Origin of the sequence: Pseudomonas sp. QD4, assembly GCF_049199125.1 — a bacterium.
Classification (GTDB): Bacteria; Pseudomonadota; Gammaproteobacteria; order Pseudomonadales; family Pseudomonadaceae; genus Aquipseudomonas.
Genome location: NZ_JBLZOM010000002.1, coordinates 1065805 through 1120232 on the forward strand (window position 1 = coordinate 1065805; position 54428 = coordinate 1120232).

55 protein-coding genes and 1 pseudogene (2 of these 56 only partly in view) are annotated in these 54428 nt (G+C 63.5%); 24 read left to right on the top strand and 32 right to left on the bottom strand.

Annotated elements, in window-relative coordinates; translation table 11 throughout:
• On the bottom strand, window positions 1–1171 hold the 5' portion of the coding sequence (locus ACOZJV_RS15845) for an efflux transporter outer membrane subunit (protein WP_421548015.1). Its footprint begins 341 nt before the window's first position; only the first 1171 of its 1512 coding nucleotides appear in the window; the start codon lies at window positions 1169–1171; its stop codon lies beyond the left edge, outside the window.
• A 263-nt stretch (window positions 1172–1434) separates the two neighbouring features.
• Between ACOZJV_RS15845 and ACOZJV_RS15850 the strand changes: the two genes are divergently transcribed.
• Together ACOZJV_RS15850 and ACOZJV_RS15855 are read left to right on the top strand one after the other, a co-directional pair.
• The gene (locus ACOZJV_RS15850; RefSeq protein WP_020298381.1) at window positions 1435–2403 is read left to right on the top strand and encodes a LysR family transcriptional regulator; all 969 of its coding nucleotides are present in this window, start codon (window positions 1435–1437) and stop codon (window positions 2401–2403) included.
• A 166-nt stretch (window positions 2404–2569) separates the two neighbouring features.
• Entirely contained in the window at window positions 2570–3544 is a 975-nt protein-coding gene (locus ACOZJV_RS15855; RefSeq protein ID WP_201129540.1) for a 2-hydroxyacid dehydrogenase, read from the top strand.
• Window positions 3545–3650: 106 nt separating this feature from the next.
• On the opposite strand, the gene ACOZJV_RS15860 is transcribed toward ACOZJV_RS15855, so the two are convergent.
• Window positions 3651–4562, bottom strand: a complete 912-nt coding sequence (locus tag ACOZJV_RS15860; protein WP_201129538.1) for a DMT family transporter — start codon at window positions 4560–4562, stop codon at window positions 3651–3653.
• 220 nt (window positions 4563–4782) lie between these two features.
• Here ACOZJV_RS15860 and ACOZJV_RS15865 point away from each other — a divergent pair, with 220 nt between their 5' ends.
• Window positions 4783–5658, top strand: coding sequence for an AraC family transcriptional regulator (locus tag ACOZJV_RS15865; protein WP_201129536.1), 876 nt, complete (start codon window positions 4783–4785; stop codon window positions 5656–5658).
• 27 nt (window positions 5659–5685) lie between these two features.
• Here ACOZJV_RS15865 and ACOZJV_RS15870 read toward each other — a convergent pair whose 3' ends face one another.
• The 7 genes from ACOZJV_RS15870 to ACOZJV_RS15900 form a co-directional block, all read right to left on the bottom strand.
• Window positions 5686–6738, bottom strand: coding sequence for a YncE family protein (locus ACOZJV_RS15870; protein WP_421548016.1), 1053 nt, complete (start codon window positions 6736–6738; stop codon window positions 5686–5688).
• Entirely contained in the window at window positions 6738–9173 is a 2436-nt protein-coding gene (locus ACOZJV_RS15875; RefSeq protein WP_421548017.1) for a TonB-dependent siderophore receptor, read from the bottom strand. Before ACOZJV_RS15875 ends, ACOZJV_RS15870 begins: the two co-directional genes overlap by 1 nt.
• Window positions 9174–9339: 166 nt before the next feature.
• Complete coding sequence (locus ACOZJV_RS15880) at window positions 9340–10329, bottom strand: FecR family protein (RefSeq protein ID WP_421548018.1); 990 nt, start codon at window positions 10327–10329, stop codon at window positions 9340–9342.
• A complete protein-coding gene (locus tag ACOZJV_RS15885; RefSeq protein ID WP_078469893.1) occupies window positions 10326–10904 on the bottom strand; it encodes an RNA polymerase sigma factor in 579 nt (192 codons plus the stop codon). The genes ACOZJV_RS15880 and ACOZJV_RS15885 overlap by 4 nt, the downstream gene beginning before the upstream one ends.
• Before the next feature lie 12 nt (window positions 10905–10916).
• Window positions 10917–11243, bottom strand: coding sequence for a DUF3325 domain-containing protein (locus ACOZJV_RS15890; RefSeq protein WP_078469892.1), 327 nt, complete (start codon window positions 11241–11243; stop codon window positions 10917–10919).
• The gene (locus ACOZJV_RS15895; RefSeq protein WP_421548019.1) at window positions 11244–12818 is read right to left on the bottom strand and encodes a PepSY-associated TM helix domain-containing protein; all 1575 of its coding nucleotides are present in this window, start codon (window positions 12816–12818) and stop codon (window positions 11244–11246) included.
• The gene (locus tag ACOZJV_RS15900; RefSeq protein ID WP_078469890.1) at window positions 12815–13120 is read right to left on the bottom strand and encodes a DUF3649 domain-containing protein; all 306 of its coding nucleotides are present in this window, start codon (window positions 13118–13120) and stop codon (window positions 12815–12817) included. The genes ACOZJV_RS15895 and ACOZJV_RS15900 overlap by 4 nt, the downstream gene beginning before the upstream one ends.
• 216 nt (window positions 13121–13336) lie before the next feature.
• On the opposite strand from ACOZJV_RS15900, the gene ACOZJV_RS15905 reads away from it, so the two are divergent.
• From ACOZJV_RS15905 to fecA, 3 genes are all read left to right on the top strand, one after another.
• A complete protein-coding gene (locus ACOZJV_RS15905) occupies window positions 13337–13825 on the top strand; it encodes a sigma-70 family RNA polymerase sigma factor (RefSeq protein ID WP_201129526.1) in 489 nt (162 codons plus the stop codon).
• A gap of 22 nt (window positions 13826–13847) precedes the next feature.
• Entirely contained in the window at window positions 13848–14813 is a 966-nt protein-coding gene (locus ACOZJV_RS15910) for a FecR domain-containing protein (protein WP_421548020.1), read from the top strand.
• Window positions 14814–14938: 125 nt separating this feature from the next.
• The gene (fecA, locus tag ACOZJV_RS15915; RefSeq protein WP_421548021.1) at window positions 14939–17296 is read left to right on the top strand and encodes a TonB-dependent Fe(3+) dicitrate receptor FecA; all 2358 of its coding nucleotides are present in this window, start codon (window positions 14939–14941) and stop codon (window positions 17294–17296) included.
• Between the two features lie 84 nt (window positions 17297–17380).
• Here fecA and ACOZJV_RS15920 read toward each other — a convergent pair whose 3' ends face one another.
• Window positions 17381–17788 carry an HPF/RaiA family ribosome-associated protein gene (locus ACOZJV_RS15920; protein WP_201129520.1) on the bottom strand — a complete coding sequence of 136 codons (408 nt, stop codon included), beginning with the start codon at window positions 17786–17788 and terminating at the stop codon, window positions 17381–17383.
• Window positions 17789–18000: 212 nt separating this feature from the next.
• Window positions 18001–18948, bottom strand: coding sequence for a LysR substrate-binding domain-containing protein (locus ACOZJV_RS15925; RefSeq protein ID WP_020298363.1), 948 nt, complete (start codon window positions 18946–18948; stop codon window positions 18001–18003).
• A 135-nt stretch (window positions 18949–19083) separates the two neighbouring features.
• On the opposite strand from ACOZJV_RS15925, the gene ACOZJV_RS15930 reads away from it, so the two are divergent.
• The 3 genes from ACOZJV_RS15930 to ACOZJV_RS15940 all read left to right on the top strand — a co-directional run bounded on the left by ACOZJV_RS15930 (window position 19084) and on the right by ACOZJV_RS15940 (window position 22374).
• Window positions 19084–20460 (top strand): L-serine ammonia-lyase, encoded by a 1377-nt coding sequence (locus ACOZJV_RS15930; RefSeq protein WP_421548022.1) that lies wholly within the window; start codon window positions 19084–19086, stop codon window positions 20458–20460.
• A 63-nt stretch (window positions 20461–20523) separates the two neighbouring features.
• On the top strand, window positions 20524–21837 hold the full coding sequence (locus ACOZJV_RS15935; RefSeq protein WP_078469883.1) for a serine/threonine transporter: 1314 nt from the start codon (window positions 20524–20526) through the stop codon (window positions 21835–21837).
• A 219-nt stretch (window positions 21838–22056) separates the two neighbouring features.
• Complete coding sequence (locus tag ACOZJV_RS15940; RefSeq protein ID WP_020298360.1) at window positions 22057–22374, top strand: DUF3509 domain-containing protein; 318 nt, start codon at window positions 22057–22059, stop codon at window positions 22372–22374.
• Here the strand turns inward: ACOZJV_RS15940 and ACOZJV_RS15945 are convergent.
• Window positions 22371–22871: a phosphate-starvation-inducible protein PsiE gene (locus tag ACOZJV_RS15945; RefSeq protein WP_020298359.1), complete on the bottom strand. Its 501-nt coding sequence runs from the start codon at window positions 22869–22871 to the stop codon at window positions 22371–22373. The genes ACOZJV_RS15940 and ACOZJV_RS15945 overlap by 4 nt on opposite strands.
• Window positions 22872–23166: 295 nt before the next feature.
• On the opposite strand from ACOZJV_RS15945, the pseudogene ACOZJV_RS15950 reads away from it, so the two are divergent.
• Window positions 23167–23421, top strand: a pseudogene (locus ACOZJV_RS15950) (YebG family protein); the annotation flags it as partial.
• A gap of 176 nt (window positions 23422–23597) precedes the next feature.
• Here the strand turns inward: ACOZJV_RS15950 and ACOZJV_RS15955 are convergent.
• From ACOZJV_RS15955 to ACOZJV_RS15965, 3 genes are all read right to left on the bottom strand, one after another.
• Window positions 23598–24023 (bottom strand): hypothetical protein, encoded by a 426-nt coding sequence (locus ACOZJV_RS15955; protein ID WP_421548023.1) that lies wholly within the window; start codon window positions 24021–24023, stop codon window positions 23598–23600.
• Entirely contained in the window at window positions 24020–24274 is a 255-nt protein-coding gene (locus ACOZJV_RS15960; protein ID WP_421548024.1) for a hypothetical protein, read from the bottom strand. The genes ACOZJV_RS15955 and ACOZJV_RS15960 overlap by 4 nt, the downstream gene beginning before the upstream one ends.
• Before the next feature lie 104 nt (window positions 24275–24378).
• A complete protein-coding gene (locus ACOZJV_RS15965; protein WP_020298355.1) occupies window positions 24379–25404 on the bottom strand; it encodes a Leu/Phe/Val dehydrogenase in 1026 nt (341 codons plus the stop codon).
• Window positions 25405–25588: 184 nt separating this feature from the next.
• On the opposite strand from ACOZJV_RS15965, the gene ACOZJV_RS15970 reads away from it, so the two are divergent.
• Window positions 25589–26392 (top strand): SirB1 family protein, encoded by an 804-nt coding sequence (locus ACOZJV_RS15970; protein ID WP_020298354.1) that lies wholly within the window; start codon window positions 25589–25591, stop codon window positions 26390–26392.
• 101 nt (window positions 26393–26493) lie between these two features.
• Window positions 26494–27315, top strand: coding sequence for a class I SAM-dependent methyltransferase (locus tag ACOZJV_RS15975; protein ID WP_421548025.1), 822 nt, complete (start codon window positions 26494–26496; stop codon window positions 27313–27315).
• A 12-nt stretch (window positions 27316–27327) separates the two neighbouring features.
• Here the strand turns inward: ACOZJV_RS15975 and ACOZJV_RS15980 are convergent, their stop codons facing one another.
• The 4 genes from ACOZJV_RS15980 to hmgA form a co-directional block, all read right to left on the bottom strand.
• Entirely contained in the window at window positions 27328–28686 is a 1359-nt protein-coding gene (locus ACOZJV_RS15980) for an MFS transporter (RefSeq protein WP_421548026.1), read from the bottom strand.
• Between the two features lie 143 nt (window positions 28687–28829).
• Entirely contained in the window at window positions 28830–29468 is a 639-nt protein-coding gene (maiA, locus tag ACOZJV_RS15985; protein WP_421548027.1) for a maleylacetoacetate isomerase, read from the bottom strand.
• 12 nt (window positions 29469–29480) lie between these two features.
• Window positions 29481–30785 carry a fumarylacetoacetase gene (gene fahA / locus ACOZJV_RS15990; RefSeq protein WP_421548028.1) on the bottom strand — a complete coding sequence of 435 codons (1305 nt, stop codon included), beginning with the start codon at window positions 30783–30785 and terminating at the stop codon, window positions 29481–29483.
• A gap of 3 nt (window positions 30786–30788) precedes the next feature.
• Window positions 30789–32093: a homogentisate 1,2-dioxygenase gene (gene hmgA / locus ACOZJV_RS15995; protein ID WP_201129500.1), complete on the bottom strand. Its 1305-nt coding sequence runs from the start codon at window positions 32091–32093 to the stop codon at window positions 30789–30791.
• 165 nt (window positions 32094–32258) lie between these two features.
• On the opposite strand from hmgA, the gene ACOZJV_RS16000 reads away from it, so the two are divergent.
• A complete protein-coding gene (locus ACOZJV_RS16000; protein ID WP_201129498.1) occupies window positions 32259–33050 on the top strand; it encodes an IclR family transcriptional regulator in 792 nt (263 codons plus the stop codon).
• Between the two features lie 42 nt (window positions 33051–33092).
• On the opposite strand, the gene ACOZJV_RS16005 is transcribed toward ACOZJV_RS16000, so the two are convergent.
• The 9 genes from ACOZJV_RS16005 to ACOZJV_RS16045 all read right to left on the bottom strand — a co-directional run bounded on the left by ACOZJV_RS16005 (window position 33093) and on the right by ACOZJV_RS16045 (window position 43913).
• Window positions 33093–35642 (bottom strand): LuxR C-terminal-related transcriptional regulator, encoded by a 2550-nt coding sequence (locus tag ACOZJV_RS16005; protein WP_421548029.1) that lies wholly within the window; start codon window positions 35640–35642, stop codon window positions 33093–33095.
• Window positions 35643–35792: 150 nt separating this feature from the next.
• Window positions 35793–37160, bottom strand: coding sequence for a DUF1329 domain-containing protein (locus tag ACOZJV_RS16010; protein ID WP_201129494.1), 1368 nt, complete (start codon window positions 37158–37160; stop codon window positions 35793–35795).
• Between the two features lie 23 nt (window positions 37161–37183).
• Complete coding sequence (locus ACOZJV_RS16015; RefSeq protein ID WP_201129492.1) at window positions 37184–38983, bottom strand: DUF1302 domain-containing protein; 1800 nt, start codon at window positions 38981–38983, stop codon at window positions 37184–37186.
• 498 nt (window positions 38984–39481) lie between these two features.
• Entirely contained in the window at window positions 39482–39835 is a 354-nt protein-coding gene (locus ACOZJV_RS16020) for a hypothetical protein (RefSeq protein ID WP_421548030.1), read from the bottom strand.
• 117 nt (window positions 39836–39952) lie between these two features.
• A complete protein-coding gene (locus tag ACOZJV_RS16025) occupies window positions 39953–40864 on the bottom strand; it encodes an SDR family oxidoreductase (RefSeq protein WP_020297187.1) in 912 nt (303 codons plus the stop codon).
• Between the two features lie 153 nt (window positions 40865–41017).
• A complete protein-coding gene (locus tag ACOZJV_RS16030; RefSeq protein WP_078469869.1) occupies window positions 41018–41920 on the bottom strand; it encodes an alpha/beta fold hydrolase in 903 nt (300 codons plus the stop codon).
• Entirely contained in the window at window positions 41920–42702 is a 783-nt protein-coding gene (locus ACOZJV_RS16035; protein ID WP_078469868.1) for a class II aldolase/adducin family protein, read from the bottom strand. Before ACOZJV_RS16035 ends, ACOZJV_RS16030 begins: the two co-directional genes overlap by 1 nt.
• A gap of 148 nt (window positions 42703–42850) precedes the next feature.
• Entirely contained in the window at window positions 42851–43537 is a 687-nt protein-coding gene (locus ACOZJV_RS16040; protein ID WP_078469867.1) for an LrgB family protein, read from the bottom strand.
• Complete coding sequence (locus ACOZJV_RS16045; protein ID WP_078469866.1) at window positions 43527–43913, bottom strand: CidA/LrgA family protein; 387 nt, start codon at window positions 43911–43913, stop codon at window positions 43527–43529. Before ACOZJV_RS16045 ends, ACOZJV_RS16040 begins: the two co-directional genes overlap by 11 nt.
• A 97-nt stretch (window positions 43914–44010) precedes the next feature.
• On the opposite strand from ACOZJV_RS16045, the gene ACOZJV_RS16050 reads away from it, so the two are divergent.
• On the top strand, window positions 44011–44907 hold the full coding sequence (locus tag ACOZJV_RS16050) for a LysR family transcriptional regulator (protein ID WP_201129490.1): 897 nt from the start codon (window positions 44011–44013) through the stop codon (window positions 44905–44907).
• Here the strand turns inward: ACOZJV_RS16050 and ACOZJV_RS16055 are convergent.
• Complete coding sequence (locus ACOZJV_RS16055) at window positions 44888–45343, bottom strand: flavodoxin (RefSeq protein ID WP_078469864.1); 456 nt, start codon at window positions 45341–45343, stop codon at window positions 44888–44890. The two genes, ACOZJV_RS16050 and ACOZJV_RS16055, sit on opposite strands and share 20 nt — an antisense overlap.
• Before the next feature lie 142 nt (window positions 45344–45485).
• On the opposite strand from ACOZJV_RS16055, the gene ACOZJV_RS16060 reads away from it, so the two are divergent.
• Both ACOZJV_RS16060 and ACOZJV_RS16065 read left to right on the top strand, forming a co-directional pair.
• A complete protein-coding gene (locus tag ACOZJV_RS16060; RefSeq protein ID WP_078469863.1) occupies window positions 45486–45959 on the top strand; it encodes a PAS domain-containing protein in 474 nt (157 codons plus the stop codon).
• Between the two features lie 57 nt (window positions 45960–46016).
• Window positions 46017–46622, top strand: coding sequence for a hypothetical protein (locus tag ACOZJV_RS16065; protein ID WP_078469862.1), 606 nt, complete (start codon window positions 46017–46019; stop codon window positions 46620–46622).
• Between the two features lie 16 nt (window positions 46623–46638).
• Here the strand turns inward: ACOZJV_RS16065 and ACOZJV_RS16070 are convergent, their stop codons facing one another.
• Window positions 46639–47598, bottom strand: coding sequence for a MerR family transcriptional regulator (locus tag ACOZJV_RS16070; protein ID WP_201132105.1), 960 nt, complete (start codon window positions 47596–47598; stop codon window positions 46639–46641).
• A 218-nt stretch (window positions 47599–47816) separates the two neighbouring features.
• Between ACOZJV_RS16070 and ACOZJV_RS16075 the strand changes: the two genes are divergently transcribed.
• The 6 genes from ACOZJV_RS16075 (at window position 47817) to ACOZJV_RS16100 (ending at window position 50853) form a co-directional block, all read left to right on the top strand.
• Window positions 47817–48386, top strand: a complete 570-nt coding sequence (locus ACOZJV_RS16075; protein ID WP_078469861.1) for an antibiotic biosynthesis monooxygenase — start codon at window positions 47817–47819, stop codon at window positions 48384–48386.
• A gap of 82 nt (window positions 48387–48468) precedes the next feature.
• Window positions 48469–49179 carry a dihydromonapterin reductase gene (folM, locus tag ACOZJV_RS16080; protein WP_201129487.1) on the top strand — a complete coding sequence of 237 codons (711 nt, stop codon included), beginning with the start codon at window positions 48469–48471 and terminating at the stop codon, window positions 49177–49179.
• 21 nt (window positions 49180–49200) lie between these two features.
• Window positions 49201–49761: a GTP cyclohydrolase I FolE gene (gene folE, locus ACOZJV_RS16085; RefSeq protein WP_078469859.1), complete on the top strand. Its 561-nt coding sequence runs from the start codon at window positions 49201–49203 to the stop codon at window positions 49759–49761.
• 2 nt (window positions 49762–49763) lie between these two features.
• Window positions 49764–50135 (top strand): dihydroneopterin triphosphate 2'-epimerase, encoded by a 372-nt coding sequence (gene folX / locus ACOZJV_RS16090; RefSeq protein WP_020297174.1) that lies wholly within the window; start codon window positions 49764–49766, stop codon window positions 50133–50135.
• Between the two features lie 87 nt (window positions 50136–50222).
• Entirely contained in the window at window positions 50223–50519 is a 297-nt protein-coding gene (locus tag ACOZJV_RS16095) for a DUF1244 domain-containing protein (RefSeq protein ID WP_020297173.1), read from the top strand.
• Window positions 50512–50853, top strand: a complete 342-nt coding sequence (locus ACOZJV_RS16100; RefSeq protein ID WP_201129485.1) for a HopJ type III effector protein — start codon at window positions 50512–50514, stop codon at window positions 50851–50853. Before ACOZJV_RS16095 ends, ACOZJV_RS16100 begins: the two co-directional genes overlap by 8 nt.
• Window positions 50854–50923: 70 nt before the next feature.
• Here ACOZJV_RS16100 and trxB read toward each other — a convergent pair whose 3' ends face one another.
• Complete coding sequence (gene trxB / locus ACOZJV_RS16105) at window positions 50924–51886, bottom strand: thioredoxin-disulfide reductase (RefSeq protein ID WP_078469857.1); 963 nt, start codon at window positions 51884–51886, stop codon at window positions 50924–50926.
• Between the two features lie 312 nt (window positions 51887–52198).
• Between trxB and cysZ the strand changes: the two genes are divergently transcribed.
• A complete protein-coding gene (gene cysZ, locus ACOZJV_RS16110; protein WP_078469856.1) occupies window positions 52199–52954 on the top strand; it encodes a sulfate transporter CysZ in 756 nt (251 codons plus the stop codon).
• A gap of 40 nt (window positions 52955–52994) precedes the next feature.
• On the top strand, window positions 52995–54194 hold the full coding sequence (locus ACOZJV_RS16115) for a glycosyltransferase family 4 protein (RefSeq protein ID WP_421548031.1): 1200 nt from the start codon (window positions 52995–52997) through the stop codon (window positions 54192–54194).
• A gap of 45 nt (window positions 54195–54239) precedes the next feature.
• Here ACOZJV_RS16115 and ACOZJV_RS16120 read toward each other — a convergent pair whose 3' ends face one another.
• A protein-coding gene (locus tag ACOZJV_RS16120) for an NADH:flavin oxidoreductase (RefSeq protein WP_421548032.1) crosses the window boundary here: on the bottom strand, window positions 54240–54428 show its end. It continues 915 nt past the right edge of the window; only the last 189 of its 1104 coding nucleotides appear in the window; the start codon falls outside the window, past its right edge; the stop codon is at window positions 54240–54242.

Sequence of the window (54428 nt, forward strand, 5' to 3'; positions counted from 1 at the left end):
TGACCAGGGTCTGGTTGTAGTGCGCGACGGCGATGTCGTAGCCGGCCGAGGCTTCACCCAATTCGGCACGCAGGCGCCCGCCGTCGAAGATCGGCAGGCTGATGGCCGGGCCGACGTTGTAGGTGAGTTTCTTGCCAGTGAGGAACTCCAACGCACCGCCGCCGGTGGCCATGTAGCCGAGGCTGCCCACCAGGTCGACGTTGGGGTAGAAGCCGGCGTGGGCCACATCGATGCCACGGGCCTGGGCCGCCACTTGCCAGCGGCTGGCGACCACATCCGGGCGCTGGCCGAGCAACTGCGCGGGCAAGGCCGAAGGCAGGCGCAGTGCGGCGCCCAGGGCCAAGGTTGGCCGTTGCAGTTGCGCGCCGGCCCCCGGGCCTTTGCCGGCCAGGGCCGCCAGTTGGTTGCGGGTCAGGGCGATTTCTTCATCCAGGGCGTCGATCTGGCGATGGGTTTCCGGCAGCGGGGTTTGGGCCTGGCTGACTTCGAAGTGAGTGCCGATGCCCGCGTCCAGGCGCTTTTGCGCCAGCTCGAGAATCTGCTGTTGCTGCTTCAGGGTCGCCTGCACGATGTCGCGCCGGGCATAGTGCAGCGACAGCTGGATGTAGGCCCGTACCACATTGTTCGACAGCTCCAGCTGGGCCAGGCGCGCCTCGGCGGCGCTCATGTGGGCCAGGTCCACGGCGCGTTCGCTGGCGTTGCTTTCGCGCCCCCAGAGGTCCAGGGCATAGCTCAGGCCCAGGGCCGCGTTGTTGTCCCAGGTGGTGCTGTTGGCCAGGTCACCGGGACCGTAGAACTGATCAGTGGGCCAATTGTGGCGCTTGAGGCTGGCATCGCCCTTGATCTGCAGCGATTCGGCAGATTCGGCGACACCGGCCAGGGCCCGTGCCTGGCGCACCCGGGCGGCGGCCATGGCCATGCTCGGGCTGCCTTGCAGGGCGCGGTCGACCCATTGGTCCAGCTGCGGGTCGCCATAGGCCTGCCACCACTGGGCACTGGGCCAGTGGGCGTCCTGAGCGGCGCTCTGAATCGCCTCGTCGCTGGCCAGGGTATTGGCGGGAAGTAGCGTGCCTTGGGGCGCTATGCCTCCGGTTCCGATGCAGCCGCTGATTGCTAACGATAAAGCCCAAACACTGAGAGTCTTCAACTCTCTGCTGATGCGAGGCGGCACTGCTGCGAATTCCTGAGATCGGGGGAGGGGCAACTCTCTGGCAGGGGCCGTCTGGTGGGCGACACGATGCGTCTGGGACAACGCATTGCACGACAGGCTCCTGCAGATCGCGGCAATTCTAGGGGGCAGCCTCGATTGCGATAAGGTGGGTTTCCTGTGAATCTTTGTTACCGTAAACGCGATAATCCATTGGTCGTATCCCCAAGCCCCTGTAAACACTGAAACTTCGTGTCACAATTTGCCATCTCCCTTGAGAGCACCCCATGGACACTTTGCAAAACATGCGCGCCTTCAGCTGTGTCGCCGAGGCCGGCAGTTTCACCGCCGCCGCCGTGCAACTGGACACCACCACAGCCAATGTCTCGCGCGCGGTCTCCAACCTTGAGGCCCACCTGCAAACCCGCTTGCTTAACCGTACGACTCGACGCATCGCCCTGACCGAGGCCGGCAAACGCTACCTGCTGCGCTGCGAGCAGATCCTGGCCTACGTCGAAGAAGCCGAGGCCGAGGCCAGCGACGCCCATGCCCGCCCCGCCGGGCAATTGAAAGTGCACACCATGACCGGTATCGGCCAGCACTTCGTGATCGACGCCATCGCCCGCTATCGCAAGACCCACCCCGACGTGACCTTCGACCTGACCATGGCCAACCGCGTGCCGGACCTGCTGGACGAGGGCTACGACGTGTCCATCGTGCTCGCCAGCGAGCTGCCGGACTCGGGGTTTGTCTCCCAGCGCCTGGGGATCACCTACAGCATCGTCTGTGCCTCGCCGGCCTATGTAAAAGCCAACGGCTGCCCGAACAAGCCCATCGACCTGCTGAACCACGCCTGCCTGCGCCTGGTGAGCCCGGTTATCCCCTTGGAAAAGTGGACCTTCGACGGCCCGGAAGGCCAGGAAATGGTGACCATCAATGGCTCGCCGTTCCTGGTGAACTCCGCCGACGCGATGAAAACCGCAATCACCAGCGGCATGGGCGTCGGCGTGCTGCCGGTGTACGCCGCCATCGAAGGACTGCGCAACGGCACCCTGGTGCGGGTCATGCCGCAGTACCGCTCCCAGGAGCTGAACCTGTACGCCATCTACCCTTCGCGCCAGTACCTGGACGCCAAGATCAAGACCTGGGTCGAGTACCTGCGCGGCTCCCTGCCGGAGATCCTCGCCGCGCACCAGGCCGAACTCGCCGCCTACGAACTCAGCGGCAGCCTGGCCGGTGCACGCCTGACCAACTGAGCCTGCTCAACCGCTGTAACCGCTGCCGCCAGGCTGCGCTGGCCATCAGCATCAGGGCAAACACCCCTGATGCCCCCAGGCGCTCCCAATGGCCAGCGGCTACAAAAAAGCTGTCGAGAATGTTAGCTTGCTTGGCATTCTCTCCCGCCTGTCGAGCTTTCCCGCGATGAAAAAGACCGTACTTGCCTTCAGCCGCATCACTCCCGAGATGATCGAACGCCTGCGCCAGGAGTTCGACGTGATCGTGCCCGACCCCAAGCAGGGTGATATCAGCGCGCAGTTCAACGAAGCCCTGCCCCAGGCCCACGGCCTGATTGGCGTCGGCCGCAAACTGGGCCGCGCCCAGCTGGAAAACGCCGCCAAACTGCAAGTGGTGTCCAGCGTCTCGGTGGGTTACGACAACTACGATCTGGGCTACTTCAATGAACGCGGGATCATGCTCACCAACACCCCGGACGTGCTCACCGAAAGCACCGCCGACCTGGCGTTCGCCCTGCTGATGAGCAGCGCACGCCGGGTGGCCGAGCTGGACGCCTGGACCAAGGCCGGCCAGTGGCAGGCCAGCGTTGGCGCTTCGCTGTTTGGCAGCGACGTGCACGGCAAGACCCTGGGCATCGTCGGCATGGGCAACATCGGCGCCGCCGTGGCGCGTCGCGGCCGCCTGGGCTTCAACATGCCGGTCCTGTACAGCGGCAACAGCCGCAAACCCCAGCTGGAACAGGAACTCGGGGCGCAGTTCCGCAGCCTGGATCAACTGCTGGCCGAAGCCGATTTCGTGTGCCTGGTGGTGCCCCTCAGCGACAAGACCAAACACCTGATCAGCCAGCGTGAACTGGCGCTGATGAAGCCGAGCGCGATCCTGGTGAATATCTCCCGCGGCCCGGTGGTGGATGAGCCGGCGCTGATCGAGGCCCTGCAGAAAGGTCAGATTCGCGGTGCCGGGCTCGACGTCTACGAGAAGGAGCCGCTGGCCGAATCGCCGTTGTTCCAACTGAAAAACGCCGTAACCCTGCCCCACGTTGGCTCCGCGACCCACGAAACCCGTGAGGCCATGGCCAATCGCGCGGTGGATAACCTGCGCAGCGCCTTGCTCGGTGAGCGCCCGCAGGATCTGGTCAACCCGCAGACCTGGAAGGGCTGAGGGGCACGTCCAGGGGCGCCATGCCCCTGGAACCCGGCGGTTCTGCAAGCCCTGCCCCCATGATCAGCGACCTGGCCTACCTCCCAGCACCGGCTGCAGGTTGCGCTCAGGCAGCAGGGCGCAGATTCCCAGGGGTGACGGCCAAGGCCGGTTTCGGTTTGCGAAACACCAGCACGTTGCCCAGCATCACCAGGACCAGCCCGGCCAGTGCCGGAGCGGTCCACTGATAGCCTTCGGCGTAGGCCGACACATTCAGCGCCACCACCGGAAACAGCACGGTGCAGTAGGCCGCGCGTTCCGGGCCCATACGCCCGACCAGGGTCAGGTAGGCGGTAAAACCGATCACCGAGCCCGGGATCACCAGGTACAGCAGCGAGCCGATATAGCGCGTGTTCCATTCCATGGCGAACGGCACGCCCTGGACCAGGCAATACACTCCCAGCATCACCGCGCCGTAGGCCATGCCCCAGGCGTTGGTGGTCAGCGGCTTGAGCCCGGCCTTCTGTTGCAGGCTGGACAGCAGGTTGCCCGCCGAGAAACACAGGGTGCCGAGCAAGGCCAACCCAAGGCCCAGCAGGGTTTGCGGGCTGGCGCTGTGGCCCACCAGCTCCGGCCAGAACAACAGCCCCAGACCCAACAGGCCGAGGCCGCCACCCAGCAGCACGTTACGCGCCACCCGTTGGCCGAAGAACACCCGGGCATTCAGCGCGTTCCACAGGGTTGCCGTGGAAAACACCACCGCCACCAGACCGCTGGGGATCCACTGGCTGGCGTGCAAAAAGCACATGAAGTTGATGCAGAACAGGCACAAGCCCTGGGCCAGGCAGATCAGGTGCCCGCGCCGGTTCATCACCTGCAGTTTGCGGCTGAGCAGCAGCAATACGAACAGGATCAGCGCCGCCAGGCCGAAGCGGTAGACGATCGAGACCGGAATCGCCACCACGCCCAGTTGCAGTTTCAAGGCGATCCAGGTGGTGCCCCAGATCAGGACGGTGAGCAAATACAAGGCAAGGTTCATGGCGCTACTCCTGAGTTCGGCTTGCAGTGTCAGGCCCCATGCACCGCGCACGCTTGCATAAACTTGCGCTTTTGTCGGATCGGCAGCTGGCAGCGCCCTGTCTACGGAGTAGGATGCAAAGCCTTGAAGGCCGCGTCATCGCCCTCCCCCCGGGCCGTGCGCAGCCAACGGCAGCGGCTACAGGATCGTGGCGCACTCATTTTTCAACGACGTACAGACCATGCCCGCACTGGAAACCCTGCAAGTCTTCCAAGCCCTCAACCGCTCGCCCAATGCTCGCCTCGAGCACAGCGCCGAGCTCGGTGACGGCCTGGCTGCAGCCTTGTGGAGCAACCACCACGACGCCCAGGACTACGAGGCCCCCAGCCACCACACCCTGTCGTGCTACATCGCCGGCGGCACCGGGACCTTTCGCCGCGAGCAACCGGGCACCACGGGCGGGCCGGACAAACTGTGCATCCTCCCCGCCGAACATCAATCAGCCTGGGTGATCAACGGTGAAATCCGCCTGGCGCACCTGTATTTCAGCCCCGAACAATTCGCCCTGGGCTGCGTCACCCTGCTCGACCGCGAACCCCGCGAGCTGCAACTGCGCGAAAGCACCTTCCTCGATGACCCGCTTCAGGCCCGGCGCTTTCGCCGCCTGATCCAGCTCAACTGGGACGAACCCGCCGAACGCCTGCTGACCAGCAGCGTGGCCCACGAAATGCTCAGCCACGCGCTGCTCAACCAGGTCGGCCTGCGCCAGGGCCTGCGCTTGAAGGGCGGGCTGGCCGCGCACCAGCGCCGGCATCTGGTGGAGTACATCGACAGCCAGTTGGGCGAACCCATCAGCCTCGGGCAGTTGGCCGGGTTGTGCGCGTTGTCGGAATACCATTTTGCGCGGATGTTCCGCGCAAGCTTCGGCCTGCCGCCGCACCAGTATGTGCTGGCCCGGCGCCTGGCCCAGGCCCGGCATTTGCTGCGCAGTACCTCCCTGGCCCTGGGCGAAATTGCCCTGGCCTGCGGCTTCTCCAGCGCCAGCCATTTCACCAACCGCTTTCGCCAGACCCTGGGCGGCACGCCCGGAGAGTATCGCCAGGCCCTCGCCCGCTGAGCCAACTGAGCACGCCGCAGACCGGCCTCAGGGCGCCAGGGTCAGCACGCTGAAGGTATTGGCATGAAACAGCGGATCCGCCTTCGCCGGTGACGTTTGATCCAGCGGCTGGGTAAAGTCCATCGCCGCCAGGTACACCCGTTTGCTGCCCGGATCGAACGCCATGTTGTAGGCCATCGGCGTGGTGCTGACGCTGCTGCGCAGGCGGTAGTGATCGGCGTCCAGCTGGTCCACCAGGGTCAGGCTGGCGTCCACTCCGCTGGGGATCAGCAACAGGCGCTGCTGCGGGTCATACGCCAGCGCGTTGACGTCACGCCCAATTGGCAGGCTGGCCTTGAGCGTACCGCTGTCGCGGTCCACCACCAGCAACTGCGGCTGCTCACCGCGGCAGGCGATAAACAACCGGCCGCGCTCGGCGTCCTGGGCCAGGGAACTGGGCCGGCTGCATTGCGGGTAGCGCCAGGTGTCCAGCACCGCGAAGCTGCTGGTCGACAAGCGCGCCACCTGGCCTTCATCACGCATCGGCATGAAGAAGCTGCCATCGCCCTTGAGCAGCAACGGGTCGATCTTCTTCACCGCGAATTCATGGGCGGCGACGATGCGCTCCTGCCGGGGGTCGAACACGTACAGGGTCGAGCGGTCGGCGCGCCGGCCGCTGACGATGATCACCTGCCCGGTGCCGGGGTCGTACACCGCGCTGTTGAGGTTGCTGCGGGCCACCGCGATACGCTTCAGCGGCTTGAGGGTGGATAACTGCGCCACCCCCAGGCTGCCATCGGTGTTGAGCAGCAACAGGCGATCCAGCTCCGGCACCAGCACCACGCCATTGGCGCCTGCAGACTGCTCAAGGGTCTTCACTGGCCGTTGCTGGTCCACATCGAACACGCTCAGGCCGTTTTCCCGCCGCGCCAGGTACAGGTACGGCCGGCTTGGGTCCAGGGCGATAAAACCCCAGCTGGAGCCGGACCCGGGCAGCGTGACCCGATGCTCCCGGTGATAACCCCGATCGTCGCTAGCGGGCGCCGCCCAGGCGCCCGCGTTGAGGACCAGGGCCAGGCTCAACAGGTTCCAGGCCTTCATCAGAACTCCAGGGTGCTGGACAGCGACACTTGACGCGAATCGCCCATGGAGACAAAGAAGCGGCTCGCCGACGAGGTGTAGTAGGTCTTGTCGAACAGGTTCTTCACGTTGAGCTGGAACTTGACCTTCTGCCCTTCGACCTTGGTGTCGTAGGTGGCGAAGGCGTCGGCCACGGTGTAGGCCGGCAGGTCGAAGCTGTTGGGCGCATCGCCGGCCCGTTCGCCGACATAGCGCGCACCGGCGCCGACCCGCAGGCGGTCGCCGCCGATCAGGCTGCCGAAGTCATACACCGCCGACAGCGAACCGGTGTTCTTGGCCACGTTCTGCAAACGCTTGCCTTCGTATTGGGTGTCCTTGGTCACTTCGGCGTCGGTGTAGGCGTAGCTGCCGATCAGGCTCCATTGCTCGGTGAGCTGGCCGGTCAGGTCCATTTCCAGGCCGCGGGACTTCACTTCGCCAGCAACGCTGGTCACGGTGTCGGTGGCGGTCGCGGTGGTCACCAGCACGTTGCGCTTGGTGATATCAAACAGCGCCGCGCTGGCGGTGATGCGCCCCGGCAGGTCGAGCTTGGCCCCCAGCTCCCAGGACTTGCCTTCCTCCGGCTCGATGCTGCCATCGAGCACCACATTGCCGCCGCCCAGAGGCGCAATGCTGGAGTTGGGCTTGAAGGATTCGGTGTAGCTGCCATAGAACGACAGCGCGTCGGTGTAGCGGTACACCAGGCCGGCGCGCGGCACCCACTTCTGACCGTTGGTGTCGGTGTTGGCGTGGAACGGACGGCCCCGCCCCGCGTACTGGTCGTACTCCTGGAAGCGCGCACCGCCCACCAGAATCCACTGGTCGGTGAGGTGGATCGAGTCCTGGAAGAACAGCGAATCGGTGCGCAGCAGATCGGTCTGGTCGCTGTCGGCGGCGCGCACGGCAGTACCCGCCACTTGCTGGCCATACACCGGGTTGAGGTAGTTGAAGGTCGACGCGGTGCCGCGAATCAGGTCGGCGCGGTAAATCTTGCGGTACTCATCGTCCAGGCCGAACACCAGGTCGTGCTGCATCCCGGCCAGCTCGGTCTTGCCTTGCAGGGTGGCGGTGGCATAACGGTCGGTGGTCAGGGCGCCCTGGGTGCCGTCCATGGTGCGGGTCAGGGTGCCGTTGCTATTGACGGCCGTCAGGCGCACCTGGCTGGCGTCGTAGGTTTCGCGGTTCCAGCTGTAGCCGAAATGCGCCTTCCAGTTGTCGTTGAGGTCATGGTCGACCTCAAATCGATACAGGTCCGAGCGCCCTTCCAGGTTGTTGAACGGTTCGTCGAGGCGGCGGGTCGCCGGAATGTCCAGTGGGTGGTTGGTCCTGGGGTCTATCGCGGTGCCACGGTCGAACGGGGTCAGGAACTCGCGGTGCTCGTAGGCCAGCAGCACTTTGGTGTCTTCGCCGTACCAGGCCAGGGACGGCGCCACCAGCGTCTCGCGGTGGGTGCCGAAGTTGCGCCAGTAGTCTTCATCCTCGTGGTCGACAATCATCCGATAGGCCAGCCCGGAGTCCCCCAGGGCGCCGGTGCTGTCGAGGCTGCCACCGCTGCCGTTCTTGCCCGAGCCATAGCTGGAGCCGCGTACGGTCACGGCGTTGTACTGCTCGAGCTGGGGCTTTTTGCTGACAATATTGACCACGCCGCCCGGGTCCTGAATGCCGTAGAGCAGGGACGCCGGGCCCTTGAGCACCTCGACCCGCTCGGCGGTGGCATTCAGGGCGCGCCCCTGCATCACCGGCATGCTGTCGCGCATGATCGAGCCGTTACGGTTGTCGCCAAACCCGCGGATCATCACCGCATCCAGGGTGCCGCCCAGGGTGTTGCTCTGGGTGATGCCGCTGATATTGGTCAGGGCATCGTCCAGGTTGCGCGGCGCCTGGTCGCGCATGGCCTGGGCCGGCACCACGTTGATGATCTGCGGGATCTCCTGGTTCAGGGCCTGGGAGCGGGCGATCGAGGTGGTAGCCGGTGGCTGGTAGCTGGTGCTGTCGGCCGCGACCACGGAGGTGATGGTGGTCGCCCCCAGGTTCAGCGCACCGGCGGTAGGCTGCGGTTCCAGGGCCAGGGTGTGGGCGTCGGTGCGACGGAAGCTCAGCCCGGAGTTGCCCAGCAGGCGCTGCATGGCCTGCTCGGCGCTCAATGAACCGCTGACGGCCGGGGCCTGGATGCCATAGGGGGCCTCATCGGTGTACACCACGCTGATCCCGGTGACCCGGCTGAAATCGCTCAGGGCCTGGGGCAGCGGCTTGGCGGCGATGGCGAAATTGAACACTGCACTGTGTTGCGCGCTGCCGGCATCGGCCGCCAGGGCAACGCTCAACGGCAGCATGGCCAAGCCCGAAACCGCCAGCGCCGACGCGCCGAACCACCCTTTAACCGAACCGCTTGCCGCCATGTGTGCCCTGGACTTCATGCTCGAGACCTGTGTGTAGAACCGCTACGGATGCGAATGACTCGCACTTTCAAGCACTACACGAATGCCGCCCGGGTTTACCTCAGCAAAAAAATGAAAATATTTTCGAACCGGTGCGTTTGGGCTATGAACGCCCTTCATCTACCTGACACCCAACGACCCGGCATCAACGCAGGATAATCACGCGGCCCAGCAACTGGTGCTGTTGAAAGCCAAGCACGCCTTGCAGGGAGTCGAGCACCGCCTGCGGGTCCTGGCTGGGGAAGTTGCCGCTGACTCGGCGGGCGCCCAGTTCATCGTTGAGCAGCAGGATCCGTCCCGGGTAATAGCGCCCCAGGTCCTTGATCACCTCGGCCAGGGGTTGCTTGTAGAAGTTCAGCCAACCCTGGCGCCAGGCCAGGTGCGCCTCACTGTCGACACCATGCAGCGCCTGGCTGACGCCATCGGCATACGCCAACTGCTGGCCCGCGCCCAGCACCTCCTGGTTCGCGCCCGGTTGCGGGGTCACGCCCACGCGTCCGGAGAGCACGGTCACCTGGGCCCCAGCCGGTTGCAGCCGCACTTCGAACTGGGTGCCCAGCACCTGCACCCGGCCGCTGTCGGCCTCGACCACAAACGGCTGACCGGTGTGGGTCACACTGAAAAAACCGGCCCCCCGGCGCAGTTGCACATGGCGCTCGCCCTGGGTGAAGTCCACGGCAATCGCGCTGTCGGCATCCAGGGTCACCTGGGACTGATCGGCCAGGGTCACGGTGCGCACCTGCCCGGGGGCCGAGACATAGTCGGCACCAAAATCGTCGACCCAGCGCTGTGGCTGCCAGCCGCCCCCAATGCTGATCGTCAGCAGCAAACAAGCGGCCATCGCCAACCCGGCAGCCCAACGGCGCCGCGAACGGCCCTGGGCCCGATCCATCTCCCGCAAGTAACCCTGCAGGGCAAATTCATCTTCCCGAGCCAGGGTCCGCGCCGGCACTTCGCTGAGTTCCCACAGCACCTGGGCCTGGGCATAGGCTTCGATATGCGCCGGATCAGCCTGCAGCCATTGGCTGAATGTGGCCTGATCGCCACTGCTGGGCTGGTCATGCAACAGGCTGAACCAGGCCAGGGCAGCCTGCTCCTGGGCCGGCGTCGGGGTGACGCGAGCAATACTGTTCACGGTGCTTTCCCTGGCGTTCGCGTGGTCGAGGGTTCCCGCAGGCTGGCCTTGCAGGCTTCGAGGGCGCGCATCATATGTTTTTCCACGGCGCTTTGGGACAAACCCATGGCCTTGGCGATTTGTGCGTACTTGCGGCCATGGATGCGGTTGAGCAAAAAGATCTGCCGCGTACGCTCCGGCAGGCTGCGCAGCGCCGCCTCGACATGGCGCAGATCATTGCCCGCCTCCAGCGCCGCTTGCGGCTCGGCGCTGTAGTGATCCTGCTGCTCCGGCAGCCAGCTTTCATTGACCCGGACCCGCGCCCCCTCGCTGCGCAAATGGTCGATAGCAATGTTGCCGGCGCACCGCAGCAGGTAGGTGCTGAGCTCTTCGACCTGCACCAGCGGCCGGCGCCAGAAGCGCAGGAACAAATCCTGCACCAGGTCGGCCGCCGTCGCCCGGCAACCTACGCGACGGCTGACCAAGGCCTCCATCTGCGGGCGCTGGGACAAAAACACCTGCAGAAAATGCGCACGACTGCCCGAGGCTTCCGGGCGGTCGGGGTCAGGGTGTTCCGGAGGGGGACTGATGATCATCGGCCGGTCCGCTTAAAGCTGCGCAACAGCGGCGAGCGGGCTGGCCAGCAAGCCCAGGGCGGCCAGCCACAAGGCCAGGCGCGGGCGATAGGGCAACAGCAGCACCAGCAGCAAGGCACTGAGCATCAACACTGCGCACCACTGCACCAACCCCAGGCCCCAACCGGCAGCGGCCACCGCCGCCCACAACGACAGCCCCAGCAGCGACCAGCCGCCCAGCCTCAAACCCTGGCGGCGCCCTGCCGAGGCCTTGCGCCCCAGCAGGTCGCTGTGATGACGATCCATCGACAGGCACAAGGCGGCAAACCCGGCGTAGCACAGCAGCACGGCGAGCAGCATTCAGTTCACCTCGTTCTTGAGCGTCAGCGGCCGTGGCCGTTCGGCTCGCGGCTTTGGGCTGGGCTTGGAGTGGGACGAGCGCTGCATTTTCCAGGCGGCCCAGGCCAGGAATACACCGCTGCCCAGGCAGGTCAGGTCGAACCCGGCGAGCATCCAGTCACTGCCAGCCAGGCCGGCGGGCGCGGTCAACAGGTCGAGCAGCGGCACCGCGGCAAACAGCAGCGCGGCCAGGCCCAATTGCTCGACCCAGGCCCGCCGCCCACGGCGCACGGCGGCATGCACCAGGCTCAAGCCCCAGACCATGAAGAAGCTATTGACCTCCCAGTCCGCCCGTTCGGCAAAACCTGCCGGCAACAGGCGATTGGCCCAGAAAAACGCCGCGACCGCCAACACCAGGCCCGACATGCTGGCGATATTCAGCACCTCCACCAGCCGCAGCTCAATCGGCATGACTCCACTCTTGGCGTGCTTCAGTTGGCGCTTGCCGAGCCAGATCACCAGCCCGGTGCCGATCATCGCCGTACCGGCCAGACCGCAGATAAAGTACAGCCAGCGCAACACCGGCCCGGCAAACACCCCCATGTGCAGCCCATAGAAACTGCCGGCGATGGCCGTCGGCAAAGACTGTTCGGGAGATACCCTGAGCAGTTCGCCGGTCACGCCGTTGAACGAGATCACGCTGCCAAAGTCGTGCACCACCCGATCGGCACTGTGGCGGAACACATTCACCGACGCGTTTTCATCCCCGGGATTGTTCACCGCGATCCGCCCAATGTGCCCGCCCGACCACTGCTGCCGCGCCTGCTCCACCATCGGCCCCATAGGCATCAGCACCCCCGGTTTGCCCGAGGCCGGCGCATTGTTGGTGCCTGGAAACGCCTCATTGAAAAACGCCCGGGTGTCACCGTTATAAGCCGTGAGAATGCTGGCCGGCATGACCATGGTCATAAAGATCACCAGGCTGCTGTAGGTGATCATCAGGTGAAACGGCAACACCAGGACACCCACCGCGTTATGCCCGTCGAGCCATGAGCGCTGGCCCTTGCGCGGGCGGAAGGTGAAGAAGTCCTTGAAGATTTTCTTGTGGGTGATGATCCCGCTGATCAAGGCGACGAACATCACCATCGCCGCGCTGGTCGCCAGCCAGCGACCCCAGGGGTGGGGCATTTGCAGCTGGAAGTGGAAGCGGTAGAAAAACTCGCCGCCTCGGGTATCCCGGGCCTGGATTTCGCTGCCGGTGGCCGGATCGAGGAGTTTTTCCGTGAAGGCGCCGCGCTCGCCGGGCTTGACCGGGCCCTGCCACATCACCGACAGCGCCGGTTCACGGGCATCCGGCAGGTTGATGAACCAGCGCCCGGCGCCACTGGCATGTTGCTGCAGGTAGCCTTGGGCCAGGGCCAGGCTGCTGTCGGTGCTGACTGCCCGGGCCAGGACTTCCGGTTGCATCCAGTGGCTGATTTCCGCCTTGAAATACGACAGGGTCCCGGTGAAGAAAATCGCAAACAGCAGCCAGCCAAACACCAACCCGCTCCAGGTGTGCAGCCAGGCCATGGACTGACGAAAACCCTCTTTCATGGGCGCGCCATCCAGTAGGCCAGGCCGGCGATCAGCGCCAGCACCAGGCAGGCGCCCGCGACCCCGGCCCAGGCCCGCCAGGCGCTGCGACAGGCGAAACACCAGAGCACCGCCAGCAGGTAGAACACAAACGAGGCCGTCATCCCGCTGACCGTCGCATCGATCCGGGGCATGGGTAACAGCAAGGTCAGGCAGACACTGCCCAACGCCGCCAGCAGGTAACCGCCGAGCACCGCCGCCAGCACTCGCGAGGCCACGGCCAGGCGATAGGAAACGGGAGTCGCGCCAACTTTGCTTTTCATGTTCCGCCCTGGAAACGTTAAAAAACCTGCACCGCACAGCTCCGGGGCAAGCTTAAAGAGCGGCAATATTAATGATAAATATTCTCATACGCAAAAAGTGCCGATAAACCGATGCCTCGCCGTCGGTCCGCACTGATTGCCGAATGCCATATCTCGCCCCTACAATGCGAACAATTCTTGTTCTCTTAAGCATCTGTATGCTGCCGGAGCGTTCGCTTGGCCCACGCCTCAACCCTCGAAGTGCTCTATCACGCGCATCACAACTGGCTCAACGGCTGGTTGCGGCGCCGCCTTGGCTGCCCCCACAACGCCGCCGACCTGGCACAAGACACCTTCATGCGGGTGCTGACGGCCCGTGAAACGCCGCAGATCAACGAACCCCGGGCGTTCCTCACTACTATCGCCAAGCGCGTGCTGTGCAACCACTACCGGCGCCAGGACCTGGAACGCGCCTACTACGAAACCCTGGCGCAGATGCCGGAGCTGGTGGCGCCCTCCGAGGAAGACCGGGCAATCATCCTGCAAACCCTGGTTGAACTCGACGAGTTGCTCGACGGCTTGCCACGTCCGGTCAAGCGCGCCTTTCTGCTGGCCCAGGTCGACGGCCTGAGCTACGGCGAAATTGCCCAGGCGCTGGGCATTTCCATCGCCACAGTCAAACGTCACTTGAACAAGGCCGCCCTGCGCTGCTATTTCGCCCTGTGAATCACTCAATGCCCTCCCCCTTATGAACAACCCTTTCAATGGTGCGCCGGGCTTCTCGACCCAGGTCGCCGAGCAGGCCGTGCACTGGCTGATCGAAATCCAGAGCGGTGCCCTCAGTCCGCGCCAGCAGCAGGCCTGGCAGCAATGGCACGATGCCCACAGCGAACATCAGCGGGCCTGGGAGCATATTCAGCGGGTCAACCAGCGGCTGCGTGGCATGGGTTCGCCCCTGGCCCATGCCGCGCTCAATGCGCCAAAGTCCTCCAGCCGGCGCCAGGCTCTCAAGCTGCTACTGATTCTTGGAGCCGGTTCTGCCGTGGCCTGGGGCCTGCGCGAGCACAACCCGCTGCCGCCGCTGCTGGCCGACTACCGCAGCCCGCTGGGCCAGCGGCGCAAGCTGACCCTGGACGATGGCAGCCTGCTGCAACTCAATACCAACAGCGCGGTGGACCTGCACTTCGACGGTCAGCAGCGGCTGATCCGCCTGCTCGAAGGCGAAATCATGCTCAGCAGCGCCGACGACAACCGCCCGCTGCGGGTGCAGACCGCCGAAGGCCTGGTGCAGGCCGAGGGCGCGCGCCTGAACCTGCGCCAGTTCAAACAGCGCAGCCACTTGGCGGTGTTCAGCGGTCGGGTCAGCCTGAGCCCGACCGCCTTCAACGGCGCCCCCCTGCTGGTGCCGCCGGCGCGGCAACTGAGCTTCAGCGCCCAGGCCTGGGACACCCCGACGGCGCTGGACGCCAACAGCGGGGCCTGGAGCGAAGGGATGCTGGTGGCGGCCCATATGCGCCTGGCGGATTTTCTCGATGAACTGGGCCGTTATCGACGGGGCCAGCTCAATTGCGATCCCAGCGTCGCCGACCTGCTGCTCTCGGGCAGTTATCCACTGGACGACAGCGAACGGATTCTCGAGCTGCTGGAAATCAGCCTGCCGGTCAAAGTGCGCCGCTTCACCCGCTATTGGGTCACGGTCCAGGCCCGCGCTTGAGGCCGCGGCGACACATCGATGGTTAACGACGGATATTTTTTTGCTGGCGGCTGAGCCGTTTTGCACAGCTCGAGTGACAGACAAGGAAAGCCACCTTGATTCCCCCCTTCTCTGGACAGTCAGCCATGCCCCAGCACACCCCTCGCCTTACCCCACTAGCCCGCACGCTACGCAACTGGATGCTGGGCGCCAGCCTGAGTTTCGGCGCCCTGCCCATGGCCCATGCGGACGCCGCCCAGGCCAAGGCTTATCACATTGCCCCCGCGTCCCTGGAAAGTGCGCTCAACCAGTTCGGCCGTGAAGCCGGGGTGCTGATTTCCTTTGGCTCACAGGTCACCAACGGCGTGCAGAGCCCCGGCCTGGACGGCCACTACAGCACCGAACAAGGCTTGAAGCTGCTGCTCGACGGCACCGGCCTGCAAGCCCGGGCCGAAGGCAACAACGCCTACAGCCTGCAACCGCTGAGCAACGACAACACCCCGGCGCCCCTGGAGCTGGGGGCGTCGAGCGTGGTCGGGGACTGGCTGGGCGATGCGGCGCAGAGCAACGTGTTCGAGCATCCCGGCGCTCGGGACGTGATCCGCCGTGAAGAATTCGAACGCCAGGGCGCGACCCAGGCCCGGGATGTGCTCAACCGCATTCCCGGGGTCAACGCACCGGAAAACAACGGCACCGGCAGCCACGACATGGCGCTGAACTTCGGTATCCGTGGGCTCAATCCGCGCCTGGCATCGCGCTCGACGGTGTTGATGGATGGGATCCCGGTACCGTTCGCACCCTATGGCCAGCCGCAGCTGTCGTTCGCTCCCATCAGCATGGGCAACATGGACGCCGTGGACGTGGTGCGCGGCGGCGGCGCGGTGCGCTACGGGCCGCAGAACGTCGGCGGGATCGTCAACTTCGTGACCCGGGCGATTCCCGATGAACCCACGCTCAAGGGCGGGGTGCAGACCGAGACCAGTCCGTCGTCCAGCCATGACGGCTTCAAGACCACCGGCAACCTGCTGGCCGGCGGCACCGCCGACAATGGCCTGGGCGGCGCGCTGCTGTACTCCGGCACCCGCGGCGGCGACTGGCGCGAACACAGCGACACGCAGATCGACGACCTGATTCTCAAGGGCAAGTATCAACTCGACGAGGCCAACAGCTTCAACGCCATGGCTCAGTACTACGAGGGCCAGGCCGATATGCCAGGCGGCTTGAGCACTGCGGCGTACAAGGCTGATCCGTATCAGTCGACCCGGCCGTTCGACAAATTCTGGGGCCGGCGCACGATGTTCAATGTCGGCTACCGCTACCAGGAAGATCGCCGGGAATTCACCGTCAACAGCTTCTTCACCAAGACCCTGCGCAGTGGCTATCTGGATCAGCGCACCGTTATTTCACTGTCGCCACGCGAGTACTGGGTGCGCGGGCTGGAAAGCCGTTTCGCCCAAGGTTTCGACCTCGGCCCCACCAGCCACGAACTGGGCCTGGGCTACCGCTACATCAACGAAGCGGGCCACGAACAGCGCTTCATCACACCGATTGCCGCCCAGCAGTTGCCCACCACGGCTGATGCCAGGGACCGCAACACCCGGGGCAGCACCGAAGCCCATGCGATTTTCCTCGACGATCGCATCGATATCGGCAAATGGACCATCACCCCTGGCATTCGCTACGAGATGATCGAGTCGGAGCAGACCGACAAGCGCCTCAATGCCCAGTACAAGGGCGACTACAACACCGCGTTGCCGGCATTGAACGTGCTCTATCACCTCAACGACAGCTGGAACCTGTACGCCAACACCGAAGGTTCATTCGGCAGCGTGCAATACAGCCAGATGCGCAACCGCGTCGACAAAGGCGCGATCAAGCCGGAAAAAGCCCGAACCTGGGAATTGGGCACCCGCTATGAGAACGGCGGCCTGCGCGCCGAAGTCGGGGCGTTCCTGATCAATTTCGACAACCAATATGAAAGCAACCAGACCAACGACACCGTGATCGCCCGCGGTGAAACCCGCCATCAGGGGATCGAGAGCAGCATCAACTATGCCCTCGACGGCCTGAGCCCGGCCCTGACCGGCTTCGACCTGTACGCGACCTATGCCTATGTCGACGCCACCATCCGCGAGGACGGGCCGAACAAGGGCAATCGCGTACCGTTTTCATCCCGGCATAAAGGCACCCTGGGCCTGGGCTACACCCAAGGTGCATGGAAGCTCAACCTCGACAGCAGTTACCAGAGCAGCCAATTCGCCGACAACGCCAATACCTCGGCGGAAAACGCCATGGGCAACGTCGGCAATATCCCGGGCTACATGCTGTTCAGCAGTCGCGCAGCCTACGATTTCGGTCCGCAGCTGTCTGACCTGAACGTGGCGGTGGGGGTGAAAAACATCCTCAACCACCAGTACTTCACCCGCTCCTTCGACGACAACAACATGGGCAAATACGTCGGCGAACCACGCACCCTGTACGTGCAGACTTCGGTCGCCTTCTGATCGCCGACAACCTTTGCCATTCGTGCCCACAAAACAAAACGGGCCTGCAAATGCAGGCCCGTTGGTGGGGGACTTTCTCAGGCGTCAGCTATTGAGTGCAGCCTGTTCGTTTTCCAGAAATTCTTCTTCAAGCAGTGCGTCGGCCTCGCCGCTATCGGCTGTAGGCGTGGCGGCAGCGCGTTTGCTGCGCAACTTGCCGAACATGTGCTCCAGGGCGCTTTCGAGCTTGATGGCAGCTCCGTCGATCGCCTGCTCCAGTGTGTCGGCCTTGTGCGTTACAGAAATCGGTTGATGGCCTTTTGGCCGCGCCTCCAGTTGGCAGCGCAAATCGTGGGGACCGGGCTTGTCGCCGTTCTCGTCCCGCAGGTGAACCACAACCCGGGTCAAATCTTCTTCGTAGCGTTCCAGGGTGCTCTCAACAGTATTTTTTACCCACTCCTCCAGACGGATGCTGCTTTGAATATGGTTATCGCTATGGACTTGGATTTGCATAGTTCTTCCCTTATTTCAGCTAGCTCGCGAGAGACCCGGTAACACCTTGCGGTGTCGTTTTCGTGGCCTCTTGTTTACTAGAGTTGGGCAGAGCGGCGAACAATTCAACCCCCAAAAAAAGATAAATATTCATTCGCAAATAAACCCGGACAAGCAGCAAAAGCGCTGTTAATGTCGGGAGTTGGGTCGCCCTCGTACTCTGTCATCTTTGCTCATAATTGCCCCTCGCCCAGCGGGTGCATGCCGCGAAAAATCTCCGCTTCCTCCACCAGCCAGTCATGCACCGCACGCACGCCTGGGTGGCTCAGCGCACCCGGTGCATACATCAATACATAACGTTTGTGGTTGGGCACGGCGAGGCCGAACGGCACGATCAAGGTGCCACGCTCCAGCTCATCGTTGAGCAAGGTTCGCCGGGCGATGGCCACGCCCATCCCGGCAATGGCCGCCTCGATCGTCAGATGATTGCGGTTGAAGGTGTGCCCGCGCCGCACGTCCGCGCCTTCGAAACCGATGGCATTCAGATAGAACTCCCACTCCGCATACTCATAGCTGCCACGCCAGGCGGTGATGTCGTGCAGCAACGGAAAGTGCACCAGGTCCGCCGGCCCATGCAGCGGCGGACGCCCACGCAGCAGGCTCGGGGCACAGACCGGAAAGATCTGCTCGTCCAGCAGGGCTGTGGATAACAACCCCGGGTAACTGCCGTCGTTGAGGTCGATGGCCAGGTCAAAGTCGCCCTCGTGCAGGGCCACGCTGCTGTCTTCCGCAACCAGCCGCAACTGGATATCCGGAAAACGCTGCTGCAAGCGCGGCAGGCGCGGTGTCAGCCATTTGCCGAGAAAAGACGGGATCGAACGCAAGCGCAGGATTCCGCTGATCATCCCCGCATCCAACCGCCGCAGTTCGGCGTCGATGCTGCCGTAGGCCTCGTTCACCGTGACCGCCAGGCGCTGGCCTTCGGCGCTCAACTCCACGCCACGGGCACGGCGATGAAACAGGCGAAAACCCAGGCGCTCCTCCAACTGCCGGATCTGCTGGCTGACCGCCCCTGGGGTGATATGCAACTCCTCCGCGCAGCGGGTGAACGACAAGTGCCGTGCGGCACAGGAAAACACATGCAGCCAGACATAAGTCTGGGCATGAAACTGACGGCTCATCGTTTAGTCCTGCTAAAGGCTGTCTTAGGAAGTTTCGTTGGTCAGTGCTGACCGAGGCAGGCAGTATCGCCGACATTGCGCTCGGCCTACAAAAAATGGCAGCGATTCCTCCTCCATTGCTTGTAAGGCTTTAGCATGGCTATCAGTGTTTTCGATCTCTTCAAAGTCGGCATCGGCCCTTCCAGCTCCCACACCGTGGGCCCGATGCGCGCCGCCGCGACCTTCGCCCAATCGCTGTTCGACCAGGGCCTGCACGCCCAGGTACAACGGGTCGAAATCCGCCTGTACGGCTCGCTTTCCGCCACCGGTGTCGGACATGCCACTGACCGTGCCAGCGTCATGGGGCTGATGGGCGAATGGCCCGACAGCATCGACCCGAGCAGCATCGGCCCACGCATCCAGCACCTGCGCGAATCAGGCGAACTCAGCCTGGGCGGCCGCTCCACCATCGCCTTCGACTGGCACCGTGACTTGCTGCTGCTCGACGAAAGCCTGCCCTACCACCCGAACGCCATGGCCCTGACCGCCTTTGATGCCAACGGCCCGCTGTGGGAGCAGACCTACTACTCGGTCGGTGGCGGATTTATCGTCGAAGCCGCCGAAGTCGCCGCCGGCGCCGCCGCGGGCCACAGCGTCGAACTGCCTTACGACTTCAACAGCGCCGCCCAGTTGCTGGCGCTGTGCAAGCAGCACGGCCTGAGCGTTGGCGAGCTGATGATGGCCAACGAACGAGCCTGGCGCAGCGAGGCCGAGATCCGCAGCGGCCTGCTGCATATCTGGTCGGTGATGCGCGAGTGTGTCGAGCAGGGCCTGCGCCACGAAGGCACCCTGCCCGGCGGCCTAGACGTGCCACGGCGCGCGGCCAAATTGCACCGCAGCCTGCTGGAAATCGGCAAGCCGAATGTCATCAGCTCAACCTTGTCGGCCATGGAGTGGGTCAACCTGTTCGCCCTCGCGGTGAACGAGGAAAACGCCGCCGGCGGGCGCATGGTCACCGCCCCGACCAACGGCGCTGCAGGGATCATTCCGGCGGTGCTGCATTACTACATGAAGTTCAACGCCGACGCCTGCGAGGACGACGTCATCAACTTTTTCCTCGGCGCGGCAGCGGTGGGCATCCTCTGCAAGAAAAACGCCTCGATCTCCGGCGCCGAAGTCGGCTGCCAGGGTGAGGTTGGCTCCGCCTGCGCCATGGCCGCCGCCGGCCTGGCACAAATCCTCGGCGCGACCCCGGAGCAGCTGGAAAACGCCGCCGAAATCGGCCTGGAGCACAACCTCGGCCTGACCTGCGACCCGGTCGGCGGCCTGGTGCAGGTGCCCTGCATCGAGCGCAACGCAATCGCCGCGGTCAAGGCGATCAACGCCACGCAAATGGCCCTGCGCGGGGATGGCAAACACTTTATTTCCCTGGACCGAGTGATCCGCACCATGCGCGATACCGGCGCCGATATGCATGACAAATACAAAGAAACTTCACGGGGCGGCCTGGCCGTGAGTTGGGTCGAATGCTGAGGAGCATGGCCTGACTGTCCGCCCCACGTGAGCCCGAGCAAAAATAATAACGAGGCGATACCGATGACCGATGCACGAACACCTGCTGCCGAAAATCCCGCTGCACCACCCGTTTCCACGGCGACCACCCGCGACACCACCACCCGCAAGGGCTGGAGCAAGCACGACACCACCTGGATGCTCGGCCTGTACGGCACCGCCATCGGTGCCGGCACCCTGTTTTTGCCGATCAACGCCGGCGTCGGCGGCTTCTGGCCGCTGATCGTGCTGGCGTTGCTGGCGTTTCCGATGACCTTCTTTGCCCATCGCGGGCTGACCCGTTTCGTGCTCTCGGGGCGCTCCGGTGACATCACTGAAGTGGTGGAGGAACACTTCGGAGTAGGCGCGGGCAAGCTGATCACCCTGCTGTACTTCTTCGCCATCTTCCCGATTCTGTTGATGTACAGCGTGGCGCTGACCAACACCCTCACCAACTTCCTGGAACACCAGCTGCACATTGCCCCGCCGCCCCGGGCGGTTTTGTCCCTGGCACTGATCCTCGGCCTGATGGCCATCGTGCGATGCGGACAGGGCGTGATCGTCAAAGCCATGAGCGTGCTGGTCTACCCCTTTGTCGCCGCCTTGCTGCTGCTGGCGCTGAGCCTGATCCCGAACTGGAACGGCGCCTTCCTCGCCTCGGCCAGCGAAAGCATGCCGCTGTCGCTGTTCTTCAAGACCCTGTGGCTGGCGATCCCGGTGATGGTGTTTTCCTTCAACCACTCGCCGATCATTTCCGCGTTCGCGGTCGATCAGAAGCGTCAGTACGGTGCCCAGGCCGAACCCAGAAGCAGCGCGATCCTGGCCATGTCCCACGCGATGATGGTGCTGACGGTGATGTTCTTCTGCTTCAGCTGCGTATTGGCCCTGTCACCGGCCGACCTGGTGGCGGCCAAGGCGCAGAACATCTCGATCCTGTCGTACCTGGCCAATCACTTCCAGACCCCGGTCATCGCCTACGCCGCGCCCCTGATCGCCCTGGTGGCAATCACCAAGTCCTTCCTCGGCCACTACCTGGGTGCCAGCGAAGGCTTCCAGGGCCTGATCGTGAAAAGCCTGCGCAGCCGTGGCCGGGTGATTTCCGCGAGCTGGCTGGAGCGCCTGACTGCGCTGTTCATGATCGTCACCTGCTGGGCTGTGGCCACCCTCAACCCGAGCATCCTGCGCCTGATCGAAACCATGGGCGGTCCGGTGATCGCCTGCCTGTTGTTCCTGATGCCGATGTACGCGATCCGGCGCGTGCCTTCACTGCGCCAGTATTCAGGCCGGCTGTCGAATGTGTTCGTGGTGCTGATCGGCCTGATCGCACTGTCAGCGATCATTTATTCGGTCGTGCCCTGAAACGGGCGTCGATAAAAAAAGCGGACCTCATGGTCCGCTTTTTTATGCCTGCGTTTACTGGGTTTCGTGGTTAGCGGCATGCCCCTTGCTTTGTCAGCCCTTGAGGAATACGGACGTTATCAAACCTCAGCGAACGGCCTGCCAGTGGTCTGGTATCGCGAACTAATCTCGATCACTGCCGGTCAATGACTGCACGATCCAATCAAGCGGTGACGCATCATGGATAACCCATTTCAACTGATTACCGACACCTTCACCCCGGAGTACCAGGTCAACCTGAGCATCCAGGGCCTGGACGGCAGCATCATGCTGACCCTGTCCAAGGCCGGGCGGGTGGTGGCCAAGCGCATGATCAGCGCCCATCAGCGCAATGATCCGCAACGCCTCAAGCGCCTGGTGCAAAGCATCCAGTTCGGCATCGCCATCGAGCAGGGCCACAGCGCCATGGCGATCCTTGAAGCCATGACCAACAGCGACAGCCTGAAGCTGCCGCCACCGGCCGGCAGCGGCCCTTCACCCTTGGGCATGGTGGTTTAAAGTTCGCCCTTCTCCACTTCCGGATGCTCGCTGGAGCCCGCGCCGAGCTTGCGCTGCGGGTTCTCGATCTTCACCGAAGGGAACTGCGAGGAGGCGTAGCGCACCACCAGGATCGCGAAGGCCAGCAGCAGAATCCCGCCGCACAGGTAAATGATCCCCACGTCCGGCGGGTTGTGGTGCGAGACGTTGGAGATCAGCAGCCGGGTCAGGGCGGTGATCGCCACGTAGATCAGGAAGCGCACCGGCATGTGGTTGGTCTTGAAGTAGATCCCGACCATAGCGCCCAGCTCGAGATAGATGAACAGCAGCAGAATGTCGTCGATCTTGATATGACCCGCCTCGATCATCTGCAGGAACTCCATCACCGCGGCCCAGGCGGTCACGGCACCGATGGCGAACAGCGCCAGGTAATGGAACGACTCGACAAACAGATTGCCCAGGGACTCGGCCAGTTGATGAACGTTCTGCCGCAGGTTCTCGGCCCAATTGATTTTCACGATGGTTTTTCCTTAGGTCGCTTCGACCGGATGATGCGGGTTGGACGTGACGGTTGTTCTGCATGCAGAAAAAAGGCCAGAGGCGCGTCAGTAAGATGATGGCGGCGTGATATGAGGCACGTTCAACTTTTTATCGAACCCGAACCGGCCACGGAATTGTCCCGCGACAAAACAAAAATCCCGGCTACATTAAAAAGCCACTATCCAAGGGACAGAGATTCGCCTATCCTTTGACCTGTATATAAATACAGTAGTCGCAAAAGACCAATTATCGTGAAGGCATGTGAGGTGGTAAATGGCCGTCGAAGTGGTATACCGCAGCAGCCGAGATCTGGAGCGCTTGTTCATGGATAAAGCCGAAGCTGATCGTCATGACAAAATGCTCGAACTGGCTGAATTGCTCGCCGAAGTGCTGCAAAAAGCCGTGCCGTCGCTGAGCGAGCAGCAAGTGGAAGAAGCCGGGATCTACATGGCGAAAAACCGCGATGTGTTCGCCAAGGCATTCAAGAGCCAGCCGGACGCCCTGTCCGAGTTGCTCAGCGCTCCCGCTCCCGTAGTGGAGACTGTCGAAGCGGAGCAGCCCGCTGAAGTCGAAGCGCCGACCAAGCCGGCGAAAGCGGCCAAGGCTGCGAAATAAGCGTCACCCGAATTGAATAAGCCCTGTGCCCCTGGCACAGGGCTTTTTTCATGCATGGGGCAGAGCCACGGCCTCTTTGCAGCGGTCCATCAGGCTGAGATCGTCTCTTTCATACCAGGTACATCAATCCCATTGCGACGCAGCATGAACCTGATGTTTCGCACAAAGCTGGCAGGCAAGTCCGTTGAGTCTCCATACAGATCGACAATTCCGACTTCGACCGCGCTATCGACAATGCTGGAGAACGCCTCGATATCTTGAGACGACATCAAGGCGACAAGCTCCTTCGGCAAATCATCGCCCCGACCATTCAATGCCAGTAACGCCCCCGCCCTCTCCCACGCCAGTAGATGATCGTGTTCCGGATAAGCATTGAGGTGTTTCAGCAAGTCATCGATGGACGGGTGAGCCAGCCCCTTGCCCGTGCAGTAGGCCGCCAGGCACCCGGCAGCATAGAGCTGCAAGTCCCTGACAGAGCACCCGGTCAACGCCCGATCCGTATCTGCTTCTGTCATTGCGCGACGTCCCACACCCTGCACCCTGCCGAGCAGTACCCGGATGCTATATCCATGGCTTCCAGGATGCGATCTTCAACGTCTTCAGGCGCTGCAAGCCTGATGAATTGCAGATGGTTGTACACCGCCTGCGCTGTAAAACCCTTGTCCCGGTACTGCACCAGAACAGCACGTATCGCCTCAATGTCCGCGCCGCCGCGCAATCGAGACGCCAACTGCTGATCCAGCCCAGTGTCCAGCGCTTCAAGCATCGTCGAATACATTCCGTGTCAGTTGAGCAGTCGGGGGTTGGGCTCACGCCTGCAACCGTTGCGGGCGCTGATGTTACAGCGAGCACGCGCAACGGTTAAGACGCCTATGCCTGGCGATACAACGCCCGCTCCGCCAACTCATCCGCCACCCGGGCCGGGGAGCGTTTTTCGGCCTGGGCGTGGGCGAAGACTTCGGTCAACCGCGAGCTGATTTTCGAGAGATGGGCGGTGATGGTCGACAACTCTTCACCGCGGTGCTTGAGCGAGACATAGATCAGCCCACCGGCATTGATCACGTAGTCCGGTGCGTAGAGGATGCCGCGGCGCTCCAGTTGATCGGCCACCTGCAGGTTGGTCAGTTGGTTGTTGGCCGAACCTGCCACCGCCGAACAGCGCAATTGCGCCACGCTGTGGCTGGTGAGCACGGCGCCCAGGCCGCACGGCGCGAGGATGTCGCACGGGGTGCTGAGCAGCGCATCGTTGGCAATCGGGTGGGCGCCCAGTTGCTCCATGGCCAGTTGCACCTTGCCCGGGTCGATGTCGCTGACCAGCAACTCGGCCCCGGCGGCGTGCAACTGCTCGGCAAGGGCGAAGCCGACATTGCCCAGGCCCTGGATCGCCACGCGCAGGCCTTCCAGGTTGTCACTGCCCAGGCGCGCCATGGCCGTGCTGCGTATCCCGGCGAACACGCCAAGGGCGGCATAGGACGAAGGGTCGCCGGCGGCACTGGTGCTGGTGACGTGCTGGGTCTGTTGCGCGATGCAATCCATGTCGGCCACCGAGGTGCCGCTGTCGATGGCGGTGATGTAGCGCCCGTCGAGCTGCTCGATACAGCGACCGAAGGCTTCGAACAGCGCGGCGCGACTTTCCACATGGGGCGGACGAATGATCACCGCCTGGCCGCCGCCCTGGGGCAGCCCGGCCAGTGAGGCCTTGTAGCTCATGCCCTGGGCCAGGCGCGCAGCATCCGCCACGGCACTTTCATCGTCGGGGTAGGCAAGGTAACGACAGCCGCCCAGCGCGGGCCCCAGGCGGCTGCAATGAATGGCAATCACCGCCTTCAATCCGGTGACCGGATCAACGCTCAGGTGCAGCGATTCAAGGCGAGTGCTTTGCATGAGAGCGAACATCGTCGGGCTCCCCGAATCACTTCTTGTAGACGCCAGTATAGGCTTGCGCCTGGAATTTGCTGGAGCGCTCGGGAATAAGCCCAAGGCCTATGCGGGCTTTAGGAAATAACCTGCTACGGCGTGTGTGCAGTACTGGACGAACGAGCGTCAGCGGGCTAAAACGAGGCATCCGTCGGAGATCGAGATGAACCCGCGCCAAGCTTTTTTCGCCTGCCTGCACCGCTCCCCGCCCGCACTCTTCGAAGCGGCGCTGTGGATTGCCGCCGAGCACGACACCGCTGTCGCCCCCGAAGACCTGCTGCACGACTTCAAGGATTTGCAACAGCGGATCAGCTCGGGCTTGCCCATGCTGCCGGTCAGCGAACTGGGCCAGCCTTTGTTGCGGCGCATGAATGACCTGGGCTTCCAGCAGGACGAAGCCACACCGCTGCGCGCCCAGGCGGCCTTGCTGGACAAGGTCTTGCAACGTCGGCGCGGGCAGCCCCTGGCCCTGGGGCTGATTGCCCTGGAGCTGGCGCGGCGCCTGGAAATCCCCCTGGTGGGGGTCAACTTCCCCGGGCATTTCCTGTTGCGCGTGCCCGGCGCCGACCACCTGCTGGACCCTTGTGGCGGCCGACGCCTGTACCCCGCCGACTGCCGTGAACTGCTGCAACGCCAGTACGGCAACAACATCAAGCTCGTCGCCGAACACATGCTCACCGCGCAGCCGGTGCAGATTCTCCAGCGCCTGTCGCGCAACCTGCGCCAGTTGCACTTGGCCAACGATGATAACCTCGGCGCCCTGATCGATGCCGAGCGGGTGCTGGAACTGGGCAACGCCAGCGCCGCCGACTACCTGGCCCGCGCCAGTCTCTACCAGCGCCTGGACTGCCCGAACGCCGAACGCTTCGACCTGGAGCACGCCCTACTGCTCAGCGAGGACCCGATCCAGCGCCTGCGCCTGACCGAACGCCTGGGCCACTTGCCGCCCAATACCATCGTGCATTGAGCCTGCCGCTGCTCCCGCCTGGCATCGCCCGCCGCCACCCGCCCGAACCTGCCAGCATTTGAGCGATCACGCTCCTGGCCCTGACTCATGGATGACCCTTGATGCACGCACTGTCCGATACCGAGCTGTTCCTGCAGGATTTTCACCAGCGCCGCCCCGGCACCACCAGCGTCGCCTTCGCTCCCCTGAACATTGCCGGACGCGGCTCTTCCTACGCGGTACTGGCCTCGACCGTGAAATGCACAGCGCTGGCGCAGACGGTGCTGGATATCGCCTGTGGCGATGGTTACCTGCTGCAACTGCTGGCCGAACAGGACCCGGAGCTGGCGCTGATCGGCGTCGACATGAGCCACAGCGAACTCGCAGCCGCGCGCCAGCGCCTGGGGACGCGCGGACAACTGCTGCACGAACGCGCCCAGGCCCTGTCACTGCCTGCGGCCAGCGTCGACGTGGCGCTGTCGCACCTGGCCTTGATGTTGATGGATGACCTGCAACAGGTACTCGACGAGACTCACCGGGTGCTGCGCCCGGGCGGACAATTCGCGGCGATTGTCGGCCGGGGGTTTCTCCTGGGGGAAATCGGCGAGCTCTACCTGCAGGCCTTTCGCAGCGTGGCCCGGGAGCACGCCCTGCCTGCCTTGCCCATGGGCGATCCGCGCACCCGTTCGGAAGCGGGCTGGCGCGAGCTGCTCGGCGCCCGCTTCAGTGGCATCGAGTTCGACGAGCTGGACGTGGAGTGGGCCCCACACTTCGACGAACTCTGGACCGCGCTCAACGACACCTATGACCTGGATCGGCTATCAGCCGCCGGCCAGGCGTTGTTGAAGCAACGCCTGGAAACCTCGGTCACTGCGCTGCAACGCGCAGATGGCACAATCGCCACCGGCTGGGGCCTGCGCCTGATCCGCGCGACAGCGGCCTGACCTGCCCTGCAATCAACGGGTCGCGGCCTGGGGCTGGTCCGCTGGCGTCGGCGAAACGTCCAGCGGCGAACGCACCTGGATAATCAGCAGCGCCGCGATCACTGCCGGAATCGCGCAGAAGAAGAAAATCTGCTGCACCGGCACATGCATCGCCAGCAGCATGCTGCCGAACAGCGGCCCGAGAATCGAGCCGAAGCGACCGACGCCCAGGGCCCAGCCGGTGCCCGTGGCCCGCACATGGGCCGGGTAGAAGTTACTGGCGAAGGCGTTGAGGGTCAGTTGCCCGCCGATGATGCAAAACCCGGCGGCGAACACAAAAGCCACCAGATAACGCGGGCTGTCGTGGTTGAGGCCCAGCAGAATGGTGCAGACCGCAGCCGCAGCCAGGACGCCCGAGAGCAGGCGCACCTTGCGCTTCAGACGGTCGGCGAACCAGGCCATGCAGATGGCGCCGAGGGTGCCGGCGAACAGGAACATCGATGTCACCAGGTTCGCCTGATTGAGGCCCAGCCCGCTTTCCAGCAACAGCGAAGGCAACCAGCTGATCATGAAATACAGCAGGATCAGGCTGACGAAAAACGTCGACCAGATCAGCAGGGTCGGCCGCGCATAGCCGTGGCGGAACAGTTCGATCACCGTCAGTTGGCTGCCCTGCTCCTGCGCGTTCTGCTCGGCCGATGCGGCCGGTGGCGTCCAGTCGGGCAGCATTCGCGCACTGACTTTACGCAGGCGCGCATAGGGCGGCGCGTCACGCAGCAGGCGTGGCAGGGATTCGGGCAGGCACCAGGCGAGAAACGGAAACAGCAGCAAGGGCGTGACGCCGCCGGCCAGGAACACCGCCTCCCAGCCGAAGCGATCAATAAACCCGGCCGCGACAAAACCACCCGCCGCACCACCAAAGGAAAACCCGCAGGCGGCCAAGGTCACCATCAGGGTGCGCAGGCGCGGCGGCGAATAATCGGACATCAGCGCCATGGCACTGGGCATCGCTCCTCCCATGCCGATGCCGCAGATAAAGCGCGCTGCCATCAGGGTGTTCAGGGAGTTGGCGAAGATCATCAACACCGTGAGGCTGGCGTAGATCAGTACGCAGCAGAGCAGAATCCGCCGCACACCAAAACGGTCCGCCAAGGGCGTCACGGCCAGCGAGCCCAGGGTCAGGCCCAACAGGTTGGCGCTGAACACCGGGCCGAAGGCGGCTTTTTCCAGGCCCCAGTCCCGGGCCAGGGCCGGCACCACGTACCCCAGAACCTGAGCGTCATAGCCGTCGGTGACCAACAGCAACGCCAATAGCAGCAAGAGTAACCACTGATAACGCGACACCGGACGGGCGTCGAGCGCCGCCCGAAAGCTGGCAATCTGATTGTGCATCGCAAGGTACCTGTTCTGTTTTTTTCGTTATGTACAGCAGGGTTGCAGGTGGGGATGGAGCAGGCTCCGTTGCGGAGCCCTTGAAACCTTGAGTGACCCAGAGGTCTGCCGCCCCCAGGTCTGGCTGGGGGCGTGCAGGCGCCTCAGGCCGGGGTGTCGGGCTGGTTGGCGGGGTGCGCCGCGCGGAATGCCGGGTGCTCTGCGGCCAGCGCCGCAACCCGGAGAATCCGTGGGTAGGCCGCCAGCGACACCTTGAAGCGCTCGGCGGCATACAACTGTGGAATCAGGAACACATCGGCCAGCCCCGGCTGCTCGCCAAAGCAATAGCCGTGATCGCCGATCAGTTGCTCCACAGCCGCCAGGCCCTGGCTGATCCAGTGCTCGATCCACACCTGCAACTGCGCGTCCTCGTGGCCCCATTCACGCAACAGGTTCTGGGTGCTGGAGTTGTGCAGCGGGTGGATGTCGCAGGCAATCATCGCCGCCACCGCACGCTCATGGGCACGGGTTGCCAGCTCCCGGGACAGCAGCGGCACCTGTGGATAACGTTCGTCGAGGAATTCGACGATCGCCAGTGACTGGACCAGCACCTCACCGTCATCGGTGCGCAGCGCCGGCACCCGCCCCTGGGGGTTGATCGCCAGGTACTGCGGCTGACGGTTGGCGCCGCCCTTGGGCACCAGCAAATTGACCGGGATGGCCTGGAAGTCCAGGCCCTTGAGCCCCAGGGCAATGCGCACCCGATACGACGCCGTCGAACGGTAATAGGTATAGAGCTCCATGGCGCACACCTCTTAGCGGGCCGGCAGGACGGTGCCCCGGCATTCGCCGAAGCCGATGGAGGCGAAACCTTCACGCCGGCAACGCCCGCGCAGGATGATTTCGTCGCCATCTTCGAGGAACTTGCGCACCTCGCCGCTGGGCAACTCGATGGGCTTTTTGCCGCCCTCGGTGATTTCCAGCAGGCTGCCGAACTGGCCGTTTTCCGGGCCGGACAAGGTCCCCGAACCGAACAGGTCGCCGGCCTGCAACTGGCAGCCGTTGACGCTGTGGTGCGCGACCATCTGCGCCACGGTCCAGTACATGTACCCGGTGTTGCTCAAGGTCAGGCGGTGGGCCGGCAGGCCCTGCTCGCGCATGGCGGCGGTGGTCAGCAGCACCTCGAGTTCGATATCGAAGCCACCCGCAGCCTGGTCCCGGGCATCGAGCAGGTACGGCAGCGGCTGTGGATCACCCTCGGGACGCGCGGGTTGAGCGCGACGGAATGGCTCCAGGGCTTCGGCCGTCACCACCCAGGGCGAGATGCTGGTGATAAAGCTTTTCGACAGGAACGGGCCCAGGGGCTGGTATTCCCAGGCCTGGATATCCCGCGCCGACCAGTCGTTGAGCAGGCAGAAGCCGGCGATATGCTCGGCGGCATCGGCGATGGCGATGCAGTCCCCCATCGGGTTGCCCTGGCCAATCCAGATTCCCAGTTCCAGCTCGTAGTCGAGCCGCGCACACGGGCCGAAATTCGGCTCGGTCTGGCCGGCAGGCAGGGTCTGCCCCTTGGGCCGGCGAACCTCGGCGCCCGAGGGGCGGATGGTCGACGCGCGCCCGTGGTAGCCGATGGGCACGTATTTGTAGTTGGGCAGCAGCGGGTTGTCGGGGCGGAACAGCTTGCCGACGTTTTGCGCGTGTTCGATACCGACATAAAAGTCGGTGTAGTCGTTGATCTTCGCCGGCAGGTGCATCTGGCAGTCGGCCGCCAGGGACAACAGCTTGGCGCCCTGGGCCTGGATCTTGCCATGCAGGGTGCTGCCTTCGCCCAGCAGTTCCAGCAGGCGTTCGCGCAGGGCCACCCGTGGGCCACGCCCCAGTTCGAAGAAGGCATTCAACTGCCCGCCACGTGCGGCCTCGACGGCGCTGCGGGCGGCGCCTTCAAGCAGGCCCGCCTCCAGCGCGGCTTCCAGATCGAATATGTGCTCGCCGATTGCCACGCCAAAGCGCGGTGCCGAACCGTTGCGACTGAAAACGCCCAGGGGCAGGTTCTGCAAAGGGAAATCGGCATGCCCGTTGGCGGAGGCAACCCAACTGCGGGTGATGGTTGGCTGGCTCATGGGTTATCTCCGATTGGGGTTGAAGGTGGCGGGCAGCGAGGCCCAGCAAGCGTCGTAATTGTTCTGCAACTGCGGGCACTCCAGGGCGAACTGGCTCGGGCGCAGCACTTGGCTGGTCTCGAACATGAAGGCCATGGTGTTGTCGATCTTGGCCGGTTGCAGTTCGACATTGATCGCCTTGGTGCAGGTTTCGCCGTCCGGGCCGTGGGCGCTCATGCAGCTGTGCAGGGACGCGCCGCCGGGCAGGAAACCTTCGGCCTTGGCATCGTAGGCGCCCTGGATCAGGCCCATGAATTCGTTCATCAGGTTGCGGTGGAACCACGGCGGCCGGAAGGTGTTTTCGGCCACCATCCAGCGCGGCGGGAAGATCACGAAATCGAGGTTGGCCAGGCCGTGCACGCTGGTGGGCGAGGTCAGCACGGTGAAGATCGATGGGTCCGGGTGGTCGAAACTCACGGTGCCGATGGTGTTGAAACGGCGCAGGTCATATTTGTACGGCACGTTGTTGCCGTGCCAGGCCACCACGTTCAGCGGCGAGTGGTCGAGTTCGCAGCCCCAGAGTTCGCCGAGGAACTTCTGCACCAGAGGGGTGGGCTGCTTGAGGTCTTCGTAATGGGCGACCGGGGTCAGGAAATCCCGCGGGTTGGCCAGGCCATTGCTGCCGATGGGGCCCAGGTCCGGCAGGCGCAGCGGCGCGCCGTGGTTCTCGGCGACATAGCCGCGCGCCTCGGGGTCCAGCAGTTCGACACGAAACTTCAGGCCGCGGGGCAACACGGCGATTTCCAGCGGCTCAAGCTCCAACACGCCGAGTTCCGTGGCGATGCGCAGGCGACCCTGCTCGGGCACCAGCAGCAGCTCGCCATCGGCATTGAAGAACACCCGCTCCATGGAGCGGTTGGCGCGGTAGTGATAGACGCTGATGCCGGCGGGTTTCTGTGCCGGTGCGTTGGCCGCCATGCTCACCAGACCGTCGATGAAATCGGTCGGCTCGGCAGGCATATCCAGCGGGTTCCAGCGCAGCCGATTGGGCGTCACCTCACCCAGCGGACCGCCCGCCAGCTGACGCGCCAACTTGGCAAAGGCCGGGTGATTGGCCGAGGGCTGGATGCGGTACATCCAGGTCCGTCGCGCTTCGCTGCGGACCATGGTGAAGGCGGTGCCGGAAAAGAGTTCGGTGTACAAGCCGTAAGGGGCTTTTTGCGGGGAGTTCTGGCCGACGGGCAATGCGCCTGGCAATGCTTCGCTGGCGAATTCGTTGCCGAAGCCCGACTGATAGGCCAGGCCGGACGGCGTGGAATCGAGGTTCATGGAGCCTCCTGTGAATGGAGTGGGCGGCGATGCCCTGCTCCATTGCTGGAAGTCTCGGCACGCGGCGTTATTTTTATCGTAATCCAATTACGCATAACGTAATTTGATTGGTATTGACCGTCAAGCTATAAAGACGCCCATTCGTCTCGGGATCACACCGCCTCCATGGAAAAGCCGCGCAGCACCAGCGACAGCAACGGTAAACAGAAAGTCCGCTCGGCCGAGGTCGGCACCGACATTCTCAAGGCCCTGGCGCAGTTGGCACCGTCCACTTCGCTGTCGCGCCTGGCCGAACACGTGCAGATGCCGGCAAGCAAGGTCCACCGCTACCTGCAAGCCTTGATCGCCAGCGGTTTTGCCGAACAGAACAGCACCACCAACCACTACGGACTGGGCCGCGAAGCCCTGCGCGTGGGGCTGGCGGCGTTGAGCAGCATGGATGTACTGAAGGTCGCCGCCCTGCCCCTGGCGGAACTGCGCGACGAACTGAATGAAACCTGCTTCCTCGCGGTCTGGGGCAATCAGGGCGCGACCGTGGTTCATATCGAACCGGCGGTGCGTGCGGTGACGGTGGTGACGCAGCTGGGCTCGGTGCTGCCCTTGCTCAGTTCATCCACCGGCCTGGTGTTTGGCGCCTATTTGCCCAACCGGGAAAGCGTCGACCTGCGCCAGCAGGAACTTCAGGCCGGCAGTCCCCATGCCCTGGCGGACGAGCAGGTGTACGCCGAGGTCTGCGAGCAGATCCGCCATCGCGGCCTGCACCATGTGCATGGGCTGTTGATGCCGGGGGTCGACGCCCTGTCGGCGCCGGTGTTCGACGCCATGGGCAAGATCGCCGCCGTGCTGACGGTGGTCGGGCCGACCTCGCTGTTCCACGCCGACGAAGACGGCCCCGCCGCCCGCCGCCTGCTGGCCGCAAGCCAGGCCGTCAGTTGGCGCATGGGTTATCAACCCTGAACGTCGCCGCTGACTATCGGCAGCGGCTACCGGTGAGGTCATTCAATTCATCAGGCCCAGTGCTTTGGCCTTGGCCACGGCCTGGGTGCGTCGTTCTACCCCGAGTTTGCTGTGGATCCGGCGCGCATGGGTTTTCACGGTGTGCAGGGAGATGAATAGCTGTTCGGCAATCTGCTGGTTGGAGCTGCCGAGGGCGATCAGTTGCAGCACTTCAAGCTCACGCAGGCTCAGAGGATTGTCGCTGGCCAGGGGCTGGTCGGCGTCAGGCAGCGGCACTTCGCGGACCAGCAACATATCCGGCTGACGCAGGCGCAATTCGTGCAGCGCCTGGGGCAGTTGGCAACGGGCGGCCAGGGCCATGCCGGCCTGCAGCGCCTGCCCGGACAACTCAACGTCCCCCAGCAGGTAGGCGGTTTCGGCGAGGGCCAGTTGCAGTTCGGCCTGTAAACCCAGCATGCCCTGCTGTCGGGCCTGCTCCAGCAACCGCTGCAGCTTGGCCAGCGGCGCCTCGGCTTGCCCCAGGTGAACCTGGGCCAGCACCAGCAGGTATTCGATCCGCGGGATCAGTTCGATCGTGGCGGGTGGCGCCTGTACCGCGCCTGCGCCCTGATAGTGGCGCAGCACCCGGCTCAAGGCTTCATGAGCAAGCTCTGGACGCCCTTGCTGCAACCAGAAATGGCTGCTGATCTGCAGCAGCACCCCGCGGTACACCGTGTCCGGGATCTGCCGCTGCTGCATCAGCCGCTCGGCGTCGCGCAGCAGGACAAAGGCCTGGGCGTAGTCACCGCGATTCCCCGCCAGCAGCGCTTGCCCGAGAAACCCGTACAACGCCCGCTTGTCCTGGCTGCGCAGGCACTGCTCAAGCCCCGCCTGAAAGTACTCCGCCGCCTGCGGCTCATTGCCCTGGCGCAAGGCCAGGCGCCCGCGACGCAAGGCAATCCGCCCCAAAAGCGGCGTCGCCCGCCGGGTTTGCCGACGCAGCAACTCATCCAGCCGCGCCAGCAGGCTCTCGGCCCTGTGGGGGGCGCCGCGCTGTTCCAGCAGTTGCGCGTGATCCAACTCCAGCAGGCCTTCGAACAGCAGCGAATTCTGCGCCCGCGCCAGGCACAGCGCTTCACGGTTGATTGCCTGGGCCACATCCAGTTCGCCCCTGAGCAGGGCCTGCTGGGTCAGGCCCGACAGGCACAACAGGCGCGCCGGCCAGGCACTGGGCGACAGCTCATCCAGGGCCTGGAGAAAGTGTTCGCGCGCAGGCTCCATGCAACCTTGCAGATGCAACAGGCAGCCGCGCTGCGTTTGCCAGCGGGCGATCAATTGCCGTTGCAGGCTGGCACTGGGTTGCGGGGTGAAACGGGCCATCTGCGCGACACAGGCTTCGGCCTGATCGAAGCGCCCGGCAAACAGCAAAGCGGCCGTCAGCAGCCCGACCAATTGCGGGCTGCCCAGCATCAACTCTTCACCCTGCTGCTCGTACAGGCGCAGCAGCAACACCACGTTCTGCTGTTCGAACAGGTGCTCGAAGCTGAAGTGCTGCAACAGGCTGACGGCGACCTCGTACTCCTGGGCCAGCAGCGCCTGCTCGAACGCCGTCTGCCAGTCCTCCTGCGCGATAAACCACTGGCAGGCGCGCCGGTGCCAGGTACGGCCGGCCGGACAATCCTCATCCTGCATCAGCCGCGCCAGGGGCGGGAACACTTGCAACCAGTCGGCCGAGGCGTCCCAGGGCTCGATAAAGCAACCCAACTCCTGCAGATCACGCAAATACTGCGCGCCCTCGCCGGCGCCGAACAAATGCTCACACAGCGCCGCGTTGAAGCGCGGCAGATGAGCCAGCACCTGCCAGGCTTCGGCCAGCTCGGCCGACAACAGGCTGAACAGCTCGTGCTCCAGGTATTCACGCAGGGTGTTGGGCCGCCCCTGCTTGCAGGGCTGCGCTGCCAACTCGCTGCCTTCGAGCAGGGCAATGCGCACCCCGGCGCACCAACCGGCGCTGCGTTGCAGGATCCGGCTGGCGGTTTGCGCGCACATCGGTTGCGGCAGTTGTTGCAGCAACTGCTCGATATCCGCCTGGCTGAAGGCCAGTTGCGCGCCATCGCACTCGTACAGCTCATCGTCGAGCAGCAGCCGTGGCCAGTTGCACTGGGGCCGGCGCCGGGCCCCCAACCACCAGGTCAGGGCCGGGCTGCTGACCGCCAGCAACCGATCGAGCAACCCGTCGAGGCCGGCGCAGCCAACACGGCAATAGTCATCGATAAACAGCCAGGTCGGGGTTTGCAGACGCGCCAGATACGCCAGCAACGACAGTTCGTCGCGGGCCTGCAGGCCCAGGGCCTCGGCCAACAGGCCGGCAAAATCGGCGGCGCCCTGCTCGGCTCCCGCCATCGGTAACCAGCACACGTGCACCTGGGGCGGCGCCTGCAACAGGCACTCGGCAAGCAGTGCGGTCTTGCCACTGCCGGCCGGGGCACAGAGCAATCTGACCCGCGCCTGAGAGGCCAGCAACGGGCTGCTCAGACGACTGCGACACAGGTGATGGGAGGACAAGCGGGGCATGAGACCAGGACGGTCCAGACGGTGAGTCATGGCGGTCATCGCAACGTGCCTTTTTTATAGTTTTAGCCAGCGTGGCATCACCCTAGCCCTCAACTCCCCACTTGTTGAGAAGTATTCAGCAGGCTGATCAGGGCCCATAAAAAAGGCGACCCAACGGTCGCCTTCTGCCCATCCGGTAACGCCTGGGCGTCAACGCACCCCCGACGCCCGCAGCGCTGCCGGGGTGTAGTCGGCGGCCTTGGCGGCGAAGCCGAATTCGAAGCTGTGCTTCTCTTCGTTCTTCATGCCCAGGGCGATGTAGCGCCCGGCGATGATGTCGTACAGGGTCTCGACCGTGTAGGCCGGCACCTGGTGATCGTAATAGAACTGCGCATGCCCCTCGGCCACCCGCCACAGTTGGCCGCGACCGTCGTAATGGTCGACCAGCGCCACCTGCCAGCTGTCCTCGTCGAGGTACATATGGCGCTTGGCGTAGATATGCCGTTCGTTGGGCTTGACCGTGCCGACCACCTCCCATACCCGGTGCAGCTCATAGCGGGTCAGGTCCTGGTTGATATGCCCGGCCTTGATGATGTCGTCGTACTTGAGGCTTGGCGAATCCAGCTTGTAGCTGTTGTAGGGGATGTACATCTCCTTCTTGCCCACCAGCTTCCAGTCGTAGCGATCCGGCGCGCCGGAGAACATGTCGAAGTTGTCCGAGGTGCGCAGCCCGTCGGAGGCCGTACCCGGCCCGTCATAGGCCACTTGCGGGGCACGCCGCACCCGACGCTGGCCAGCGTTGTAGATCCAGGCTGAGCGCGGTTCCTTGACCTGGTCCAGGGTCTCGTGCACCAGCAGCACGTTACCGGCCAGGCGCGCCGGGGCCGTCACCGACTGCTTGAAGAAGGTCAGCACGTTGGCGCCTTTTTCCGGGTCCAGGTCGGGAATCTGCTGCGGCACTGCCACTTCTTCCTCGAAGCGGATCGGCGTGTAGCTGCCGTTGGTCTGCGGGGTGGCCTGGGTGATGATGCGTTTGAGGTTGCCGCCGTGGTAACGGGTGATGTGGTTCCACAGCACCTCGACGCCGTTCTTCGGAATCGGAAAGGCGTAGTAACGGTTGCCGGTGAAATTGGCCAGGCCGTTGCCCTCATTGATCGTGGTCACATTCAGCGCGCTGCGCTTGGCTGACTCGTAGATATCCGGCGGCAGGCCCACGGTGCGATGGCTCGGGTAGACCGGGATCTTGTAGGTTTCCGGGTAGCGCTTGAACATCGCCACCTGACCGTCCGACAGCTTGTCCTTGTACTTGTCGACCGTGGCCGCAGTGATCACGAACAGCGGTTTTTCATTGGCGAACGGGTCGGCGAGAAAGCCCTTGCTGTCCACCGCCCCGGCGTTTTTCGGGATACCGCCGGTCCAGGCCGGAATCGAGCCGTCGGCATTACCGGCCTTCTCCGCTCCCAGCGGGGTCAGGCTGGTGCCGAGTTTGTCGGCTTCCTGCGGCGTGACGGCCGCCATCACGTTGGCTGCCAGCAGGCTCAAGGCCAGGGCCCCGCATTGCAAAATCATCTTGCGCATAAAGTTGTCCTTCTCATGCTTGATCAGAAGTTCACGCCGAAGCTCAACGCGAGGAAGTCGCGGTCGGTGAGGGTGTTGTAGTCACCGCCGAAAAAATCGGTGTAGCTGAGGCTGGCGGTATAGGTATTGCGATAATCGGCATCGACCCCGAGGCTGACGGCCTTGGCGCCTTCGTTGAACAGGCCGTTGGGGCCGTAGCCCTTGACGTCGTGGGACCACGACAGGTTGGGCTTGAGGTTGATCCCGGCGATCACGTTGCTGTAATCGAGAATCGCCCGCGCGCGATAACCCCAGGACGTGGCAGTGACGAAACCGTCGGTGTCGCCGTTGAACCCGTACTGGCCGTAGACCGAATCGCGCCCGTAGCGCAGCTTGGTTTTCGACTCCAGGCCGCCGACCCGCACAATGGCGGCCTCACCCACCAGGGTCAGGCGATCGGCGCCTATCACGTTGTCGAAAAACTGGGTCATGCTGCTTTGCAGCTGGGTGATTTCCTTACGCCGGTAACCGGTGTTGTCGGCACCGAAGGTGGTCTGGATCGGCGATGCCGCACCACCGGCAATCGGGTTGAGCAGGGCCAGGGTCACGTCATTGGTATTGATTTGCACCGGTGCGTTGGGCCGGTAGCTGATTTCCCCGCTCCAGGCGGTGCCGGTGGGCAAGGTGGTGGAGAAGCTCGCGCCGTACAGGCGAATGTCTTCCGGGTACTCCAGGTAATACTGGCCGCGCCCGAGCATCACGCTTTGCACCAGGCCCGCGCCCGCGCCGGGGACCGTGGGCGCGGCAGCGGCGCCGGCGGCACCAATGGCGGCCAGGGTCGTCGGGCTGACATTGGCCGTGGTGGTGCTGACCACCGGGCCCCGCGAGTGATAGTTCATGAAGTACAGGCCGTACTCGGTGTCATCGCCGAGCCAGCGCAGGGCCGCGCCCCATTGCCCGGAGTCACGGGCATCACGGTCGCCGCCACGGGGCAGGATCACCCCCTCACGGGTGACCTGGAAGCCCTGGCCAAACGCAGCCGCCACCGGTTGCAAACCTGCCACCCCCGGGCTGCCGACGGTGTAGCCGGTGGTGCAGCCGTCCGCCACCACATCGTTGCCGAAGAAGGTGCCGCAGTTGTCGACCACGGTCTGGTCCCACTCCAGCTGGTAAAACCCTTCGACCGTCAGCTGGTTGGTCAGGCCCTGGGACGCAAACAGCATATTGACCGGGACCAGCCCTTCCTTGATCTCGGCCCCCGGCCGGCGGAATGCCGAAACGTCCACCGGGTTGATGCTGTTGATCGAGTTGCCGATAAAGGTGCTCTCGCCCCAGCTGACCACCTGTTTGCCGGCGCGCACGGTGCCCGGCAGGTCGGCAATGGAATAGTTGTGGTAGACAAAGGCATCGAGGATCTGCGCCCCGGACGACTTGGCGCCCTCCTTGCGGTTGTGGTCGCTGATGGGCTTGAACTCGCGGTCTTCGTCCTTGAGTTCGAAGTCGTACCAGTACTTGCCGCGCACGAACACGCCGCTGTCGCCGTACTTGAGCTCCAGGTCATGCAGGCCCTTGAAGATTTTCGAGAAGGTCTCGCCCTTCTTGAAGTTCAGGCGTCCGTCATCACCGGTGGACGACTGGGCGGTGCCGCCATTGACGGTCCCCACGTAATCCTTGTCGGCATTGCGCATGCCCCAGCTGGCGCCGACGGACAGCGATGAATCGAAGTGCCCTTCGATCTCGCCGATATTGAACGCGACCGCTTGCGCCTGGCCGCAGCAGCCCATGGCCACCGCGACGGCCAGGGCCTGCGGCGTGAAGATGGCGCGCATTGTTGTTTTTGTCATGCGTCTTCCCCGGTGAGTGACAGAAGGCCTCACCCTACTGCCGCCACAGGAGAGCGATAAGCGCACCAAGGAGGTATTCGTGTTGTCGCTCGAAAGGATGACAGCACCCACCGCACGGGGCTTTGCGCGACGTATCCACGGGCTGGATGGCGGCCCATCAGGAACATGGATTGCGCCATCACGGGGCGCGGTCGGCCCGTCTGCACCACTGTTGCTCAGGCTGTAACAGTCCTTGTCCTGATTCGCTATTTTTCCCCGCCGAGACACCCCTTACTATGGCCTCGCTCTCAAGGCAAAGCGCCTTCTGAAGCCCCTTCAACGTGTGAGTTCGGCACGTTTGAATCGACAGTTTTCAACGAGTTTGAAGCTCAGTTTCAGACCGTTACCCCGGGTTCACTGACGTTGATTTGTAGCTCCTTGATCTAACGTCTGACTTCGGCCGCTGCTCTTGCAGCGGCCTTTTTTATGCGCGCAATAAAAGGGCGAACACGGGTCGGGTCAAACGGCGTCGTCGCCGTCGTAATGAAACTTGTGCAGCAGACGATGCGCCACCGGGGTCAGCATCAGGCCGATGGCGGCGGCGAAGACGATGTTGGCGTAGAGCCCGTAGCTGGCGAGAAACAGCTTGCCGCCGGGGGTCAGCGGCATGTTGGCGGGGCCAATTCCGCCGAGCATCATGGCGGCGTTGATCAGGGCGTCATGGATCGACATGCCCTCTTCGAAATACAAATGGCCGCCGATGCCCAGGCCAATCGAGAACCCGATCAAGGCCATCACCATCAGGGCGTGAAGCAGCAACCGACGCAAAAACAACAGGCGGGATAACACAGGCTGATCTTTTGACTCGTACATAAACACCACTCCTTGTGCATTCAATGCTCGACGAGCATAGAGACGAATGCCTCAGGAGTACAACCGCCGGCCGGGCACCGCCCCATGGGCGAGGCCGGGCGCGGGCGGCGCGGTGCATCAGATCGCGTACTTTTGCAGATTCTGCATCATCTCCTTCAGCGCCTCGATGTTGTCCTGGGGGTGGGCTGCGCCTTCGAAATCGCAGATCTGCTGCCAGTGGGCCGCCACATCTTCAGGCGAAAAACCGACCCGCGGATCGAAGCCGGCCCCCAGGCTGCGCTCCCAGCGCACCTTGCCGATCCAGCCGCCGCCGACCTCGAACAACCCCGAGGTCTCCTGGCAGTTTTCGCTGGCCAGGTACACCACCAGCGGGCTGACCAGCTCCGGCTTGAGCTGCTCGAAGACTTGCGGCGGAATCAGGCCCTCGGTCATGCGTGTACCGCCAGTGGGCGCGATGGCATTGACCAGGATGTTGTTCTTGCGGCCTTCAATGGCCAGGGTCCGGGTCAGGCCGTAGAGCCCCAGCTTGGCCATGCCGTAGTTGGACTGGCCGAAGTTGCCATAGATGCCCGAGGTGGACGCGGTGAAAATCACCCGCCCGTAAGCCTGCTCGCGCAAATGGGGCCAGGCGGCGCGGGTCACCTTGTAGGCGCCCTCGACGTGCACGCGGTATACCAGATCCCAGTCGGCGTCCTCCATTTTGTGGAAGGTCTTGTCGCGCAGGATGCCGGCGTTGTTCACCACCACATCGACCCGGCCGAACACATCCAGAGCGTTCTGCACGATCTTGTCGCCATCGGTCACCGAGTCATGGTTGGCTTCGGCAATCCCGCCGGCTTCGCGAATCTGCGCCACGACGCGGTCCGCCGCCGAAGCATTGGCCCCCTCGCCCTGGGCCGAACCGCCGAGGTCGTTGACCAGCACTTTCGCCCCGTGCCTGGCGAACAGCAGCGCATGGGCCTGGCCCAGGCCGCCGCCGGCCCCGGTGACGATCACGACTTTATCTTCGAAGCGCACAGACTCACTCATACCGAACTCCAGCAGGACCCATGGACAATGGGTACGAGTGTCAGGCAGCCAGGCGGTGCCCACAACAAACCCGGCCAGGGCTGAATGGTGGGCAATAAGGCTGGGGGATGATTGGCCGAAATACCCCAGGCGCCAGGCCCGGGGCACCAGGGTTCAGGAACAGGCAAACTGGCGCGGCGGCAGCACCAGGTTCTCGCGAAAGGCCAGGTAGTGCTTGAGCACCTGCACCGGGGCCTCGGTCTGCGGGTAATGGCCGATCTCGGGCAGCAGCACGGTGTCCGGGTCTGGAATCAGTCGACGATAGAGCTCCAGCATGTGCGCCCCGGAGACCGGATCGAAGCCGCCGTCAATCAACCGCAGGGGCACTTCACCGCGCTGCATCGCCCTGACCCAGCGGTCGCGCTGCACCCGCCGCTCGGGGATGTAGCCGATCAGCTTGTGCAGGATCCGGGGCCCCTGATTGCTTTGCACCAGGCTCCAGAAATCATCCAGGGCGCTTTCGCTGGGCCACGTGTGCGGCCCGAAAATCTGGGTCAAGCTCTTGACCAGCGCATCGCGACTGAACGCCCGGCCGATCATCCAACCCACGGGGCTGAGCAGCAGCTTCTGCATCAACACCGGGCGATGGGTTTCGGGAAACAGGCCGCCGTTGAGGAACACGCAACTGGCGATATTGGCCCGGGTTTCGTAGTGCCGGGCCAGCAGCTCCTGGGCCACGCTGTCGCCGTAGTCGTGGGCCAGCAGGTGCACGGGCGCCGTGATCTTCAGGTGTTGCAACAGCGCCAGCTGCAGGTCGGCCTGTTCCAGCAGGCTGTATTCATGGTCCAGCGGCTTGTCCGAGTCGCCAAAACCCAACATGTCGCAGGCGATCACCCGGTAGCGTTGAGCCAGGGGTTGCCACAGGTAATGCCAATCCCAGCTGGCCGTAGGAAACCCGTGGATCAAAAGCAGCGGCTCTCCCTGGCCTGCCGTCCAGTAACGAATGGTCTGACCGCGAAACACGAAGCTATGCCCGCGTTTGCGCCAGACGCACAGAGGGATCTCGGCCAGTGGCATTAGAGTTTGTAACCCGGGTCTTGTTTATCGAGTTTGCGCAGCAGCGCCGGCCAGGCCAGCAGGCCGCCCATGCCCTGAGCGCTTTTGGTGACCCCGGCGAGCATCGCCTTGGCCCCCGCGAGAATCTGCGGCTCGATGGCAATCAGCTCCGCGCCGCCGTTTTGCGCCAGCACCTGGATATCGCAGGCGCGCTGGAAGGTGAACATCATCAGGAAGGTGTCGGCGATGGTGCCGCCACAGGTCAGCAGGCCGTGGTTATGCAGCATCAGAAAGTTGTTTTCGCCCAGGTCCGCCTGCAACCGCGCCTTCTCCTCAGGGTTCAGCGCCACCCCTTCATAGGCGTGATAGGCCAGGCTCGACAACACGAACAGCGACTGCTGGCTGATGGGCAGTACGCCCTGCTTCTGCGCCGAGACCGCGACGCCCGCCGCGGTGTGGGTGTGCAGCACACACACCACGTCGTGACGCACTTCGTGCACCGCGCTGTGGATGGTGTAGCCGGCCGGGTTGATCTCGTAGGGGCTGTCCATCAGCTTGTTGCCGGCCTGATCGACCTTCACCAGGCTGGAGGCGGTGATCTCGTGAAACATCAAGCCGAAGGGGTTGATCAGGAAATCTTCGGTGCCGGGCACCTTGGCTGAAATGTGGGTGAAGATCAGGTCATCCCAACCATGCATCGCCACCAACCGATAGCAGGCAGCCAGGTCGACGCGGGTCTGCCATTCGGCGGCGCTGACCTGGTCTTTCACACTCTGGGACGTTTGAACGGTGGCTAGACTCACGGCAAGCTCCTCGATGGGATGTTCTTATTATTGTGTGAACGTGGAAGCAGTCTAGTCAGGCACCCGGCTTCAGGTAGTTGCATTGGCAGCCAGCTTACTGGCCGAGCGAGTCAGTGTTCGTTTTGGTACCAATCGGTACAAATCGGCGTCAAAGCAACGACGCCAATAAGGGTGCGGCGAACAGGTTGAGCAAGCCGGTCAGGACCATCACCAGCCCCGCCACAGAGCCTTCCTCGCCCCCTACCTCATGGGCCCGGCTGACACCGGCGCCATGGGCACCGACGCCAAACAATGCGCCACGGGCCAGGGCGCTGCGCAGGGGTAACCAGCGCAGCAGCACACCCCCGAGCATCGCCCCGAACACCCCGGTGAACATCACGAACACCGCCGTCAGTTCCGGCACCCCACCCAGGTCCCTGGCCAAGGGCATGGCAAAGGGCGTGGTGATCGAACGCGGCACCAGCGACAGGGTCACCGAACTGTCCAGGGCCAGGGCATGGGCCAGGCCGTAAGAGCTGGCAATCGAGGCCGCGCTGCCCGCCAGCATGCCCAGCAGCAGCGCCGACCAGTGGCGTATCAACAGCTGCCGCTGCTGCCAGATCGGCACGGCGAACGCCACCGTCACCGGTCCCAGCACCAGCATCAGCCAATGGGTGTTGGCGGAATACTCGGCATAGGCGGTGTGCAACGGCACGGCGATCGCCAGCAACAACACCGGAACCAGGATTAGCGGCGAAAGCAGGTAGCGACCGGTGCGCTTGTACAGCCAGCGACTGAACAGGTAGGCGCCCAGGGTCAGCGCCAGCCAGAACATCGGCATCAGCTCAAGCTTCATGGCGCATCCTCCAACGGCACACCCACTCGACGGTAAAGGCCGTGACCAGCATCACCATCAAGGTGCTAACCGCGATCACCAGCAGGATCCGCCAGCCGTCATCGCGCAGTAGGCCACCATAGTCGAGCAGGCTCATCAGTGCCGGAATGAAAAACAGCAGCATCTCGGCCATCAGCAGGCCAGCGCCCAGTTGCAGCGCCGCCGGCTTGACCCAGCCCAGGGCAAAGCACAGCAACAACAAGGCCAGGCCGATGACGCCACCGGGTATCGGCCACGCCAGCCACAGGGCTAACTGGCAGCCCAGCAGATAAATACCCAGCAATACCGCCAATTCGCCGAGCAGGCGCCCCAGGTGTTTCAACAGTGCAGCGTTCATGGAATTCGGTCCTCGCAGGCCTGTATTTTAGGCAAGCACCTGCCATCACCGAAGCGAATTGTTAGACTGGAAGCCATTCCAATATGGAATCAAGACCATGGACTTCAAACAACTGCGCAGCTTCGTCGAAGTGATTCATCAGGGTGGCTTCACCCAGGCCGCCAAGACCTTGCACATCAGCCAATCAGCGGTCAGCAAGCAGATCGCCCAGCTGGAACAGAGCCTGGGCACGCCGCTGCTGGATCGTCTCGGTTCCCATATCCACCTGACGGCGGCCGGCACCGTGGTGCTGCAACGGGCCGAAGGCATGCTGCGCCTGCGTAACGAGTTGCTCAGCGAACTGGATGACTTGAGCCAGCTGGCACGGGGCGAATTGCGCCTGGGCTTGCCGCTGCTTGGCAGCGATGCGCTGTTCGCCAGCCTGTTTGCCGAATACCGGCGGCGCTACCCGAACATCAACGTGCAGTTGCTCGAAGGCGGCAGCCTGAACATCGAGCAGGCCGTGCTCAATGGAGAACTGGAGATCGGCGGCAGCCTCACGCCCAAGGACCCGCTGTTTGCCTATCAGCCGTTCTGCGACGAACCGCTGGACGCGCTGCTGCCGGCCGATCACCCACTGGCGATGAATGCCCAGGTACGCCTGGAAGAGTTGGCCGATACGCCGTTTCTGCTCTATCAGCGCAGCTTCGTGCTTAACGACCGCCTGCTGCAGGCCTGCCAGCAAGTGGGCTTTACCCCGCGCGAAGGGGGGCGCAGCGGCCAGGCCGACTTTCTCGCTGCACTGGTGGTGGCCGGCCAGGGCGTGGTGCTGCTGCCCAGCGTCGTGGCCCGTGGCCTGGTGCGCCCGGGCCTGGTGCGCCTGACGTTGCAGGCGCCCGACTATCTGCGCTGGGACATCGCCTTTATCTGGCGTCAGGGGGCGTACCTGTCCAAGGCCGCCCAGGCCTGGCTGGCGCTGCTGCGCGAGCGCTCGGTCAACCGCGCAGTACGTTGACCAGCTCGGCCAGCCAGGGCTCGGCGTCGGTTTCCGGGGTCACGCTTTCGCTGGCGTCCAGGCGCAGCATCTCCAGCACTTCGCGCACCCCAAGCTCGGCGAACAGCTCACGCAGTTGTTCGCCGCCGCCGCAATAGGTATCGCCGTAGCAGGCGTCGCCCAGGCCGATCACCGCGCCGGGCAGACCGCGCCAGGCGGCCGGCAATTGATCACGGATTGCCGAATACAAAGGTTGCAGGTTGTCCGGCAACTCGCCCATGCCGGTGGTCGAAGTCACGGCAAGAAATGCCTCGGGCGCGAAGGCCTGGACGTCCGCCAGGGTCGCACGCGGGTTGTGCCAGGCCTCGAAACCTGCGGCGTTGAGCAGCTTGGCGGCGTGCCGGGCGACTTCTTCAGCAGTGCCGTACACCGAGCCGGAAAGGATGGCGACTTTCATCAATCTGATCCTGTAACTGAGTAAAAGCCTGGGATATTACCAGCTGAACGGTACAATCCGATCCTTTAGCACTCATGGCCAGTGGACAGCTTGCCGGCATGTCTTAGAATGCCGGCACTGCCGATAAATGCGGACACCTGTAATGATCAACGCCCACCTGCTGCAACTGGTGATCAACGCCTCCAATGACGGGATTGTGGTCGCCGAACAGGAAGGCGAAGACAACATCGTTATTTACGTCAACCCGGCGTTCGAGAAGCTGACCGGCTACAGCGCCGATGAAGTGCTGTATCAGGACTGCCGCTTTCTGCAGTCCGGCGACCGTGACCAGCCCGGGCTGGAGGCGATCCGCCAAGCCCTGGGCCAGGGCCGGCCATGTCGCCAGGTGCTGCGCAACTACCGCAAGGACGGCAGCCATTTCTGGAATGAGCTGTCGATTACCCCGGTGTTCAATGAACACGATCAACTTACCTATTTCATTGGCGTGCAGAAAGATGTGACGGTGCAGGTCAAGGCGCAACAACGCCTGGCCCAGGTCGAAGGCCAGTTGGCTGAAGTCCAGGCTGAGCTGGCGGCGTTGAAAGCGACGAATGGCACCAACGGGCTGAAGATTTAATGTTCTTATTCATCGAATCCGCAGTGATTTCGTAACCTTTCCCTTCCGAGCAGCATCATGCAGCGTGACGCCCTCCTGACCCAGGATGAACTGGACTTCATTCAGACCATGCAGCACAACCCGCAACTCAACACGCGGGATGCGACGTCCAGCCTGCTGGTCAATGGCGGAGCACAGATCCGCGACCTGCTCACGCACCTGGCAGCCAATGAACAGGTGACGATCCAGGCCCATTTCGACAACCAGCAAATGACCTTCCCCCTGCAATTGGTGGAGGATGAATTTCATGCGCTGCATTTGCGTCTGGGCGTGCCCAGCATCTTTGAAGACGGGCCCATGGTCCGGCCGTGGCGCCTGAACCTGGAGCAGCCGGTGGCGCTGCAGAATGTGCGCGGCCAGCCCGGCGCGCTCTGGGTGCGTGAGGTTTCGTTCAAGGGTGTGTTGCTGGAAGTGCGCGGTCGCAGCAAGCCGCCTCGGCAGTTTGCCTTGTGGTTCAGCCCCTCAGGCTATGAACGCATCGCACTGCGCGGCACCTTCGAACGCCAGACCGCCAAGGGCTGCTATGCCTATCGCCTGAATCAGTCCGACAAGGATCAGACCGAGCGCCTGCGCCAATACATCCTGCAACAGCACCGCCTGACCCACCCCGACCTGCATATTTGAACCCGTCGCGGGCGCCTCAGGTGTCCAGCTTGCCGCCGAGAAACTGCCGCAAGCGCTGCGGCATCAAGCGTCCGTCATTGCCCAGACAGCCCACCGCCGACGCCTGCAGGCTTTCCTGGGCCAGCTCTGCGGTATCACCCGCCAGCAGCACCGGGCAGTTGAGGGTCATGGCCAAGCGGACCAGGCGGCGTGGCAACTCGGTGGTCGGCGCCCGGCTGGAGAACAGCACCAGCGCCGCCGGTTGGATTTTTTCACAGACCAGGGTCAACTCGTCGAAGGGCACGCCCAGGCCCAACACGCTGACGCCAATCTCGTCGTTGCCCAGTATCAGCGCCGCCACCAGCAACTCCAGCTCGTGACAGTGCTCGCCGAGGGCCGTCAACAGCACCCGACGCGTCTGGCTGCCGCGTTGCAGCAGCAGGCGCTGGGTCATGCGCGAACGCAGAAACCCATCCAGAAACAGCCACTCGCTGGTGTGGCCGAAGGGCTCCTGATGCTGTAACAGCTGCTTCCAGAACGGCATCAGGATGTCCTGGAACACCACCGGCAGCGCATAACTGGAAAAGATCTGCCCATAAAGCCGCTCCAACTGGGCCTCGTCAAAAGCGCTCACCGCTACTTTCAGCTGGCTGCACCACTGCTTGTACTCGCCGGCCAGGCTGGTGTCCGCCAACACGCTGGGCAGGGACTGGGCAGCCTGGGTCTTGGCCAGGATCTTGCCGACCTTGCTCACCGCGACGCCGCGTTCGATCCAACTGAGGATTTCACGCACTGTCTCGACATCGGCCGTGGAATACAGGCGGTGCCCACTTTCGGTGCGTGTCGGCTGGATCAGGCCATAGCGCCGCTCCCATGCCCGCAAGGTGACCGGGTTGATACCGGTACGCCGCGAGACTTCACGAATCGGAAACAGGTCCTCCTGCGCGACTGCGCTGGCGGGCTGGTGAGCACGGGCAAGTTCAGTAGTAACGGGCATCTGGGCAGAAACACCGATCAACAAAGTGGCGGCCATTCTACTCCCCCTGAGTGCTTGCGCCTCAATAAACAGAAAATCGACCGCTGACGCTGGCGTATTTGACGCAATCAGGAATAATCCTTGCTTGTTTTTGTGAAGAGCCAGGCGCGCCCACCACCCCGGGCCGTATCTGGTGTTTGCCTTACCCAGGCAACGCATTGGTTTTACGGAGATACATAATGTCTACCTCACCCGTCACCCTCATGGTTGCGCGTCGCGTCGCCAATGGTCGCTATCAGGACCTGATCGCCTGGCTGCGCGAAGGCGAACAACTGGCCACCGACTTCCCCGGCTACCTGGGCTCCGGCGTGCTCGCCCCGCCGCCCGACGATGATGAATTCCAGATCATCTTCCGTTTCGCCGACGAACAGACCCTGCATGCCTGGGAGCATTCCGCTTCGCGTACAGCCTGGCTGGGACGTGGCGGCGACCTGTTCGCGCACCCGTCGGAACATCGGGTCAGCGGCATCGATGGCTGGTTCGGCGCCATCGGCCAGCGTCCGCCACGCTGGAAACAGGCAGTGGCCATCTGGCTGGCGTTCTTTCCGGTATCCCTGCTGTTCAATTTCGTCCTCGGCCCGCTGCTTGCCGACCTGGGGCTGTTGAGCCGGGTATTCGTCAGCACCCTGGCCCTGACGCCACTGATGGTTTATCTGTTTATTCCGCTGTCGACCCACCTGCTGTCCGGCTGGCTCAACAGCAGCGCGCCGCGTCCGCTGCCTGCCGCAGCCTCGACCCAGAACCCTTGAGCCCCGGCGGCCGCCGAGCGGTCGCCTGCATTGCCCGGCCGTCGCTGGTATAGTTTTGCTCCACCCGCGACGCGAGCCGTTCATGAATGCTTCCCCTGCCCCGATCCTGATCACTGGCGCCAGCCAGCGAGTCGGCTTGCATTGCGCACGGCGGCTGCTGGAAGACGGCCACCCGGTGATCGTCACCTACCGCACCGAACGCCCGGGGGTCGACGTCCTGCGCAACCAGGGCGCGACCGTGCTATTTGCCGACCTGTCCGACGAAGCCGGCATCCTCGCCTTCATCAACCAGCTGAAAACCCACACCGACCGCCTGCGCGCCATCGTGCACAACGCTTCCGAGTGGCTGGCAGAAAGCGCCGGCGACGAGGCCGAGGCCTTCACCCGGATGTTCGGCGTGCACATGCTGGCGCCCTACCTGATCAACCTGCATTGCGCCGAGCTGCTGCAGCGCTCGACGGTTGCAGACATCGTGCACATCAGCGATGACGTGACGCGCAAGGGCAGCAGCAAGCACATCGCTTACTGCGCCAGCAAAGCCGGGCTGGAAAGCCTGACCCTGTCGTTCGCGGCCAAGTACGCGCCGCAGATCAAGGTCAACGGCATCGCCCCGGCCCTGTTATTGTTCAACCCCGACGACGACGCGGCGTACCGCGCCAAAGCCCTGGCCAAGTCCGCGCTGGGCATCGAGCCCGGCAGTGAAGTGATCTACCAGAGCCTGCGCTACCTGCTGGACAACCCTTACGTCACCGGCACGACCCTGACCGTCAACGGCGGACGGCATGTCAAATAAGCCTTCCTTCGAGGATGTTGTATGACTTTATCCCTGCCCCAGCACTACCGCGAAATACTCAAGGGCATCGGCGAAAACCCGGACCGCGAGGGCTTGCTGGACACCCCCAAGCGCGCGGCCAAGGCCATGCAGTATCTGTGTCATGGCTATGCCCAGTCGGTGGACGAGATCGTCAACGGCGCCCTGTTCGCCTCCGACAGCGATGAAATGGTGATCGTCGCCGATATCGAGCTGTATTCCCTGTGTGAGCATCACCTGCTGCCCTTCATCGGCAAGGCCCATGTCGCTTACATTCCGACCGGCAAGGTGCTGGGGCTGTCGAAGATCGCGCGGATCGTCGACATGTTTGCCCGACGCCTGCAGATCCAGGAAAATCTCACCCGGGAAATCGCCGACGCCGTGCAACAGGTGACCCAGGCCGCTGGCGTCGCGGTGGTGATCGAAGCCAAGCACATGTGCATGATGATGCGCGGCGTCGAGAAACAGAATTCGACCATGCACACCTCGGTGATGCTCGGCGCGTTTCGCGAATCGAGCACCACGCGCCAGGAATTCCTGCAATTGATTGGACGGAGCAAGTAGCAATGCCACAACTTCAGCCAGGAATGGCACGCATCCGGGTCAAGGACCTGTGCCTGCGGACCTTTATCGGCATCAATGAGGAAGAGATCCTCAACAAGCAGGATGTGTTGATCAACCTGACCATCCTCTATGCCGCTCAGGACGCCGTGCGCGATAACGATATCGACCACGCCCTGAACTACCGCACCATCACCAAGGCGATCATCGCCCACGTGGAGGGCAACCGTTTCGCCCTGCTTGAGCGCCTGACCCAGGAATTGCTGGACCTGGTCATGGCCAACGAATCGGTGCTCTATGCCGAGGTCGAAGTCGACAAGCCCCACGCCCTGCGCTTTGCCGAATCGGTGTCCATAACCTTGGCGGCAAGCCGCTAGCCGCAAGCGGTACGTTCAAAACGGACCGGCTTCAACGTGCAGCTTGCCGCTTGAAGCTTTCCCCCACTTCTTCTGCCAGTGAATCCCATGACTTCCCAAGAACGCCTGGAACTTGAAGCCGCCGCCTTTCGCCGCCTGGTTGCCCACCTGGACAGCCGCAAGGACGTGCAGAACATCGACCTGATGAACCTCGCCGGCTTCTGCCGCAATTGCTTGTCCAAGTGGTACAAGGCCGAGGCTGATGAACGTCAGATCGAGCTCAGCCTCGATGACGCCCGTGAAGTGGTGTATGGCATGCCCTACGCCGAGTACAAAGCCAAATACCAGAAAGAAGCCAGCGCCGAGCAGCAAGCGGCGTTTGCCAAAGGAAAACAGCATGACTGACCTGAACACCCTGCGCACCAGCCTCAACAGCGGCGAACACGCCTTCGCCGACACCCTGGGCTTTATCGCTGCGCATTACGACTATCAACCCCAGGCCTTCGACAATGGAGGCCTGGAAAGCAGCGCCGGGCAGAATGAAGGTTCGTGCAAGACCCTGGGCCTGGCGTTGCTTGAAGGTTTGAGCGATGAAGAGGCCCTGCTGGCCTTCGGTGAGCATTACCGTGCGGTGCTGGCCACCCCTGAAGGCAGCGATCACGGCAATATCCGCGCGCTGATCGCCCACGGCCTGGCCGGGGTCAAATTCGCCAGCGCGCCGCTGACGCGCAAAGCCTGACCCGCAACGGCGACCTTTGAATCGTCCATAAAAAAACCGGCTTGCGCCGGTTTTTTTTATGGCAACGGCCTTAGAACGAAGCGTTCTGCAGGCCGTCCAGGTAACGCTCGGTATCCAGGGCCGCCATGCAGCCGGCGCCGGCCGAGGTGATCGCCTGACGGTACACGTGGTCAGCCACGTCGCCGGCCGCGAAGATGCCTTCAACGCTGGTGGCAGTGGCGTTGCCGTCACGGCCGCCCTGCACCACCAGGTAGCCATCCTTGAGTGTCAGCTGACCTTCGAACAACGAGGTGTTCGGGGTGTGGCCGATGGCGATGAACACGCCGTCGACTTTCAGCTCGTCGAAGCTGCCGTCGTTGTTCTTCAGGCGCGCACCGGTCACGCCCATGTTGTCGCCCAGCACCTCGTCGAGGTTGGCGTTGAGCTTGAGGATGATCTTGCCCTCGGCCACCCGGGCGTTGAGCTTGTCGATCAGGATCTTCTCGGCGCGGAAGGTTTCGCGACGGTGGATCAGGGTCACTGTGCTGGCGATGTTGGCCAGGTACAGGGCCTCTTCAACCGCGGTGTTACCACCGCCGACCACAGCCACCGGCTTGTTGCGGTAGAAGAAACCGTCGCAGGTGGCGCAAGCGGAAACGCCCTTGCCCATGAACGCTTCTTCCGACGGCAGGCCCAGGTAACGGGCGCTGGCGCCAGTGGCGATGATCAGCGCGTCGCAGGTGTAGGTGGCGCTGTCGCCGGTCAGGCTGTAAGGCTTGGAAGCGAAGTCGACGGCATTGATGTGGTCGAAAACGATTTCAGTCTCGAAACGCTCGGCGTGCTCTTTCATCCGTTCCATCAGCGCCGGGCCGGTCAGGCCGTGGACGTCGCCCGGCCAGTTGTCGACTTCGGTGGTGGTGGTCAGTTGGCCGCCGGCCTGCATGCCGGTGATCAGCAGCGGCTTCAGGTTGGCACGGGCAGCGTAGACCGCGGCGCTGTAACCGGCAGGGCCGGAACCCAGAATAATCACACGCGAATGACGTACATCAGACATGACTCACTCCTATCAACCGGGCCGGATAACCGGGCGCGGAACGCCGGATGACCGGCTGGAATAAAAAAGGACCGCGAAAGCACTTGGGGAAGGCTTGGGCTCGCAAGTCCGAAAAATAATGGGTGAAGCGTATAGAGGGGGCGAAGATTAAGGAAATACGGATTAACAATCCAGCTCATAGGCGGTCTCTATCCGGTGCCTGCGTATTTGACGGCGCCTTTGTTACAGCTGATGTCGACCTGATCACCCCGCTTTCGCCCGCCTGGCAAAGCCGGTAAGGTCGGCGCGTTTCCACACTGCTCGGAGCTCCTTATGCCCGCCCCTGTTCTGTCCGGCCCGCAATACCTGCGCGAAGGCCTGAAGCTGGTCCTAAGCCCCGGCCTGCGTTTGTTCGTCCTGCTGCCCCTAATGATCAATCTGGTGCTGCTCGTCGGATTGATCTACCTGGCCGGCCATTACTTCAGCATCTGGGTCGATGGCCTGATGCCGTCGCTGCCGGACTGGTTGAGTTTTCTCAGTTATGTCATCTGGCCATTGTTTGTGGTGCTGGTGGCGCTGATGGTGTTTTTCAGCTTCACCATGCTCGCCAACATCATTGCCGCACCGTTCAACGGCTTTCTGGCCGAGAAGGTCGAAGTGGTGGTGCGCGGCACCGATGACTTCCCGCCCTTCAGTTGGGGGGAACTGATCGCCATGGTGCCGCGCACCTTGTCCCGGGAAATGCGCAAACTGGGTTATTTCCTGCCGCGGGCCCTGGGCCTGTTCATCCTTTCGTTCATCCCCGTGGTCAACCTGATCGCCGCCCCGCTGTGGCTGATCTTCGGCATCTGGATGATGGCCATCCAGTACATCGACTACCCGGCGGACAACCACAAGCTGGGCTGGAACGAAATGCTCGCCTGGCTGCGGCAGAAGCGCTGGCAGAGCATGAGCTTCGGCGGCATCGTCTACCTGGCGCTGCTGATCCCGTTCGTCAATATCCTGATGATGCCGGCGGCAGTGGCCGGAGCCACGTTGTTCTGGGTCCGCGAGCGCGGCGCCGAGAACCTGCTGACCCAGAAAGGCTGAGCGGGTCACAAATCCATCATCGCAACGTCACAATGAAGACATGGCCTCAGCCGACACTGAGGTCATGACGACAGCTCTGCATATCACCCTCATCACCGAAACCTTCCCTCCGGAAATCAATGGCGTGGCCAATACCCTGGGCCGCCTGTGTGATGGTTTGCGCGCGCGCGGGCATCAGGTCGATCTGATCCGCCCACGCCAGGGCTGCGACCAGAGCCGCCTCAGCGACGATGGCCTGCTGCTCTGCCGCGGCTGGCCGCTGCCGGGTTACCCGGGGCTGCAATGGGGCCAGTCGTCGATGCACAAGCTGTTGCGGCGCTGGAAACGCCAGCGCCCGGACGTGCTGTACATCGCCACCGAAGGTCCCTTGGGTTTATCGGCCCTGCGCGCCGCACGGCGCCTGGGGATCAGCGTGGTCAGCGGCTTTCACACCAACTTTCAGCAATACTCCAGCCAATACGGCCTGAGCTTGCTGACACGGCTGTTGACCCATTACCTGCGCTGGTTTCACAACCGCTCCAAGTTGACCCTGGTGCCCAGCGCCAGCCAGCGCCTGGAACTGGAGCGTCGCCATTTCGAGCGCCTGGAGTTGCTGTCCCGAGGCGTCGACAGCCAACTGTTCCACCCGAGCAAGCGCCTCAACGGCCTGCGTGAAAGCTGGGGTCTTAGCAATGACGAGCTCGCGGTGATTCATGTCGGGCGCCTGGCCCCGGAGAAAAACCTCGGCCTGCTCAGGCGCTGCTTCGACAGTTTGAAGACGACTTATCCACAACGGCGGATGAAATTGATCGTGGTCGGCGATGGCCCACAACGGGCGGCCCTGGAAAAGGAGTTGCCCGAAGCCATTTTCTGCGGCGCCCAGCGCGGTGAAGCCCTGGCCAGCCACTATGCGTCCGGCGACCTGTTTCTATTCCCCAGCCTCACTGAAACCTTCGGCAACGTGGTGCTGGAGGCCCTGGCCTCGGGGCTGGGCGTGGTGGCCTACGACCAGGCGGCAGCGGCGGCCCATATCCGTCACGGCTATAACGGGGTGCTGGCGATGCCGGGCGATGAAGGGGCGTTTTGCGATGCGGCCAATTGGCTGCTGGAGGAGGCAGAGAGCCTGCGCCGGGTGCGGCTCAACGCCCGACAACACGCCAGCCGCCAGGGATGGCCGGCAATTATCGAGCAGTTTGAAAGCCAACTGCGTGGGGCCTGCCTTGAGGAACCGGGGGTGGTGAAGGGTTCGACCCTGACGTGAAGCCTCACCGGCCGGCCTTGCGCAGGCCGGTGATCAGCGCGGCGCCTAGACCAGGGTGGTCAAGGCCTCGCGGCTGAACGGCAGGATGTCCTGCTCACGTCCTTCGCGGACTTTTTGCGCCCAATCCGGGTCGACCAGCAAAGCGCGGCCCACGGCGACCAAGTCGAATTCGTCGTTGTTCAGGCGCTCCAGCAGCTTCTCCAGGCTGGCCGGCTGCGCAATCTTGTCGGTGTT

What these genes read in the sequence shown, in the direction of transcription:
- ACOZJV_RS15850 (WP_020298381.1), top strand. Translation starts at nt 1,435, where the DNA reads ATGGACACTTTGCAAAACATGCGCGCCTTCAGCTGTGTCGCCGAGGCC.
- ACOZJV_RS16115 (WP_421548031.1), top strand. Translation starts at nt 52,995, where the DNA reads ATGGCCTCAGCCGACACTGAGGTCATGACGACAGCTCTGCATATCACC.
- ACOZJV_RS15965 (WP_020298355.1), bottom strand. Translation starts at nt 25,404, where the DNA reads ATGTTCGCTCTCATGCAAAGCACTCGCCTTGAATCGCTGCACCTGAGC.
- hmgA (WP_201129500.1), bottom strand. Translation starts at nt 32,093, where the DNA reads ATGAACCTCGATTCCACGCCGTCCGGCCTGGCCTATCAGTCGGGCTTC.
- ACOZJV_RS15855 (WP_201129540.1), top strand. Translation starts at nt 2,570, where the DNA reads ATGAAAAAGACCGTACTTGCCTTCAGCCGCATCACTCCCGAGATGATC.
- ACOZJV_RS15895 (WP_421548019.1), bottom strand. Translation starts at nt 12,818, where the DNA reads ATGAAAGAGGGTTTTCGTCAGTCCATGGCCTGGCTGCACACCTGGAGC.
- folX (WP_020297174.1), top strand. Translation starts at nt 49,764, where the DNA reads ATGCCACAACTTCAGCCAGGAATGGCACGCATCCGGGTCAAGGACCTG.
- ACOZJV_RS16055 (WP_078469864.1), bottom strand. Translation starts at nt 45,343, where the DNA reads ATGAAAGTCGCCATCCTTTCCGGCTCGGTGTACGGCACTGCTGAAGAA.
- ACOZJV_RS15955 (WP_421548023.1), bottom strand. Translation starts at nt 24,023, where the DNA reads ATGACAGAAGCAGATACGGATCGGGCGTTGACCGGGTGCTCTGTCAGG.
- ACOZJV_RS15870 (WP_421548016.1), bottom strand. Translation starts at nt 6,738, where the DNA reads ATGAAGGCCTGGAACCTGTTGAGCCTGGCCCTGGTCCTCAACGCGGGC.
- ACOZJV_RS16020 (WP_421548030.1), bottom strand. Translation starts at nt 39,835, where the DNA reads ATGTACGAGTCAAAAGATCAGCCTGTGTTATCCCGCCTGTTGTTTTTG.
- ACOZJV_RS16060 (WP_078469863.1), top strand. Translation starts at nt 45,486, where the DNA reads ATGATCAACGCCCACCTGCTGCAACTGGTGATCAACGCCTCCAATGAC.
- ACOZJV_RS15875 (WP_421548017.1), bottom strand. Translation starts at nt 9,173, where the DNA reads ATGAAGTCCAGGGCACACATGGCGGCAAGCGGTTCGGTTAAAGGGTGG.
- ACOZJV_RS15940 (WP_020298360.1), top strand. Translation starts at nt 22,057, where the DNA reads ATGGATAACCCATTTCAACTGATTACCGACACCTTCACCCCGGAGTAC.
- ACOZJV_RS16065 (WP_078469862.1), top strand. Translation starts at nt 46,017, where the DNA reads ATGCAGCGTGACGCCCTCCTGACCCAGGATGAACTGGACTTCATTCAG.
- ACOZJV_RS16100 (WP_201129485.1), top strand. Translation starts at nt 50,512, where the DNA reads ATGACTGACCTGAACACCCTGCGCACCAGCCTCAACAGCGGCGAACAC.
- maiA (WP_421548027.1), bottom strand. Translation starts at nt 29,468, where the DNA reads ATGGAGCTCTATACCTATTACCGTTCGACGGCGTCGTATCGGGTGCGC.
- folE (WP_078469859.1), top strand. Translation starts at nt 49,201, where the DNA reads ATGACTTTATCCCTGCCCCAGCACTACCGCGAAATACTCAAGGGCATC.
- ACOZJV_RS15920 (WP_201129520.1), bottom strand. Translation starts at nt 17,788, where the DNA reads ATGCAAATCCAAGTCCATAGCGATAACCATATTCAAAGCAGCATCCGT.
- ACOZJV_RS15980 (WP_421548026.1), bottom strand. Translation starts at nt 28,686, where the DNA reads ATGCACAATCAGATTGCCAGCTTTCGGGCGGCGCTCGACGCCCGTCCG.
- ACOZJV_RS15930 (WP_421548022.1), top strand. Translation starts at nt 19,084, where the DNA reads ATGGCTATCAGTGTTTTCGATCTCTTCAAAGTCGGCATCGGCCCTTCC.
- ACOZJV_RS16010 (WP_201129494.1), bottom strand. Translation starts at nt 37,160, where the DNA reads ATGCGCAAGATGATTTTGCAATGCGGGGCCCTGGCCTTGAGCCTGCTG.
- trxB (WP_078469857.1), bottom strand. Translation starts at nt 51,886, where the DNA reads ATGTCTGATGTACGTCATTCGCGTGTGATTATTCTGGGTTCCGGCCCT.
- ACOZJV_RS15935 (WP_078469883.1), top strand. Translation starts at nt 20,524, where the DNA reads ATGACCGATGCACGAACACCTGCTGCCGAAAATCCCGCTGCACCACCC.
- ACOZJV_RS16005 (WP_421548029.1), bottom strand. Translation starts at nt 35,642, where the DNA reads ATGACCGCCATGACTCACCGTCTGGACCGTCCTGGTCTCATGCCCCGC.
- ACOZJV_RS16030 (WP_078469869.1), bottom strand. Translation starts at nt 41,920, where the DNA reads ATGCCACTGGCCGAGATCCCTCTGTGCGTCTGGCGCAAACGCGGGCAT.
- ACOZJV_RS16040 (WP_078469867.1), bottom strand. Translation starts at nt 43,537, where the DNA reads ATGAAGCTTGAGCTGATGCCGATGTTCTGGCTGGCGCTGACCCTGGGC.
- ACOZJV_RS15885 (WP_078469893.1), bottom strand. Translation starts at nt 10,904, where the DNA reads ATGATCATCAGTCCCCCTCCGGAACACCCTGACCCCGACCGCCCGGAA.
- ACOZJV_RS15900 (WP_078469890.1), bottom strand. Translation starts at nt 13,120, where the DNA reads ATGAAAAGCAAAGTTGGCGCGACTCCCGTTTCCTATCGCCTGGCCGTG.
- ACOZJV_RS16095 (WP_020297173.1), top strand. Translation starts at nt 50,223, where the DNA reads ATGACTTCCCAAGAACGCCTGGAACTTGAAGCCGCCGCCTTTCGCCGC.
- ACOZJV_RS15975 (WP_421548025.1), top strand. Translation starts at nt 26,494, where the DNA reads ATGCACGCACTGTCCGATACCGAGCTGTTCCTGCAGGATTTTCACCAG.
- ACOZJV_RS16025 (WP_020297187.1), bottom strand. Translation starts at nt 40,864, where the DNA reads ATGAGTGAGTCTGTGCGCTTCGAAGATAAAGTCGTGATCGTCACCGGG.
- cysZ (WP_078469856.1), top strand. Translation starts at nt 52,199, where the DNA reads ATGCCCGCCCCTGTTCTGTCCGGCCCGCAATACCTGCGCGAAGGCCTG.
- ACOZJV_RS15910 (WP_421548020.1), top strand. Translation starts at nt 13,848, where the DNA reads ATGAACAACCCTTTCAATGGTGCGCCGGGCTTCTCGACCCAGGTCGCC.
- ACOZJV_RS15890 (WP_078469892.1), bottom strand. Translation starts at nt 11,243, where the DNA reads ATGCTGCTCGCCGTGCTGCTGTGCTACGCCGGGTTTGCCGCCTTGTGC.
- fecA (WP_421548021.1), top strand. Translation starts at nt 14,939, where the DNA reads ATGCCCCAGCACACCCCTCGCCTTACCCCACTAGCCCGCACGCTACGC.
- ACOZJV_RS15860 (WP_201129538.1), bottom strand. Translation starts at nt 4,562, where the DNA reads ATGAACCTTGCCTTGTATTTGCTCACCGTCCTGATCTGGGGCACCACC.
- ACOZJV_RS15865 (WP_201129536.1), top strand. Translation starts at nt 4,783, where the DNA reads ATGCCCGCACTGGAAACCCTGCAAGTCTTCCAAGCCCTCAACCGCTCG.
- ACOZJV_RS16070 (WP_201132105.1), bottom strand. Translation starts at nt 47,598, where the DNA reads ATGCCCGTTACTACTGAACTTGCCCGTGCTCACCAGCCCGCCAGCGCA.
- ACOZJV_RS16050 (WP_201129490.1), top strand. Translation starts at nt 44,011, where the DNA reads ATGGACTTCAAACAACTGCGCAGCTTCGTCGAAGTGATTCATCAGGGT.
- ACOZJV_RS15960 (WP_421548024.1), bottom strand. Translation starts at nt 24,274, where the DNA reads ATGCTTGAAGCGCTGGACACTGGGCTGGATCAGCAGTTGGCGTCTCGA.
- ACOZJV_RS16000 (WP_201129498.1), top strand. Translation starts at nt 32,259, where the DNA reads ATGGAAAAGCCGCGCAGCACCAGCGACAGCAACGGTAAACAGAAAGTC.
- fahA (WP_421548028.1), bottom strand. Translation starts at nt 30,785, where the DNA reads ATGAGCCAGCCAACCATCACCCGCAGTTGGGTTGCCTCCGCCAACGGG.
- ACOZJV_RS16015 (WP_201129492.1), bottom strand. Translation starts at nt 38,983, where the DNA reads ATGACAAAAACAACAATGCGCGCCATCTTCACGCCGCAGGCCCTGGCC.
- folM (WP_201129487.1), top strand. Translation starts at nt 48,469, where the DNA reads ATGAATGCTTCCCCTGCCCCGATCCTGATCACTGGCGCCAGCCAGCGA.
- ACOZJV_RS16045 (WP_078469866.1), bottom strand. Translation starts at nt 43,913, where the DNA reads ATGAACGCTGCACTGTTGAAACACCTGGGGCGCCTGCTCGGCGAATTG.
- ACOZJV_RS16075 (WP_078469861.1), top strand. Translation starts at nt 47,817, where the DNA reads ATGTCTACCTCACCCGTCACCCTCATGGTTGCGCGTCGCGTCGCCAAT.
- ACOZJV_RS15970 (WP_020298354.1), top strand. Translation starts at nt 25,589, where the DNA reads ATGAACCCGCGCCAAGCTTTTTTCGCCTGCCTGCACCGCTCCCCGCCC.
- ACOZJV_RS15925 (WP_020298363.1), bottom strand. Translation starts at nt 18,948, where the DNA reads ATGAGCCGTCAGTTTCATGCCCAGACTTATGTCTGGCTGCATGTGTTT.